The following is a 57,137-nucleotide window of genomic DNA, read 5'->3' as shown; positions in this document are numbered from 1 at the left end:
CTTCGCCGACTTGATGTTCTGCGCGTGGTTGAGGTCCACCAGGCGCTTCATCACGAACGGCTTGAAGAGCTCCAGCGCCATGGCCTTGGGCAGACCGCACTGGTGCAGCTTGAGCTGCGGGCCGACGACGATGACCGAACGGGCCGAGTAGTCGACGCGCTTACCGAGCAGGTTCTGACGGAACCGGCCCTGCTTACCCTTCAGCATGTCGCTGAGGGACTTCAGCGGACGGTTGCCGGGCCCGGTGACCGGGCGACCGCGGCGGCCGTTGTCGAACAGCGCGTCGACGGCCTCCTGGAGCATCCGCTTCTCGTTGTTGACGATGATCTCGGGGGCGCCGAGGTCGAGAAGCCGCTTCAGGCGGTTGTTCCGGTTGATGACACGGCGGTACAGGTCGTTGAGGTCGGAGGTCGCGAAGCGGCCACCGTCCAGCTGCACCATCGGACGCAGGTCCGGCGGGATCACCGGGACGCAGTCCAGCACCATGCCCTTGGGGCTGTTGCTGGTCTGCAGGAACGCGGAGACGACCTTGAGGCGCTTGAGCGCACGGGTCTTCTTCTGGCCCTTGCCGGTCCGGATGATCTCGCGGAGGCGCTCGGCCTCCTCGTCGAGGTTGAAGGTCTCCAGGCGCTTCTGCAGCGCGGCGGCACCCATGGAGCCGTCGAAGTACGTGCCGAAGCGGTCCCGCAGCTCGCGGTAGAGCAGCTCGTCACCCTCGAGGTCCTGGACCTTGAGGTTCTTGAAGCGGGTCCACACCTCGTCGAGACGGTCGATCTCGCGCTGCGCGCGGTCGCGGAGCTGCTTCATCTCGCGCTCGGCGCCCTCGCGCACCTTGCGGCGCACATCGGCCTTGGCGCCCTCGGCCTCGAGCTCGGCCAGGTCGGCCTCGAGCTTCTTGGCGCGGGCCTCCAGGTCGGCGTCGCGGCGCTGCTCGACCTGCTGGCGCTCGACGGAGACGTGGGCCTCCAGCGAGGGCAGGTCGCGCGTACGGCGCTCCTCGTCCACCCACGTGATCATGTAGGCGGCGAAGTAGATGACCTTCTCGAGGTCCTTCGGGGCGAGGTCGAGCAGGTAGCCCAGACGCGACGGGACGCCCTTGAAGTACCAGATGTGGGTGACGGGAGCGGCCAGCTCGATGTGGCCCATCCGCTCACGGCGCACCTTGGCACGAGTGACCTCGACACCGCAGCGCTCGCAGATGATGCCCTTGAAGCGGACGCGCTTGTACTTACCGCAGTAGCACTCCCAGTCCCGGGTGGGGCCGAAGATCTTCTCGCAGAAGAGTCCGTCCTTCTCGGGCTTGAGGGTGCGGTAGTTGATGGTCTCCGGCTTCTTGACCTCGCCGTGCGACCACTGACGGATGTCGTCAGCAGTGGCCAGGCCGATCCGCAGCTCGTCGAAGAAGTTGACGTCGAGCACTTGTCGTCAATCCCTCTTTCGGGGTCGTGTTCAGAAGTCTGACTGGGGGTCCCCCCACGCCCGCTGGGCCTAGGGGGCGGGGTCCGGGGTTGGCCGGGACCTTACGGAGAGGTCCCGGCCAGACCCGTCAGACCTCTTCGACGCTGCTCGGCTCGCGCCGGGACAGGTCGATACCGAGCTCCTCCGCAGCGCGGAAGACGTCCTCGTCGGTGTCGCGCATCTCGATGGACATGCCGTCCGAGGACAGCACCTCCACGTTGAGGCACAGGGACTGCATCTCCTTGATGAGCACCTTGAAGGACTCGGGGATGCCGGGCTCAGGGATGTTCTCGCCCTTGACGATGGCCTCGTAGACCTTCACGCGGCCGGTGACGTCGTCGGACTTGATGGTCAGCAGCTCCTGAAGGGCGTAGGCGGCGCCGTAGGCCTCGAGGGCCCACACCTCCATCTCGCCGAACCGCTGGCCACCGAACTGGGCCTTACCACCCAGCGGCTGCTGGGTGATCATCGAGTACGGACCGGTCGACCGCGCGTGCAGCTTGTCGTCGACCAGGTGGTGCAGCTTGAGGATGTACATGTACCCGACCGAGATCGGGTCCGGGAACGGCTCACCGGAGCGGCCGTCGAACATCCGCGCCTTACCGGACGGCAGCACCATCCGCTCACCGTCGCGGTTCGGGACCGTGGCCTCGAAGAGACCCGCGATCTCGTCCTCCCGCGCACCGTCGAAGACGGGGGTGGCGACGTTGGTGCCGGCCGCGACGTCGTCGGCGCCGATGGCCCGCAGACGCTCCATCCACTCCTCGTTGCCGTCGACCTTCCAGCCCTGGCTGGCGAGCCAGCCGAGGTGGATCTCCAGGACCTGTCCCGGGTTCATCCGGGACGGGACGCCGAGCGGGTTGAGGATGATGTCGACCGGGGTGCCGTCCTCCAGGAACGGCATGTCCTCGACCGGCAGGATCTTGGAGATGACGCCCTTGTTGCCGTGACGGCCGGCGAGCTTGTCACCATCGGTGATCTTGCGCTTCTGCGCCACGTAGACGCGGACCAGCTGGTTCACGCCCGGGGGCAGCTCGTCGCCCTCCTCGCGGTCGAAGACACGCACGCCGATGACCTTGCCGGTCTCACCGTGCGGCACCTTCAGCGAGGTGTCACGGACCTCACGGGCCTTCTCACCGAAGATCGCGCGGAGCAGGCGCTCCTCCGGGGTCAGCTCGGTCTCACCCTTGGGCGTGACCTTGCCGACCAGGATGTCACCGGCGACGACCTCGGCACCGATACGGATGATGCCGCGCTCGTCCAGGTCGGCCAGGACCTCCTCGGAGACGTTCGGGATGTCCCGGGTGATCTCCTCGGGGCCGAGCTTGGTGTCACGGGCGTCGACCTCGTGCTCCTCGATGTGGATCGAGGAGAGGACGTCGTCCTGCACCAGACGCTGGCTGAGGATGATCGCGTCCTCGTAGTTGTGGCCCTCCCACGGCATGAACGCCACGAGCAGGTTCTTGCCGAGCGCCATCTCGCCCTCGTCCGTGGACGGACCGTCGGCGAGGACCTGGCCCTCGATGACCCGCGCGCCCTCGTCCACGACGACCTTCTGGTTGAAGGAGGTGCCCTGGTTGGAGCGGTTGAACTTGGCGACGCGGTACGTGGTGTACGTGCCGTCGTCGTTGGCCACCGTGACGTAGTCCGCGGAGACCTCCTGGACCACGCCGTCCTTCTCGGCCTTGATCACGTCACCGGCGTCGACCGCACAGCGGTACTCCATACCGGTGCCGACCAGCGGGGACTCCGCCTTGATGAGCGGCACGGCCTGGCGCATCATGTTCGATCCCATGAGCGCGCGGTTGGCGTCGTCGTGCTCGAGGAACGGGATCATGGCGGTCGCGACCGACACCATCTGGCGCGGCGAGACGTCCATGTAGTCGACCTCGGTGCCCGGGATGTAGTCGACCTCGCCGCCACGGCGGCGGACCAGGACCCGGGACTCGGCGAAGTGGAGGTCGTCCGTCAGCGGGGCGTTGGCCTGCGCGATGACGAAGCGGTCCTCCTCGTCGGCGGTGAGGTAGTCGACCTCGTCGGTGACGATGCCGTCGGTGACGCGGCGGTACGGGGTCTCGACGAATCCGAACGCGTTGACCCGGCCGTACGAGGCCAGCGAGCCGATGAGACCGATGTTCGGACCCTCAGGGGTCTCGATCGGGCACATGCGGCCGTAGTGCGACGGGTGCACGTCACGGACCTCGAAGCCGGCCCGCTCACGGGACAGACCACCGGGGCCCAGCGCCGACAGGCGGCGCTTGTGGGTCAGACCCGACAGCGGGTTGGTCTGGTCCATGAACTGCGACAGCTGGCTGGTGCCGAAGAACTCCTTGATGGAGGCGACGACCGGCCGGATGTTGATCAGGGTCTGCGGCGTGATCGCCTCGACGTCCTGCGTCGTCATGCGCTCACGGACGACACGCTCCATACGAGCCAGGCCGGTACGGACCTGGTTCTGGATGAGCTCGCCGACGTTGCGCAGGCGGCGGTTGCCGAAGTGGTCGATGTCGTCGGTCTCGACGACGATCTGGGTGCCGTTCTCCCCGACCGTCTCGGTCTCACCGGCGTGCAGCTTGACCAGGTACCGGATCGTCGCGATGACGTCGTCGACGGTCAGCACACCGGCGTCGAGCGGCTGGTCCCCGCCGAGCTTCTTGTTCACCTTGTAGCGGCCGACCTTGGCGAGGTCGTAGCGCTTGGGGTTGAAGTAGAGGTTCTCCAGCAGGGTCTGCGCGGCCTCACGGGTCGGCGGCTCGCCCGGACGCAGCTTGCGGTAGATGTCGAGCAGCGCGTCGTCCTGGCCCTGGGTGTGGTCCTTCTCCAGGGTGGCGCGCATGGACTCGTACTCGCCGAACTCCTCGAGGATCTGCTCGGTGGTCCAGCCGAGCGCCTTGAGGAGGACGGTCACGGACTGCTTGCGCTTGCGGTCGATGCGGACACCGACCATGTCGCGCTTGTCGATCTCCATCTCCAGCCAGGCACCCCGGGACGGGATGATCTTCGCGGAGAAGATGTCCTTGTCGGACGTCTTGTCGATCGAGGAGTCGAAGTAGACACCGGGAGAGCGCACGAGCTGCGACACGACGACACGCTCGGTGCCGTTGATCACGAACGTGCCCTTGTTGGTCATGAGCGGGAAGTCGCCCATGAAGACCGTCTGGGACTTGATCTCACCGGTCTCGTTGTTGGTGAACTCTGCGGTGACGAAGAGCGGCGCCGCGTACGTGAAGTCGCGTTCCTTGCACTCGTCGATCGAGTTCTTCGGCGGCTCGAAGCGGTGGTCGCGGAACGTCAGCGACATCGAGCCGGAGAAGTCCTCGATCGGGGAGATCTCTTCGAAGATCTCTTCGAGACCGGACTTCGTGGGGACGTCCTGTCCACTGTCCAGGGCCGACTCGACGCGAGCCTTCCAGGCGGCGTTGCCGAGCAGCCAGTCGAAGCTCTCGGTTTGCAGCGCAAGGAGGTTCGGAACCTCGAGGGGCTCCTTGATCTTCGCAAAAGAGATGCGCAGCGGGGCGGTGCTGGCGCCGTTGTTCGTATTGGCAGTCGAGGCGTTGCGCGAGGCGGCCAAGAGGGGGTCCTTCCGAGGGCTCGGACTCACTACGCGCGTACCGGTCCAGTTCGATACACACCCGGAGAAATCCCAGGTCAGGGAGTTTCATTCAGTAGTGATCGAACGTGAGGTGCCCCTGGTGACGGGCAGGGAGCAGCTAACAGGCAGCGCAAAGGGTCAGTGTAGCCACTTGGCCCACTGATGTCCAGACCGGGTCCCCTGAGGTCCTCGTACATCCCTTGTTGTTCTTCATCGCCTGCATCAAGCCGCGCGCTCGAAGCGCATATCGATCCTGCCCTCTTCGTCTGCGATCCATGCCTCGGATCCTGGATCGGTCAACGACGCGTCCTGAGAATTGCGCGCTGCGTGCCGTTCGTCAAGGCCCCCACCCTGTTCGGGATCATCCAGAGGCCCGGCCGCCGGGCAACGAAGATCACCATACCTGTCACCGCGCGAGGGGCAAGGACCCCCGTCCGGGGACGCCCGAGGGCGACCACCCTTTCGGGTGATCGCCCTCGGAACGGATCAGAGTCGGCAGACTCGCGAGGTCACTTGACCTCGACGGAGGCGCCGGCGCCCTTGAGGGACTCGGCGGCCTTGTCGGCCTGCTCCTTGTTGACCTTCTCGAGGACCGGCTTCGGGGTGCCGTCGACGAGGTCCTTGGCCTCCTTCAGACCCAGGGAGGTCAGCTCACGCACGACCTTGATGACCTGGATCTTCTTGTCGCCGGCGCCGGTGAGGATGACGTCGAACTCGTCCTTCTCCTCGGCGGCCTCGGCGGCCGGGGCGCCCGGGGCACCGGCGGCGGCAACGGCGACCGGGGCGGCGGCCTCGACGTCGAACTTCTCCTCGAAGGCCTTCACGAACTCGGAGAGCTCGATGAGGGTCATGTCGCTGAACTGCTCGAGCAGGTCTTCCTGGCTGAGCTTCGCCATTTTGGCGGTCCTTCCACTAATTCGGCTGGTGCCGGGTGTACATATCGGCGGGCGTACGGGCCCGCTGCGACCGAACGCGAGTGATTACTCGGCGGACTCGGCCTCGGCGGGAGCCGGCGTACCGGCACCGCCCTGCTCGACCTTGCTGCGAAGCGCGTCCGCGGTGCGGGCGAACTTCGTGAGCGGGGCCTGGAAGGTCGCCGCGGCCTTGGCCATGGACGCCTTCATGCCACCGGCCAGCTTGGCGAGCAGCACCTCACGGGACTCGAGGTCCGCGAGCTTCTTGATCTCGTCGGCGGTCAGCGCCTTGCCGTCAAGGACACCGCCCTTGATGACGAGCGCGGGGTTGTCCTTCGCGAAGTCGCGAAGACCCTTCGCCGCCTCGACCGGGTCACCGGTCACAAAGGCGACTGCCGTGGAGCCGACGAAGAACTCGTCCAGCTCGCTGACCCCGGCCTCGTTCGCCGCGATCTTGGTCAGGGTGTTCTTCGCCACTCGGTACTGAGCGTTCTCACCGAGAGAACGGCGCAGGTCCTTGAGCTGTGCCACGCTGAGACCGGTGTACGCGGTGACAACAGCGGCATTGGAGTTCTGGAACTTCTCCTTGATCTCCGCAACGGCTGCGACCTTGTCGGGACTCGCCATGAGCCTCGGCCCTCCTTCCGGGTGATGCGATCCTCGACCGGCTTTCCGGCCGGTCATAACGCCGGACCGCCCACGTCGGGCGCGCGAGGAAGGAGCTGGACACAATACGAAACGCCCCGGCGCAGGCGCACGGGGCGTTGCTCGACCGGACATCGGCCCGGGAGCTTCTCCACAGTCACCTGCGCAGGTCGTCCGCACGTAAGCGGATCCTTCGGCCGCCGTACACCCTTGCAGGCACACAGCAACGACCAGCGGTCTTTGGCTTCTTGAGGAGAGTACGCGAGCGGGGCTCCCGCAGGCAAATCGCCTCCTGCCGGCGCGAGCACGGGTGCGGGAACGAGCCGGTCCCCGTACCTCACCAGGAGATACGGGGACCGGCTCTGCGTGCTCACGACCGCGGGTCCGCGGCCACCGTCCGGATCAGACGGAGGCCGGGTCCTCCTCGACGAGGAGGTTGCGGGTGCGGTTGGAGTCGAGCTGGATGCCGGGGCCCATCGTGGTGCTGATGGCGGCCTTCTTGATGTACCGGCCCTTCGCGGCGGACGGCTTCAGACGGAGGATCTCCTCCAGCGCGGCGCCGTAGTTCTCCACCAGCTTGGTCTCGTCGAAGGAGACCTTGCCGATGATGAAGTGCAGGTTCGAGTGCTTGTCGACGCGGAACTCGATCTTGCCGCCCTTGATCTCGGTGACGGCCTTGGCGACGTCCGGGGTGACGGTGCCGGTCTTCGGGTTCGGCATCAGACCACGGGGGCCGAGGACGCGGCCGAGGCGGCCGACCTTGCCCATGAGGTCCGGGGTGGCGACGACGGCGTCGAAGTCCAGACGGCCCTTCGAAACCTCGTCGATCAGCTCGTCGGCGCCGACGATGTCGGCGCCCGCGGCGCGCGCGGCCTCCGCACGGTCACCGGTCGCGAAGACCAGGACCCGGGCGGTCTTGCCGGTGCCGTGCGGGAGGTTCACGGTGCCGCGGACCATCTGGTCGGCCTTGCGCGGGTCGACGCCCAGGCGGAAGGCGACCTCGACGGTGCTGTCGAACTTGGTCGAGGCGGTCTCCTTGGCGAGACGGACGGCCTCGAGCGGGGCGTACAGACGCTCCCGGTCGATCTTGGCGTCCGCAGCGCGGAGAGTCTTGCTGCGCTTCACTGCTGCTCCTATGTCGGAATGGAGTCGTGGTACGGGCCGCGCATGGCCCCTCCACTGGGGGTGGTACGGGGGAGGATCAGCCCTCGACCGTGATGCCCATGGAACGGGCGGTGCCGGCGATGATCTTCTCGGCGGCGTCCAGGTCGTTGGCGTTCAGGTCGGGCATCTTGGTGGTGGCGATGTCGCGGACCTGGTCGCGGGTGATCTTGGCGACCTTGGTCTTGTGCGGCTCGCCGGAACCCTTGTCCACACCCGCGGCCTTGAGGATCAGCTTGGCGGCCGGCGGAGTCTTGGTGATGAAGGTGAAGGAGCGGTCCTCGTAGACCGTGATCTCCACCGGCACGACCATGCCGCGCTGCGACTCGGTCGCGGCGTTGTAGGCCTTGCAGAACTCCATGATGTTGACGCCGTGCTGACCCAGCGCGGGGCCGACCGGCGGAGCCGGGTTGGCGGCGCCGGCCTGGATCTGGAGCTTGATCAGCCCCGTGACCTTCTTCTTCTTGGGAGGCATGCTCTCTCCGGGTCCTAGTGAGAGGTGATTCTCGCCTCCGAGGCCGGTTCATCCGGTTGGAGGCATACCGCACAACGATAGCTGCTCGGGCTGCGCGGCTGAAAACCGGCAGGTCAGGAAGGCTCGGGAGCCCGCCTGACCTGGCCGGAATCTGTCAGCTGCGACATCTGGTGCCGCTGCTGGAGAGGCTTCAGTTCTTCTGGATCTGGTCGAAGCTCAGCTCGACCGGGGTCTCCCGGCCGAAGATCTCGACCAGGCCCTTGACCTTCTTCGAGTCGGCGTTGATCTCGTTGATCGTCGCCTGGAGGGTAGCGAACGGGCCGTCGGTGACCGTGACGGAGTCGCCGACCTCGAAGTCCAGCACCTGGACCTCGACCTTGCGGCTCGGCGCCGGACGGCCCTCGGCCTCGGCGGCCTCCTTGGCGGCCTTCTCCTCCGCCTCCGGGGCGAGCATCTTGACGATCTCGTCCAGGGTCAGCGGGTACGGGTCATAGGCGTTGCCGACGAAGCCGGTGACGCCCGGGGTGTTCCGGACGACGCCCCACGACTCGTTGGTGAGGTCCATGCGGACGAGGACGTAACCGGGAAGCTTGTTCTGCCGGACGTTCTTCCGCTCGCCGTTCTTGATCTGGACGATCTCTTCCTCGGGGACCTCTGCCGCGTAGATGAAGTCCTCGACGTTGAGCGAGACGGCGCGCTGCTCCAGGTTGGCCTTCACGCGCTTCTCGTAGCCCGCGTAGGTGTGGATCACGTACCACTCGCCCGGGAGCGTGCGCAGCTCCTCGCGCAGCGCCTCGACCGGGTCGACGGCCGGGGTCTCGTCCTCGGTGTCCAGGTCCTCCGCGACCTCGGCGACCGCGACGGCCTCGTCCTCGACGTGCATCGCGGCGGCTTCGGCAGCCTCGTCGGGCGCGGTGTCCAGCGCCTCGGCGGGGTCGACCTCGTCCGCCGCCTGAATGATGTCGATCCCGTCGTCGTCGACCCTGTCCGCTTCGAAGGCAGCGGGCGACTCGGCCGGCGCCGCAGCCTCGTCACCCTCGGCGGGCTCGGTGGCGTCGTTCAGGTTCGGGTCGTCAGACACGGTGGCTGCTTCTTCCTGGCTTCAAGGGGTGGAACTGGCGGAGGTTCGTCCCGCGGACTCCCTCCGCGGGATCAGCCGAAGACGTACTTGATCGCCTCGGCGAATCCCCAGTCAATCACGGTCACAAGGCCGATCATGATGACAACGAAGACAATCACCACAGTGGTGTAGGTCGTGAGCTGGCTGCGTGACGGCCAGACGACCTTGCGAAGCTCCGCGACGATCTGCCGGTAGAAGAGCGCGAGTCGGCCCAGAGGGCCCTTCTTGCCGCGCTTGCCTCCGCGGCGCTTCTTCTCGGCCACCTCGTCGTCAGGACGACCGCTTTCAGGCGTCGCGGTGGAGCCAGGGGCTGCCGTCACTCGTCCTCACCTGAATCCCGGGTCGTGGCCGTGCCGCGCCCGGCGGAGCCGCACGGCGATGCAATCAGTACGTACCTGCGCGCACATTCCTCGAAGAACGTGCGGAGCAGGGCCGGAGGGACTTGAACCCCCAACCGCTGGTTTTGGAGACCAGTGCTCTACCAATTGAGCTACGACCCTTTGTTGTTTCCCCCAACGTACCGCATCCGCCCGGATGCACGGAGTGCGCAGGACGGAGCGGCCGGTGAGGGCCAACGGGGCATGAGTGTACGTGGTCCACGGCCGGGCGTCGAACACGTACCCCGCGGCCCCCCTGCGATACCCCTATGCCTTGTCGCCCGCCCTTCTGAGACGATGGCGGTCATGAGCGCTGCAACACCACCCGCATCGTCCGCCAGCGACCGACGGGTATCGGCCCGTATCGGCGCTATCTCCGAGTCCGCGACCCTCGCCGTGGACGCCAAGGCCAAGGCCCTGAAGGCCGCCGGGCGTCCAGTGATCGGCTTCGGCGCGGGCGAACCCGACTTCCCGACACCCGACTACATCGTCGAGGCCGCCGTCGAGGCCTGCCGCAACCCGAAGTTCCACCGCTACACACCCGCCGGCGGCCTGCCCGAACTGAAGAGCGCGATCGCCGCCAAGACGCTCCGCGACTCCGGCTACGAGGTCGACGCCTCGCAGATCCTGGTGACCAACGGCGGCAAGCAGGCGATCTACGAGGCCTTCGCCGCGATCCTCGACCCGGGCGACGAGGTCATCGTCCCCGCGCCGTACTGGACCACCTACCCCGAGTCGATCCGGCTCGCCGGCGGCGTGCCGGTGGACGTCGTCGCCGACGAGACGACCGGCTACCGCGTCTCCGTCGAGCAGCTCGAGGCCGCGCGCACGGACCGCACGAAGGTCGTGCTGTTCGTCTCGCCGTCCAACCCGACCGGCGCCGTCTACTCGCGCGAGCAGGTCGAGGAGATCGGCCGCTGGGCCGCGGAGCACGGCCTCTGGGTGCTCACCGACGAGATCTACGAGCATCTGGTGTACGGCGACGCGGAGTTCACCTCGCTGCCGGTCGCGGTCCCCGAGCTGCGCGACAAGTGCATCGTCGTCAACGGCGTGGCCAAGACGTACGCCATGACGGGCTGGCGCGTGGGCTGGGTCATCGGCCCCAAGGACGTGGTCAAGGCCGCGACCAACCTGCAGTCCCACGCCACCTCCAACGTGTCCAACGTCGCGCAGATGGCGGCGCTCGCCGCGGTCTCCGGCGACCTGGAGGCCGTCGAGCAGATGAAGGTGGCGTTCGACCGCCGCCGCCGCACGATCGTGCGCATGCTCAACGAGATCGACGGCGTCGTCTGCCCGGAGCCGGAGGGTGCGTTCTACGCCTACCCGACGGTGAAGGACCTGCTCGGCAAGGAGATCCGCGGCAAGCGGCCGCAGTCGAGCGTCGAGCTGGCCGAGATCATTCTCGAGGAGGCCGAGGTCGCGGTCGTTCCGGGTGAGGCCTTCGGTACGCCGGGCTACCTGCGGCTCTCGTACGCGCTGGGCGACGAGGACCTGGTCGAGGGCATCTCGCGGATCCAGAAGCTGCTGGGCGAGGCCAGGGCGTAAGGCTCGGTTCGATTCGGCCGAGAACGGCTGAAAATGCGCGATGCGGGGCCCCTCGGGGCCCCGCATTCGTTTTCGGGCAAGCGCTCGTTCAGGGAATCCCCTACCGGGCCGCCCGGCCCATGCGGCAGGATCTTCCAATGCCGCACCAATCCGGGGTCCGACCCCCGATCCCGCCGAACTCCCCGGACGTCTCCGCCCCCCAGGCCGGCGGCGGGGACTCCGACCGTGATCTGCGCGGGCTGCCCAAGGCCCATCTGCATCTGCACTTCACCGGCTCGATGCGCCCCGGCACGCTGCTGGAGCTGGCCGACCGGTACGGCGTCCATCTGCCCGAGGCGCTCAGCGGCGGCGAACCCCCCAAGCTGCGCGCGACGGACGAGCGGGGCTGGTTCCGCTTCCAGCGGCTCTACGACATCGCGCGCTCCTGCCTGCGGTCCCCCGAGGACATCCAGCGCCTGGTCCTGGAGGCGGCCGAGGAGGACGTGCGGGACGGCTCACGCTGGCTGGAGATCCAGGTCGACCCCACCTCGTACGCACCGCGGCTCGGCGGGCTGATCCCGGCCCTGGAGATCATCCTGGACGCGGTGGACCGCGCCTCGCGCGAGACCGGTCTCGGGATGCGCGTCCTGGTCGCGGCCAACCGGACGAAACACCCGCTGGACGCGCGGACGTTGGCGCGGCTGGCGGTGCGGTACGCGGACCGCGGCATCGTCGGCTTCGGGCTCTCCAACGACGAACGGCGGGGTTTCGCGCGGGACTTCGACCGGGCCTTCGCCATCGCCCGAGACGGCGGTCTGCTCGCGGCTCCGCACGGCGGCGAGCTGTCCGGGCCGGGCAGCGTCCGGGACTGCCTGGACGACCTCGACGCGGCGCGTATCGGGCACGGCGTGCGCGCCGCCGAGGACCCACGGCTGCTGCGCAAGCTGGCCGACCGAGGAGTGACCTGCGAGGTGTGCCCCACCTCGAACGTGGCGCTGGGCGTCTACGAGAAGCCGGAGGACGTACCGCTGCGCACGCTGTTCGACGCCGGCGTCCCGATGGCGCTGGGCGCGGACGACCCGCTGCTCTTCGGGTCGCGGCTGGCGGACCAGTACGAGGTGGCGCGCCGGCATCACGACTTCACGGACGCCGAACTCGCCGAACTGGCGCGTCAGTCGGTGCGGGGGTCGGCCGCTCCGGAGGACGTCCGGGCGCTGATGCTGGCCGACATCGACGCGTGGGCGGCGGGCTGAGGCTCTTCCCGGCCGCCGGTGTCCGGATGTCCGGAGAGGCGCCGGTGTCCGGCTAGGCGATTCCGCCGAGGACGGTGCGCGCGATCGCCGCGGCGAAGGCGTCCAGAGGACGACGGGCGGTGGGAGCGCCGGCGGCCTCGGTGGCCTCTGCGGTCGCCCCGGGCCCGGTGGCTTTGTCGGCCTCTGCGGGCGCCCCAGGCCCGGTGGCCTCGGTGGAGGTCTCCAGGTCCTCGGTGAAGGCGTCCAGGAAGGCGCGCTGGTAGCAGGCGCCGAGCAGCAGGGCGGCGGCCGCGTCCGTGTCGGCGTTCTCTCGGATACGGCCGGCGGCGCGTTCGGCGTCCAGATAGGCGGCCAGTTCCTCGAGCGGGCGGTGCGGCCCGGCGTCGCCGCCGAGGCGGCGCAGACCCTCACGGTGGCGGCGCAGGAGTGCGGGTTCGGCGAAGAGCGAGGCGGCCATGGGCACGCTCGACTCGTAGAACAGCACCGCTCCGCGGGCGATCCGGGCGAGGTTCTCCTCGACGCTGTGTTCCGCGGGGGTCCGCCGGATCTCTGCGAGCAGGGAGCCGAGCCGTGGCAGCCGCTCCTCCAGGACGTGGACGAACAGGTCCTCCTTGCTCGCGAAATGCTTGTAGAGAGCGGCTTCCGAGCATCCGGCGGCCTTCGCGATCTCCTTGGTGGTGGCGCGGGCCAGGCCGATGGACCGCATCAGCCGGGCCGCCGCGTCGAGAAGGCGCGTACGCGTCGGTGCGGGCTCCATGATGGCTCCAACCTGCCTTGACGTGAGGTGAGCGGATACTCACCCTAGAGGGTGAGTGAATACTTACCCACCTGAGGGGCGTGCGCCATGAGGATCACCGTTTTCGGAGCGACGGGCGGCATCGGCCGGGAGATCGTGCGACAGGCGCTGACGGCGGGGCACGAGGTGACGGCGGTCGTGCGCGACGCGGCCCGCCTTCCGGTTCCGAAGTCGGGCACGGTCGAGGTGGTGACGGCCGGGCTGACGGACCCGGCGGCGCTGGGCCCGGCCGTCGCGGGACGCGACGCGGTCTTCTCGGGGCTCGGCCCGCGCGGCCGCAAGCAGGTCGGCATCGCCTCCTCCGGCACGCGCACGATCCTGCGGGCGCTGGAGGCGGAGGGCGTCCGGCGCTTCCTCGCGGTGAGCGCGGCGCCGGTGGGGCCGCCGCCGGAGGGCGAGTCGCTGCGGCTGCGGTTGATGACGCCGCTGGTCAAGGCCGCGTTCCGGGAGCAGTACGCCGATCTGGCCGTGATGGAGGACGACCTCCGGCGCAGCGCCACGGACTGGACGGTCGTACGGCCGCCGAGGCTGCTCGACCGGCCGCTGACGGGCTCGTACCGGAAGGCGTTCGCCACCACGCCGCGGGACAGCATGATGATCGGCCGCGCGGATGTGGCGCACGCGATGCTGGCGATGGCGGACGACGCGTCGACGGTCAAGCAAGCGGTCGGGGTCGCGTACTAGGGGCGGGCCGTGAGAGCCCGGACGGCGCGGACCGCGGCGGGCTCCGTGCGGGCCGCGTCGGGCTCCGGGCGGGCCGGACGGCGTGCCCGTACGGGTCGTACGCCCGGTGTCAGGGCGGGTGGGGGTCGGCTGCCGGGGCGGGTGAGGCCGGGCCCTCAGAGGGTGACGCCGACCGTCACGGGCTCGTTGACGAGAGTCACCCCGAAGGCGTCCCGCACGCCGTCCCTGACCTCCCGCGCGAGGGCCAGCAGGTCCTCGGTCGTGGCGGAACCGCGGTTGGTGAGGGCCAGGGTGTGCTTGGTGGAGATCCGCGCCGGGCCCGTGCCGTACCCCTTGGTGAAGCCCGCCTTGTCGATCAGCCAGGCGGCGGAGGTCTTGGTCAGGCCGTCCCCCGCCGGGTACGCCGGGGGCACCACGTCCGCGCCGAGCCGTTCGGCCGCGCGCGCGACGAATGCCTCGTGCTGGGCGGCCGTGAGGATGGGGTTGGTGAAGAAGGAGCCGGCGGACCAGGTGTCGTGGTCCTCGGGATCCAGCACCATGCCCTTGCCCGCCCGAAGCTTGAGGACCGCCTCACGGGCCGTGGCGGCGGGCACCCGGTCGCCGGTCGCGACGCCCAACGTCCGGGCGAGTTCGGCGTACTTGACCGGAGTGGAGAGGCCGCCGGCGTCCTCCAGGGCGAAGCGGACGCGCAGGACGACGAAGCGCGCCGGGTCGGCCTTGAAGCGGCTGTGCCGGTACGAGAAGGCGCACTCCGCGCCCGGGATCGTCACCGTCTCGTCGGCGCGGCGGTCGTAGGCGACGACCTCGGTGATGACGGAGGAGACCTCCTGGCCGTACGCGCCCACGTTCTGGATCGGGGTCGCGCCCGCCGAGCCGGGGATTCCGGCGAGGCACTCGATCCCGGCGAGGCCCGCCTCGACGGTGCGGGCGACGGCCTGGGACCAGTTCTCCCCCGCGGCCAGCTCCAGCCGCGTACCGGAGAGGTCATGGCCGGTCGTGGCGATGCGCAGGGCGGTTCCCTCGAAGCCCTTGTCGCCGATGACGAGGTTGCTGCCACCGGCGACGATCAGCAGCGGGGTGCCGTCGGCGTCCGCTTCGCGGACGGCGGAGACGACCTCGTCGTCCGTGGTGGCGGTGACCAGGCGCGTGGCCGGGCCGCCGAGCCGGAAGGTGGTCAGCGGGGCGAGCGGGGCGTCGTGAAGTTCCTGCACGCGCACAAGCGTAAGGGGCGGGGTCCTTGGACCCCGCCCCTTACCCCGTCGGTACGCCGTCACCCCGTGCCCACGGACGCGGGCGGGCCGTGCCCGCTACGGCTCCACCGGGGTCCGCAGCAGCGTGGCAGATCTGGCTGCAGGCGCCGTGTCAGCGTGTGAGGTCCTGCGACAGGCGCCGCGTCAGGCCCGCCGCGTCAGGCCAGGCGGACGACCGCGCGGGCCATGCCCAGGACCTTCTGGCCCGCGCTCATCGCCGTGAGGTCCACGCGCACCGCCCGGTCGTCGAGCTTGGCGGCGACCTTGCCACTGACCTCGATGACCGCGCCCGTGTCGTCGTTGGGGACGAGGACGGGCTTGGTGAAGCGCACGCCGTACTCCGCGACGGCGCCCGGGTCGCCGACCCAGTCGGTGACCACGCGGATCGCCTCGGCCATGGTGAACATGCCGTGGGCGATCACGTCGTCGAGACCGACCTCCTTGGCGAACTTCTCGTTCCAGTGGATGGGGTTGAAGTCGCCGGACGCGCCCGCGTAGCGCACGAGGGTCTCGCGGGTCACCGGGAACGTCTGCGCCGGCAGCTCGGTGCCGACCTCGACGTCGTCGTAGGAAATCTTCGCCGCCATCGCCGTCAGCCCTCCTCGGCGCCGCGCGCCACCAGCTTCGTGAACGCCGTCACCACGAGCTCGCCGCTCTCGTCGTGGACCTCGCCGCGGATGTCGATGATGTCGTTGCCCGCAAGGGACTTGATGGCCTCGATGGTCGACGTGACCGACAGGCGGTCACCGGCCCGGACCGGGCGGGCGTAGGCGAACTTCTGGTCGCCGTGCACGACGCGGTTGTAGTCCAGGCCCAGCGCCGGGTCGTGGACGACCTCCTGCGCCGCCTTGAAGGAGATCGCGAAGGCGAAAGTGGGCGGGGCGATCACGTCCGGGTGGCCGTGCTCCTTGGCCGCGTCCGCGTCCGTGTAGACCGGGTTGGTGTCACCGATCGCCTCGGCGAACTCACGGATCTTCTCGCGGCCGACCTCGTACGGCGCGGTGGGCGGGTAGGACCGCCCGATGAAGGACTTGTCGAGCGGCATGACGCGCCACCTCCTGGGTCGATGCTCTGTCGATGATCGGGGCGACCGGTCGACGGCCGGTCGAAGCCCGGTCGATCGGTTGCGGCCACCGCCGATCGGTCGCGGCGCCCCGCGTCGATCAACGAGGCCCGGTGGTCCGGCGATGCGGGGGCACCCGACGACGCCCAACGACACGAGGCCGCCCCCGCATGGGGACGGCCTCGTGTGTCAGTCGTCGTTACCGCGTCTCGCGGTGCGCCGTGTGCGAGTTGCAACGGGGGCAGTACTTCTTCATCTCAAGACGGTCCGGGTCGTTGCGCCGGTTCTTCTTGGTGATGTAGTTCCGCTCCTTGCACTCCACGCAGGCCAGCGTGATCTTCGGGCGGACGTCGGTGGCAGCCACGTGAGTGCTCCTTGACGGACAGGTGGATTAACGCAGAAAAGAGTAGCCGATTGAAGGACCGATCCCACAATCGGCTACGCGGTGTAGCGGCGACCGGACTTGAACCGGTGACACAGCGATTATGAGCCGCTTGCTCTACCGACTGAGCTACGCCGCTTCGAGTGAGCTGACCTCCCGCCGCGAAGCGGGGTGTCGGATCACCAGAGCCCCAATACGGAATCGAACCGTAGACCTTCTCCTTACCATGGAGACGCTCTGCCGACTGAGCTATTGGGGCGAGCGGTGAAGACATTACACGCTCGGCCGCCGAACGTGAAATCCGTATCGGTGGCTCCTGCCCAGGTGGCCAGGCCACCACACCAGTACGACTATTCGGCTCCTCCGCGATGCCGTCGGACCCTCCCCCTAGGCTCGTCCCGCGCTGCGTGATCATGGCGGCGCGCCGGACCCGTTCAGGGAGCGTCACCCCCTCAGGGACGTCAGGGAGCGCGATGCCAGGAAGCCACCCGCAGCACCCGCAGCAACCCCCGAAGCGCGACGGCGCGACTCCCGAACCCGGCGCCCTGGTGCTGTGCGGCGCGCGGCTCACCGACGGGCGGACCGTCGACGTACGGCTCAGCGGCGGCCGGATCGAGGCCGTCGGCACGGCGGGCAGCCTGGCCCGCGGCACGGGCCCCGCGGGAAGCGGGGCGAAGGTCGACCTCGGCGGCTACCTGCTGCTCCCCGCCCCCGCCGAACCCCACGCGCACAGCGACACAGCCCTCACGGCGGACGCCGACGGCCCTGTCTCGTACGCGCCCGAGGACGTCCAGCGGCGCACGATCGAGGCCGCGCTCCTGCAGCTCGGGCACGGCGCCACGGCGCTGCGGACCCACGTACGGATCGGTGACGTGCAGGGGCTCGGGTCCCTGGAGGCGGTCCTGCAGGCGCGGCGCGCGCTGCGCGGGCTGATCGAGCTGTCGGCCGTCGCGGTGCCGCGCGTGCTCACGGGAGTGGCGGGCGCGGACGGCCTCGCCATGCTGCGGGACGCGGTGCGGATGGGCGCGGAGGTCGTCGGGGGCTGCCCGGACCTCGACCCCGACCCGACCGGCTACACCCAGGCGGTGCTGGAGGTCGCGGCGGAGCACGGCTGCGCCGTCGATCTGCACACGGAAGGTGACGATCCCGCCCGGCTCGGACGCCTGGCCTCGATGGCCGGTGGCCTGCGCCCCGGCGTCACGCTCGGGCCGTGCGCGGGACTCGCGCGCCTGCCGCAGGACCTGGCGGGGCGGGCCGCGGACCAGCTCGCCGCGGCCGGGATCACGGTCGTCTGCCTGCCGCAGGGCCGCTGCGGGGCCATGGAAGGGACGGGTGCGGACGAGCGCCCGCCCTCAGGGGAACGCGGGGAAAGGGAAGGCGAAGGGGAACGGGCGGACGGCGCGGGGCGTGAGGGACGCGCCCGCGCGGACCGCTCCCCCGCCGGCGCCGCGCCGGGAGCGTGCTCTGCACCCGTACGGCTCCTGCGCGCGGCGGGCGTACGGGTCGCGGCGGGCAGCGGGGCGATGCGGGACGCCGCGAACCCGGTGGGGCGCGGCGACCCGCTGGAGGCCGCGTACCTCCTGACGGCACAGGGCAGGGAGCGGCCGGGGACCGCGTACGAGACGGTGAGCACGCACGCTCGGGCGGCGATGGGGCTTCCCGAGGTGCGCGTCGAGGCCGGTTTCCCCGCGGAGTTGCTGGCGGTGCGCGGGGACGGACTCACGGGTGTGCTGTCCCTGGCGTACAGCCGGATCGTGGTGCACAGGGGGCGTGTGGTGGCGCGGACGAGCGCGGTGCGCGAGTACTGCGACTCGGCGGCGGTGGCGGGACTGGACCTGCCACGACAGGCGTCGGGCGGGTCCTGAAGCGAGCGGATCCCGCGGGCAGGCGGATCCCCTGGGTCGGGCGGACCGAGGCGGGCGGCAGCAGGGGACGCGGAACTCCTCCCGCCCGGCCCGGAGTTCGTGCCCAGCGCAGATGGGGCCGAGCGGGCCGCGCGCCGTGTCCCCGAGCCGCGCCGACGGGCAACCGGGCGTACGGTCGGAACCATGCGCATTGTCATCGCTGGTGGACACGGTCAGATCGCGCTGCGACTGGAGCAGCACCTCACCACGCGCGGAGACGAGGCCGTCGGCCTGATCCGCAACCCCGATCACGCCGACGACCTGCGGGCGGCGGGCGCCGAACCCGTCGTCTGCGACCTGGAGTCGGCCTCGGCCGAGGAGGTCGCGGGGCATCTGCGGGGCGCGGACGCGGTGGTCTTCGCCGCGGGCGCCGGGCCGGGCAGCGGCGCTGCCCGCAAGGAGTCCGTGGACCGCGCCGCCGCCGCGCTGTTCGCGGACGCCGCCGAGCAGGCGGGCGTACGGCGCTACGTCATGGTCTCCTCCATGGGCGCCGGCAAGGAGCCGCCGCCTGGCACCGACCCCGTGTTCGCGACGTACCTGCGGGCCAAAGGGGCCGCCGACGGCGACCTGCGGGCGCGCACGGCGCTGGACTGGACGATCCTGCGGCCGGGCCGTCTCACCAACGAGCCCGGCACGGGCCTGGTCGACCTCGCCGAGCACACGGGCCGGGACGAGGTGCCGCGGGACGACGTCGCGGCCGTGCTCGCCGTCCTCCTCCACGACCCGGGCACGGCGGGGCTCACTCTGGAGCTGATCGGGGGCGCGGCGCCGGTCGAGGCGGCGGTCAAGGCCGTGTCCACGCGCTGACTCCCGTCTCCGCACCCGTCTCCTCACCCCGTACGGGCAAGGGGAGGTACAAGGGGTCAGGCCCTCGTCCGGGATGCGCCCGGCCGGGGGCCGCAGGACGCTGGAAACATGGAGGGACAGCAGCCGCCCGTGGTCGTCCACCCGCCGGACCGGGGCGCCCGGCGCGTGACCATCCGTGGCGAGCCGGTCGGCAGGGCCCACGCCCCGAAGGACGTGATCGAGTTCCTGCGCGTGGCCGGACTGGACGAGAGCGCGGTGGAGCTGGACGATCCGGACCTCATCGAGTGGCGCGGCGGAGGCCCCGCCGACTGGCCCGACGAACAGGCCCGGCCATGAGACCTCTTGGGCCGCGGGACCCCGCGGAGCACTGGGACACCGGCGGTCCGGCGCGCAGGGATCCGGTGGCGGGGCGGCGAGGGCCGGGAGGCTCCTTCGGCCGCCCGGGCCCGGTGGATCCGGCCGGTCCCGTGGACCCGGCCGATCCCTCCCAGCCCGGAGAGGCACCCATCACGCAGACCGAGCGCACGGTGCTGCGCGCCATCGACGCCTTCCTGGACACCAAGCCGCCGCGCCATCCCCACACGAACGACCTCATCGGGGCCACCGGGCTGACCGAGGACAACGTGTACGAGGCCGTCCTCTCGCTGGAACGCCTCGACTACATCGTCGTCGAGCCCGTGAAGCTCGGCGGTACCGGCGAGATCACGCACATCACCAGAACGGGTCAGCACCACCTGTGACGGCGGGCCCCCTGGCTCCGGAGCCAGGGGGCCCTCAGGCGGGGTACGCCGTACCGCGTCCGCTACTTCTCGGGGATCGCGTACGGGCGGGTGATGATCTCCATGCCGTGACCGGCGGGATCAAGGAAGTACAGCCCCCGGCCGCCATGATGGTGGTTGATCTTCCCCGGCTGCTTGCCGTGCGGATCGGCGTAGTACGTGATCCCGGCCTGCCGGATCCGGTCGAAGGCGGCGTCGAACTCCTCGTCGGAGATCAGGAACGCGTAGTGCTGCACGGTGATCGACTCCGCCGGGATCGTGGCGAAGTCCAGGGTGACGCCGTTGCTCGTGGCGACCGGAACGAACGGTCCCCACTCGGTGCCGATCTCCAAGTCCAGGACGTGCGCGAGGAATTCGGCGGATTCCCGGTTGTCCCGGGCGTGAACGATGGTGTGGTTCAACTCGACTGACACTGTGGAATGCCTCCGTAAGGCAATCTCACGGGCACCTCCATACCTCACCCGGTCGGTGACCGGCACGCGATGCCGTACCTGGATGGTAGGCAGCGCCGGGGCCGGACGTCGAGGTCACGGCAGGCGCCGGGCCGGTTGCGGCCCGGCGCCGCGGTCAGTCCTCCGCCGCGCTCCGGCCGCCCCGCGGCAGGGCGCCCGCGCTCTCGAGCGTGGTGAGCCACTGGCTGACGACGGCGTCGATGTACGCGTCGGTGACCTGGTCGCGATCGAGGAAGAGCCGGGCGAGGACAGGGCCGTAGAGCAGGGTGTACTCGTCGTCTCCGATCTGGACACCGGAGGGTTCGAGGAGGGTGTTGAGGGCGGCCTGGCGGTCCCGGCGGATGCGGGCCAACGCCTGGGCGCTGTCGGGGTCGTGGTCGGCCTGTGCGGTGACGGCGAGCACGGCGGCGCGGGTGGCCGGGTCGCTGATGCCGTCGCGCAGGCTCCGCAGCCAGCCGGTGGCGACCGTGCGTACGTCGCTGTCCGGCTCGGGATAGGTGTCGACGTCCGGGCCTTCGAGGATCAGGTCGAAGAGCAGGGCGGCCCGGGTGGGCCAGTGGCGGTAGAGGGTCTGGCGGGTGACGTCGGCCCGTTCGGCCAGGAGCGCGTAGGTCAGCCCGGCCGGTCCGACCTCGGGGAGCAGTTCGCGCGCGACGGCCAGGATGCGCCGGCGGGTGCGCTGGACGCGTGGATTGCCCGGGGTCGGCCGGCGGCGGTGGAGGGGCTGCTGCATGTCCCCAGCCTACCCGCGAATCATACATGACGAGTGATTTACATCACAGTCTTGTTTCATACGTCGCGTGTGATACACCTGGAAGCAGTAATCACACACACCGGATGATTCATTGCTTCCGTGTGTGCCGACCCCTCTCCCCAGGGAGTGCCCGATGTCCACCGCGATCACCTTCTCCGAGTACGGCGGGCCCGATGTCCTGACCCTGTCGCAGGTCGCCACCCCCGAGCCGGGCCCGGGCCAGGTCCGCATCCGCGTGCGGGCGGCCGCCGTCAACCCGATCGACCTCCGTATACGGGCGGGCCTGATGCAGGGCGTCTTCCCCGTCACCTTCCCGATGGTTCCCGGCTGGGACGTCGCCGGCGTCGTCGACCGCACCGGCGAGGGCGCCTCCGCCTCGGTCGGCGACGAGGTCTTCGGCGTCGCCTCGGTGGGCGGCTACAGCGCGTACGCCCTGCTGGACCGGCCCTTCACCAAGCCCGCGATCGTGCCGTTCGAGACAGCGGCCGCGATGGTCACCGTCGGCGAGGCCGCCTACCGGGCGCTCCGGCACCTCGGCGTGCAGCCGGGGCGGACCCTGCTCATCCACGGTGCGGGCGGCAGTGTGGGCTCCATCGCGGTCCAACTGGCCGCCGCCCGCGGCATCGCCGTGGTCGGCACCGCCGCCGAGCAGGACGTGGAACGCGTCAACGGCCTCGGCGCCACCGCCGTGCTCTACGGCGAGGGCTGGGTGGAACGGGTCGAGGCCGCCGCACCGGACGGTGTGCATGCCGTGTTCGACGCCTCGGGTGCGGGCGTACTGGCCGACTCCGTCGCGCTGGCGGGCGACGCGGGCCGCGTCATCACGATCGCCGATCCGTCCTTCGCCGAACACGGCGTGCGGTTCACCGGCATGGACCCGGCCGACCGCTCCCCGGAGGCCCTGCCGCACCTGGCCGACCTGCTGGCCGGCGGCGGGCTCGACGTCCCGGTGGGGCGGGCCTACCCGCTCGCGGACGCCGCCCGGGCTCACGCCGACCTCGAGGCGCGCCGCAGCCACGGCAAGGTCGTCCTGCTGCCCTGACCGGGCCGCCGCCTCGCGCGAGCCTGCAGGCGGGCGCGGGGAGCCGGGCCCGGTTCACGCGAGGCGCGCGCCCGGCGCCGCGGAATCCGTCCCGCCGATCCGCGGGTGCCGGGCGTGTGCGCCACCCGAACGGATTCGAACTCACGTACTATTAGGACCGTGGCGGACACCTATGACTTCCCCGAGGACCTCCTGGAGGCGCAGCAGGAGCTGCATCAGGTGCGGCACGAGCTGAGCGCGCTCTACGGGCGCCTGCCGCGGTACACGGACGGCTGGCGGGACGAGGACCGCTCGAAGGTCGGCGCACTGCTGGACCGCGACCTGGCACTCGCGGTGTTCGTGAGCACCCACGCCTTCTGGGACTCCCTCGAAGGCCCGACACGCGTCACGGCGCGCGCGGCGCTCAAGCATGTGAACGGCGCAGGGGACGGAACAGCGGCGGAGGATACGAACGGCTGACGGCAGCGGACCCGGGAGGTGTACGGGGAAGGGCGCAGCCCGAACTGGCAGGAATACGCTGGGAGTTGCGGACGCACCCCGCACCGGCGCGTCAGGCGTCGGGGCGGCGCTCACCGCCACCGGGCGCCGCGCCGCCGCCGGGCGCCGCGCCGCCGAGACCGCGGAGCCGTTCGAGCTCACGCCGGTCGCGCTTGGTCGGCCGGCCCGCACCGCGGTCGCGCCGAGCGACCTCGGCCGGTCCGAGGCGCTCGGGCGGCGGCGGGCTGTTGTCGACGTAGCACTGCACGGCCACGGGCGCGCCCACCCGCTTCCGTACGAGTCGCGCGACCACGACGATCCGCTCCCGTCCGGCGAGGCGCAGCCGCACCTCGTCCCCGGCGCGCACCGCGTGGGACGGCTTCACGCGCTCACCGTTGACACGGACGTGCCCGCCCCGGCAGGCCGTCGCAGCCATGGAACGGGTCTTGGTCAGGCGTACGGACCAGATCCAGCTGTCGACCCGTACGGTCCCCTCGTCGGAAGCCATGAACACGACTCTAGGCGGGGCGGCGGCCGGACAGGAGCGGGACGGCACACGTACAGCGGCTCCCCTTGGCCGGCGCCTCCCGTACGCGCCTGGCGGCGACCACAGCGCGAACGGCCCCCGGCGTTGCGTTTCCGCACGCCGGGGGCCGCATCTCGCACCCGGATCCGGACCGGGCTGGAGCGAGCCGGCCGACCGCCTCAGATGCAGGCGAAGGTCTTGTTGGCCAGGCTCGTGCTCAAGGTGCAGGTCTGGCCGCGGACCTGGCCGTTCGGCTGCCGGAAGGCCAGGCGCCAGGCCGTGGGGGTGGAGCGGAGATCTCCGTACCCGAAGACGCCCATGCCTCCCGGGGTGAGCGTCTGGGTTCTCGACACGTCGATGCGCTGCGGGGGCGTGCCGATCGACTGCCGCTCGACGTTTCTGTCATCGGGCCCGTTGACCAGGGTGGCGCCCGACGATCCCACGGTGAGCTGGGGCGGGCGGGCCGTGTTGAAGGCGAGCATCTGGTAGAGGTGGATGTGGCCCGACAGCACCATGCGGACGTTGTCCCGGAGCCGCCCCAGGGTCGTGCGGGCGACGGCCTCGTCGAGGACGGGCGTCACCCATTCCACGTTGCCGACCGGGAACCCTGCGGCCTTCACCATCCACACCGGCTTGTGCGTGACCACGAAGTAGTCGTGCGCGGGGTGCTGTTGGGCATCCTGGTTCACGGTCTCGAACTGGGCGGCGTAGATGTCCCGTTGAGCCGTGCTCCCGTTGTCGGCCGGATCGGCGTACGAGGAGTCCAGGTTGATGAGGTTGAGGGTACCGGCGCGGATGGCCGCGGGCGGGCTGTAGCGGCTGCACGAGTTGTTGGAGCGCAGCTGGTCGGCGAGGTACCGGAACCAGGCGCCGCCCGCGCCACCCTGCTGGATGTTGTTGCAGTCCTCGTGGTTGCCCCGGGCCAGGACGACCGGTGAGGTGCCCAGGAGCCTTTCGGCGGGCCGGAAGAAGTCGGCGACGACGCAGGCCCAACTGCCGTGGTCGGCCAGAGTCGTGCAGCCGGGATTCGCGGCCGGGTCGTTCTCCCTGCCGGGGTCCTCCCGGTAGAGGTAGTCACCGGTGTGGACGACGAGATCCGGCCGTGTCACGGTGGCGGCGCTGTCGGCGATCCGCTGGAACGGCCAGCCGTTCTGGTGGTCCGCGCAGTTCTGCACCACCCCCGTGACGGGGACGTCGCAGCCGCTGTCGCCGATGACGGCGATCCTGCCGGGGCGGGTCGCCGAGGTCCATGTCGGCAGGGGGAGCCGACCGTTCGCGGGGTGCAGCACGGCCGCCCGGACCGTCGTACGGTCGATCACCGCGTCGGACGAGCCGAGTGGTACCGGCCCCAACTCGCAGACGGTGGTGGGGAAATCCTGGCCGAGCGGCGTGCTCACCCGGAGCATCGGGTGACCGCTCCGGACCCCGGCCGGGTCGGTGTAACGCACCCAGGGACATGTCTGGCTGGTGTCGGTGGACACGTAGCGGATCTCGGTGCCGTTGCTCGTCAGCTGGGTCCATGCCCAGGCCTCGCTGGGCGCCGCGCCGGGCGGAGGGGTCTGCCCGGGCGGGGCGGTCGGCCGCGACGGCGGGGGCCCGGCGCCGTCGGGTCCGGCCTGTGCGGGAGCCGCGCCCGCCGTGAACGCCGTGGCCAGCAAGCTGACCACGGCGAGGGCGGCGATCCGAAGCCTCATGCTCACACTCCTCCGCTCGAGCGCCCCGGCCACCGCACATCGCATCACCGAGGTCACATCCTGGATTGGTCACCGACGGCGCCGACGCGTACACCGCGTCGAAGCCGAACGGCCTACAGGTGCGACCGGCGGTCCGCGGAGGGGTTACGAGGGGGCCGCGAGGGTGTCCTCGGAGCCCGCGGGAGACGTCGCGGGCCGGCGTGCCCGAGAGCGGCAGGGCCATGGCGAACCGCACGGCCCCGCCCGTCCGGTCCGGGGGGGGGGCGTGCACCGACGGCCGCGGAGCGCGGCGGCCCGGAAGGTGCCAGTGATCAACACCAACGGCACCACCCGAGGCGTGCTGGGTACGCCGGCACCACACGAAAACCCTTCCAGCCGACTGCCGTTCGCCGGCCGAAGGGGCCTTCCTCGGTCTGGCGGGTGCAGTTCGAACCTGAGCGCAGCCGCGGCGGGGGCGTCCGCGTGCCGCGCCGCTGTGGTGCAGCGGAATGCGGGTGGACAGCCGGGTCAGGCGGAATCAACGCCGGCGCACGGGACGGTCCACGCCGCCTCACCGGGGCTGGGAGTCCGCCCGGGCGCCGAGGACGGCCGCCAGTTGCTGCCGAGTGGAGACGCCGAGCTTGCGGTACGCGCTCTGGATGTGGTTGTTCACGGTCCGCACCGAAAGGCTCAGGTCTGTCGCGATGTCCTTGCTGGTCCGGCCGGCCGCGGCGAGAAGGGCGACCTCGCGTTCCCGATCGGTGAGCGGAACTGCGGCGGCGGCGGTCAGCAGGGGCGTACGGGCGCCCTGGCAGCGCGCGGCGGCGGCCGCCGCCCGCTGAGTGGCAGCCGCGGCAGCCCGGCTGCGGGACTTCCTCGCCCAGGCCGCGGCGGCCGCCGTCGCGGCCTCGGCCTCCAGCAGATCCGCGCCGAGCCGCGCGCACTCGCCCGCGACCGCCTCGAGCTCGTCCGGGTCGTCGGCGGCCAGCGCGGCCGCCAGGTGCTCGCGGGCACGGACCAGAGAGCTGTCGCTGACCCCGGCCAGCTCGGACAGCCGGCCGACGACGTCCGCGGCGCCTCCCATGCGTGCGGCGTCGGTGAGCAGCAGGGCCTCGCACGCGAGGTGTCCTGTGGTCCTCGCTGCCGCGGCCCCTTCCATGAGAGCGGCGCGTGCGGTCGCCAGGTGTCCGCGGGAGGCCAGCAGCCATGCCTCGCCGAGGAGTTCCTCCCCCGTGGAGAAGACGGCCGGGGTGACCGGCGGGGAGTCGTGACGTTCGGCCAGTGCCGCCTCCGCGGCGTCCGCGTCACCCACGACGGCCGCGCAGGCGGCGATATGGCTCAGCGCCAGACGCAGTGTCTTGATGAACCCGAGGCTGCGGGCGAGTGCGGCGGCTTCGGCGTGCCAGCGGCGGGCGGCGGCCACATGCCCCGCCATCCACTCGACACGACCGATCACCAGGGCCATCCACACCTGGACGACCGGGTTGGCGTCGCCGAGTTCGGCGTTCGCCTGCTCGCCGGTGGCACTCGCATCGGCCAGCCGGCCGGCCTCGCCGAGGGCGAACGCCAGGGCGATCTTCTCCACCGCCGGATGCGCCACCACCGCGTGCTCGTCCGCCTCGAGGTGTGCCACGTAGGCCCGTTCGGCCAGCTTCACCGCCTCGCCGGTACGGCCGACCAGCGCGAGCCCGACGGGTTTCATCAGCGCACCGCGAAGCCATGCGTTGACGTCGGGCGCCTTGGTGAAGTCTTCCTCCATCTCTTCCAACAGGGCCAGTCCCTCCCGCGGCTGCCCCGCCCCGATCCGGACGAACCCCTCGTTGATCCGCAGCATGTGCCGGGCGGCGGGCGTGGAGGCTTCGGCCGCCGCGGTGTCGTTGGCCGCCAGTGCCTCGGAGACATCGGCGTTGCTCCAGACCAGATTCGAGGTACGGCCCAGGGTGACGCTCAGCCGCTCACCTTCGTCGGCGGCGCGCGCGTACGCCTCGGCGAAGGTCGCCTCGGCGTCGTCCCATCTGCCGAGTATCAGTTGGGACTCCCCGATGATCAGGCGGCCGACGAAGGGCCGCGCGTCCTCGGGGATCGCCTGGAGAAGGGCGACCACCTGACGGTCGTCGTGGGCGAGGCGGGCGAAGGCGGCCGCCCGGAAGAGCAGGCCGGGGTCCGCGGTACCGGTGGCGGCCAGCCGCCAAGAGGCGACGCGCAGCGCGTCGCCACGCCGGCGGACGCCGAACGACTCGATACGCGCGGCGCGCCGCAGCAGCACCTCCCGGCGGCGCAAGGTGGGGATGGTCGACCGCAGCACCTCCGCGTACAGCGGGTGCACCAAAGTCACGCCGGTGCGCCTACCGTCGTGCACGCTTCGTATCAGTCCGGCCTCCTCCAGACCGATCAGCACCTCCGGCGGTGCCTTGAGCTCCACATCGGCCACGGACAGCGGCTCGCACAGCGCGAGCAGTTCCAGTACGGGGCGTCCGGCGGGCCCGGCGGCGGCCAGCCGGGTGCTGATGAGCTCCGTCAGCCGGGGCGTGCCCTTCAGCGCCCCCTCGGCCATCGACCACACCTCCCCGTCGGTGGTCAGTGTGTGGTCGGCCAGCGCGCCGAGGACGAGCTCGCGGAGGTAGAGCACGTTCCCGCCGGATGCGTGATGCAACCCGTACAGGGTGCGCCGGTCCACGGGCCCGCCAAGGGCCGCCTCCAGCACCCCTGCCATCTGATGCTGGTCGAATGCCGCCAGGTCGATCCGGTGCATCGCCTCCGCGCCCGTCAGCACCTGCACGGCCTCACCGCCGACCGGTTCACCGGGCCGCTCGGTGCGTACGGTGCCGATCAGACGCACCACGCGGGCGTCCAGCAGTTGCCGCAGCAGGACCGCGGAGGTGGCGTCCAGCAGGTGCAGGTCGTCGACGAGCAGTGCCCACCGCTGACGGTCCGGCCCGGCGAGTGCGCGGGCGACCGCGCGGAACCCCTCCACCGGGTCGGAGAGATCCACTCCCCTCGGGATCAGGTGGGCGATCGCCCCCAGCGGCACCACGGCGGCCGCGGCGGACGCGGTCGCCCTGCCGCCCCGGTAGCCATTGCGGACGGCCCGGGCGAGGCACTCCTCGGCCAGCCGCGACTTGCCCACTCCGGCCGACCCGAAGATCACCAGCCCCTCGCTCCGCCGGCGCGCCCACGCCGCCGAGAAGCCCTCGAGCTCCCGGTCCCGCGCGGCCAGCGGCCAGCGCGACGGCGGCTCGTGCATGGTCACGCCAACCTCCCGGGCGGCACTGTCCGTCGATGCCCCCATCGGTCCGCCTACCACCACAGTACGTTTGCCCGATTATGTCGGCTCTTCGGGACGCCGGATCGGACGGATCGACGGCCGCAGCGTCGACGATCCGCCGCAAGCGAGCCCTCCTCAACAACGCCCTGGTGTACGCGGTCGACGCAGGCTCCTCACCGAGATGCACTCCCCCACGTCCGCTGGACACTCCCTGAACCGGTCGAAGAGGAGAGCGGTCCCCAGCGCGTGCCCAACCCTGTTCAAGCAGCGAAGCTGCTCGATTCCGAGGACAAGTCCAGCACGTCGCGGCTCCGTTCCCTGATCAGCCGACGCCTGGCACCCCAACTGCACGAGTGGAAGGTCGGACATCAGCCAGAGCGCTACACGTACGGCCGTGGAGGCCGCGGCTACGGGAGCGCTCGCCGCTATCGCCCTGTGGTCGAACGTCACTGATCCCACGCGCGCATAGGGCCGCCCCCCGCCGAGGGCCGGCCCCTTCCTGCTTCTCACGTCGTTCCCGGACTCCTGCGACTGGACTTCGTCGCCGAGGTCATCACGGACAGGAAGATGACAATTGGGCGGCAACTTCCCGGCTTTGACGCGAGGTCAGCGGACGTCGAACGAGTGGGTCTGGTAACCGCTCGTGGTGGTACAGGCATAAAGCCGGGCGTAGGTGGGGCGCACAAGGAACTCCTCTACTCGGAATCGACCCCGCTTCGCGGTTCGATACTTTCCGTATGCAAGAAAGTGCGCTGAGTTACCGAAATGGGGGGCCTGGATAGGCCACGCGAGCGTGTCAAGGACTGCCTCTCAAACCTCGACATGAAGCGCCGACCAGGAAGCTTCGCACTACCAGGCCCCCTTACCTGCGTTCCCTCACGCCTGCCCAGCAAAAGCAAGGCACTTGGAACCCCGCATGCGACGGAAGGCTCTGCCTGACAGGCCGGGGCGGTGCCGACTCAACTGCTTGAGAGTGGGGCAAGCCCCGCCCAGTGCTCGAGTTCGAGTGGGCGGGGCCCGTTTGTTGTGCTGCCCTGATGCTCGCGGCCAGGGGCGCTGCAGACGGTCCGGGACCTCTCAGGCTCGTCGGGCCGGTCAAGCCGCCTGCGACCCCCGGCGCCGTGCCCACACCAGGCGATGGAGCCTTCGAGACGCTGTCGTTGCGAACAAGGGGAGAGCGGCCTGTCGGCCTGCGGCGAGGTCCAGCGTTCCGTGTGGCGCCCCGTCACTCGACATGACAACGGCGGGTCGCGGATGGATCTCGTCCACGGCCCGTCCAGAACTACTGGTAAAGGGCGAGAACGAACGAGACAGGGCAAGACAGTACGGGCCGCTCAGCGAAGCAACACAAAGGGCCCTTGGCCTGCGTCTCCGCAGGCCAAGGGCCCTTCTTCGCGTGTGGCGGGTGCAGGGTTCGAACCTGCGTAGGCGTAAGCCGACAGATTTACAGTCTGCTCCCTTTGGCCGCTCGGGCAACCCGCCGGGAATGTGGCCGGGACGTGCGCTTTTCGCGCGGTGCTCCCTGGCAACGTCGTAAACCATACCCGATGGCAGGGGGTGCTTCGCCACCCGGTTGATCGCCGCTGGAACGCGGTCCCGGGTGACTAGGCTGACGGTGCGGGCCGGGGACGGTTCCGTACACATGACGGATCTACGTACGAGGAGCCAACTCACCATGGCCGACTCCAGTTTCGACATCGTCTCGAAGGTCGAGCGGCAGGAGGTCGACAACGCCCTCAACCAGGCGAGCCGCGAGATCTCCCAGCGGTACGACTTCAAGAACGTCGGGGCATCCATCGAGTGGTCCGGCGAGAAGATCGAGATGCGGGCCAACTCCGAGGAGCGGGTCAAGGCGATCCTCGACGTCTTCCAGTCCAAGCTGGTCAAGCGCGGCATCTCGCTGAAGGCCCTCGACACGGGCGAGCCGCAGGCCTCGGGCAAGGAGTACAAGATCTTCGCCTCGCTGCAGGAGGGGATCACTCAGGACAACGCGAAGAAGGTCGCCAAGATCATCCGCGACGAGGGCCCGAAGGGCGTCAAGGCGCAGGTGCAGGGCGACGAGCTGCGGGTGAGCTCGAAGAGCCGGGACGACCTGCAGTCCGTGATCGCGCTGCTGAAGGGCAAGGACCTCGACTTCGCGGTGCAGTTCGTCAACTACAGGTGACGGCGGGCCTGCCGCGCGGCGCGTAGCGGTCGGCGGCCTGTTGTCGCGGGGCTCGCGGGACGCCGCGAGCCCGGCGGCGAGCGCACGGTGGTACACGGCGGTACGGCGGCGGCGTCGTACCGCCGTCGTCGTTCCCGGCCGTTCGCGTCCTCCCTGCCTCCGCGCCTTCGCGTCCTCCGCGGACGTCACCAGGTCCTGGCGAACTCCCCCTGGTCCGTGGGGACGATCTCGCGCCCCAGCGGCATCAGCGAGATGGGGATCAGCTTGAGGTTCGCCCAGCCGAACGGGATCCCGATGATCGACAGGAACAGCGGGATGCTCGTGACCAGGTGGCCGAGGGCGAGCCACCAGCCCGCGAAGATCAACCAGATCACATTGCCGACGAACGAGGGCGCCCCCGCGTCCCCCCGTTCCACGGCCGCTCTGCCGAACGGCCACAGCACGTACCCCGCGATGCGGAGGGCGGCGATGCCGAACGGGATGGTGATGATGAGGATGAAGCAGACGAGGGCTGCTACGGCGTAGGCGATGGCCATCCATATGCCGCAGAAGATCAACCAGAGAACGTTCAATATCAGATTGATCGGCGTCATGCCTCCAGCGTCCCACGGTGACGGACCGGCCGCGCTCCGGGCCGCCGGGCGCTCTCGCGGCGTCGTTCCGGGCCGCTGGCGCCCGCGGGAACCGGCGTCGCGCCTGCCGCGGGCGTCGGGTCGCGGCGGTGCCTCAGCTGCGGTAGCCCGCCATCTGCTCGAGCCGGGCGATGCGCTCCTTCATCGGCGGATGCGTGGAGAAGAGCTTGGACATGCCCGTTCCGGCGCGGAACGGGTTGGCGATCATCAGGTGGCTCGTGGTCTCCAGGCGCGGCTCGGGCGGCAGCGGAAGCTGCTTCGTGCCCGCTTCGAGCTTGCGCAGGGCGGAGGCCAGGGCCAGCGGGTCGCCGGTGAGCTGGGCGCCCGAGGCGTCTGCCTCGTACTCCCGGGAGCGGCTGACGGCGAGCTGGATCAGGGAGGCCGCGAGCGGGCCGAGAATCAGGATCAGCAGGAAGCCGAGGATGCCGGGGCCCTCGTCGTCGTCGGACCGGCCTATGGGGATCAGCCAGGCGAAGTTGACCAGGAACATCACCACGGACGCAAGCGCACCCGCGACCGAGGAGATGAGGATGTCGCGGTTGTAGACATGGCTCAGCTCATGGCCGATGACGCCGCGCAGTTCGCGCTCGGTGAGGATCTGCAGGATGCCGTCGGTGCAGCAGACCGCGGCGTTGCGCGGATTGCGGCCCGTGGCGAACGCATTCGGCGCCTGGGTGGGCGAGATGTAGAGCCGCGGCATGGGCTGCCGGGCGGCGGTCGAGAGTTCGCGGACCATGCGGTAGAGGGCCGGTGCCTCGAACTCGCTTACCGGCCGGGCCCGCATGGCGCGCAGGGCGAGCTTGTCGCTGTTCCAGTAGGCGTACGCGTTCATGCCCAGCGCCACGACGACGGCGACGATCAGGCCCATCCGGCCGAAGAAGCTGCCGATGACGATGATGAGTGCCGACAGGCCGCCCAGAAGCAGGGCAGTCCTCAGTCCGTTGTGCCGGCGGTGCACGGTACGCCCTCCCAGTGCTGTGGCGGGGACCCCTCTTACTCGGTCTCTTCCACTCTCCAGTGGACCCTTCTGCACTGGTCAACGCGAGGCGGGTTCCCCTGGTTCCCTGGTCCGGCCGGGCAGGGCAGGGGGCGTACGGGTGACGCGAGAGGTGCGCAGGCGGCGTCCGGCGCGCCTCAGAGCAGCGTCGCCGAGGCGAACCGGAGGACGAGCTGGGGCGCGCCGGAGAGGGCGATGCCCAGGAGCGCGGCGACGGCGATGGCGGCGGTCAGCGGCGCCGGGACCCGGGCCTTCACGGGAGCGGGAGCGGCTGCGGCTGCGGCTGCGGCGGCGGCGGCGGGCGCGCCCTCGGGTGCGCGGAAGAGGACGGCCGTCCACTGCAGGTAGTAGTAGAGCGCGATGACGACGTTGACGGCCATGACCACGGCCAGCCAGGCCAGTCCGGCGTCCACGGCGACCGAGAAGACGGTCACCTTGGCGAAGAGGCCGATGACGCCCGGTGGCAGGCCGGCCAGGTTGAGCAGGAAGAAGCCCATCGCGAGGGCGGCGAGCGGGTGGGAGGCGTACAGGCCGCGGTAGTCGTCGATGCGGCCCGCGGGGCTCGTACGGCTGACGAGTGCGGCGACGCCGAAGGCGCCGAGGTTCACGGCGCCGTACATCAGGGCGTACGCGACGGTGGAGCCGATCGCACGGGCGGGGTCGTCTGCGTAGCCCGCGGCCGCGACGGGCACCAGCAGATACCCGGCCTGGGAGACCGACGACCAGGCCAGCAGACGTACGGCGCTGTGGGCGCGGTCGGGGCGCTGGCGGAGGGCCGCGACATTGCCCGCGGTCATGGTGAGCGCGGCGAGCACGGCGACGACCGGGCCCCACACGTGCGCGTACGACGGAAACGCGACGACCGTGACCAGGATGATCCCGGTGAAGCCGACGGCCTTGCCGATGACGGAGAGGTACGCGGCGACGGGCAGCGGCGCCCCGACGTAGGTGTCCGGCACCCAGAAGTGGAAGGGTACGGCGGCGGTCTTGAAGGCGAAGCCGACGAGCGTGATGGCCACGCCGGCCGTGACCAGGGTGTCGAAGCGGCCCGGGACGTCGTTCAGGCGGGAGGCGACCTCGGTGAGGTGCAGGCTGCCGGTGGCGGCGTAGACGAAGCTGACGCCGAGCAGGGTGACGGCCGTCGCGGCGACCGAGGAGAGGAAGAACTTGAGCGCGGCCTCCGAGGAGAGCCGGTCGCCGCGGCGCAGGCCGACCAGTGCGAAGGCGGGGAGCGAGGCCACTTCGAGCGCGACGACGAGGGTGGCGAGGTCGCGCGACGCGGGCAGCAGGGCCGCACCGGCGGCCGAGGCCAGCAGCAGGAACCAGTACTCCCCTGCCGGGAGTTGGGACTCGCGCACCGTGTGGACCGACAGCAGGGCCGACACCAGCGCGCCCGCGAGCACCAGGAGCTGGATCGCCAGCGTGAAGTGGTCGGCGGTGTAACTGCAGGCGTCGGCACCGGAGGTCAGGCAGAAGGTGCTGCGGTCGCCGTCGAGGAGCGGCAGGAGGGAGAGCGTGGCCAGGGCGAGGCCGGCGATCGCGATCCAGCCGAGGACGGGCTTGCGCCGCTCGGGGACGAAAAGGTCGGCGACGAGGGCGACGAGCCCGGCGACCGCGGCGATCGTGGGCGGGGCGACGGCGAGCCAGTCGACGGACTGGACCAGGCTTCCTGCGGCCACAGTCATCACTTGCCTCCTGCGAGGAGCTGCTGCACGGCCGGGGCGGTGAGGCCGATGAGGGCCGCGGGCCAGAGCCCGGCGAGAACGGTGAGGGCCACCAACGGGGTCCAGGCGGCGAACTCATGGCCGCGGACGTCGGCGAGGCCGGGGGCGGATCCGGGCCTGGCCCTGGGGTCGGTGGAGGGCTGATGCCCCTCGTCGGCCGCCTGCGGCTGCGGTTCGCCCTCCACGGCCGGATGGGGCTCGGGCTCCAGGCGCTCGCCCATGCACACGCGGCGTACGACCACCAGCAGGTACGCGGCGGTGAGCAGGGTGCCGAGACCCGCCATCACCATGAAGGTGAGGAACGCGGGGCGGCTGAGCCCCTCGGCCGGGCTGAACGCGGCGAACATCGCCAGCATCTCGCCCCAGAATCCGGCCAGTCCGGGCAGTCCGAGCGATGCGACGGCGGCGAACGCGAGCAGCGCGCCGAGCCGCGGGGCCTTCCCGTAGAGCGCGGCTCCGGTGGCCCCGGCGAGGCGGTCGAGGTCGGTGGAGCCGTAGCGCTCCTTGACCGCGCCGACGAGGAAGAAGAGGAGGCCGGTGATGAGGCCGTGGGCGATGTTGGCGAAGAGGGCGCCGTTGAGCCCGGTCGGGGTCAGGGTGGCGATGCCCAGGAGCACGAAGCCCATGTGGCCGACGGAGGAGTACGCGATGAGGCGCTTGAGGTCGCCCTTCGCACCGGAACGGGCGAGCGCGAGGCAGGCCAGCGATCCGTAGACGATTCCGACAGCGGCGAAGGCGGCGAGGTACGGGGCGAAGGTGCGCATGCCGTCGGGGGCGACGGGGAGCACGATCCGCACGAAGCCGTAGGTGCCCATCTTCAGCAGGACGCCGGCGAGGAGGACGGAGCCGACGGTGGGTGCGGCGGTGTGGGCGTCCGGGAGCCAGCTGTGCAGCGGCCACATCGGGGTCTTCACGGCGAGGCCGATGCCGATCGCGAGGACGGCGAGAAGTTGCGTGGTGTGACTGAGCGATGACCCGTTGTCAGTGGCGAGTGCCACCATGTCGAACGTGCCGCCCTGAAGCCCGACGAGGAGGAGGCCGAGCAGCATGACGACCGAACCGAGCAACGTGAAGAGGATGAACTTCCAGGCGGAGGCCTCGCGGCGCTCACCGCCCCAGCGGGCGATGAGGAAGTACATCGGGATGAGCACCATCTCGAACGCCAGGAAGAACAGCAGCAGATCGAGCACGGCGAAGGTGGCGAGCGTGCCTGCCTCGAGGAGGAGGAGCAGCGCGACGAACGCCTTGGCCGAGCCGCCGCCGGCGCGGGGTGCCCCGTCGTCGGACGCGGTCCGGGCGAACGGCGGGCGGAAGTAGCTGTAGAGCGCGCAGAGGAAGGTCAGCAGCGCGGTCAGCACGAGAAGGGGGAGCGAGATGCCGTCGATGCCAAGGTGGATCCGCACGTCGAGGGCGGGGATCCAGCTGATGTCCGTCGTGGCCTGGATCTTCGACGGGTGGTCGTGGTCGAAGCCGATCGCCAGGGCGATGGAGAGGGCGAGGACGACGCCGGTGACGGTCACGCCGTGGCGCAGCACGGCCTGTTGGGGGTTCCTGCCCCGGAGCCCGGGCGGCGCGGGGAGCAGCGCGGCGGCCGCGCCGATCAGGGGGAGGACGACGACGGCCGCGAGAAGGTACTGCACAGCGGTCTCATTGATCAGGCCACTCATGGCTCACGCTCCGGCGGCGACGAGGACGGCGGCGATAGCCAGGACGACGGAGCCGGCGAGCAGGGCGCTGAGATAGGTCTGCACGTTGCCGGTCTGGGCGCGGCGGACGACCGCGCCGAGCAGGCGGGCGGAACCGCCCGCGCCGCGCACATAGGTGTCGACGACCTCGCGGTCGAGGAAGCGGACGAGCCGGGCGGCGCCGTTCACGGGGCGTACGAACAGCGCGGCGTAGACCGCGTCGAGGTGGAAGCCGTGGGCCGCGGGCCGGTGGAGCGGGCCGAGCAGGAGGCGTCCGGGGTCGGCCGGGTCGTCGGCGGAGGCGATGTCGCCGTAGACGGCCTCGTGGGTGTCGATGGCCTCGATCTCGGTGAGGGCGGGCTCGGTGTGCGGGTGCGCCGCGACCGCGCCGACCGGGATCCGGCGGGCGAGGGAAGTGGTGTGGCGCCAGGCCGCGTAGGTGACGAGGGCGCCGACGAGTCCGAGGCCGGTGCCGAGCACCGAGGTGGTGAGCGTCGGGTCGAGCGACCGGTCGTCGAACCAGCCGGGGAGGAAGCCGACGGTGATGCCGAAGGCGGCGGTGGGGAGGAAGAGCACCCACAGCATGGCGTTCATGACGACGGGCTGCCGGCCGAGGTCGGGGGCGGGCGCGCCCTTGCCGTGGAAGGCGAGGAGCCAGAGGCGGGCGGCGTAGCCCGCGGTGAGGAGGGCGGTGAGCAGTCCGGAGACGAGGACGATCCAGCCCGCGGGGCCGGGGATCCCGTCGGCGTGGCCGGTCGCCGCGTGCTCGGCGGCGCCCAGGACGGCCTCCTTGGAGAAGAAGCCCGCGAAGGGCGGGATCGCGGCGAGGGCGAGGAGTGCGACGGTCATCGTCCAGTACGCGTCCGGGATGCGGCGGGCCAGCCCGTCCATCCGGCTCATCGCGGCAAGGGAGTTGGTGCCGGCGGCGGCGATCACGACGCCCGCGCCGAGGAAGAGGAGCGCCTTGAAGGCGCCGTGGGAGAGGAGGTGGAAGACGGCGGCGCCGCGGTCGCCGACCGCTAGGGCACCGGTCATGTAGCCGAGCTGGCCGATCGTCGAATAGGCCAGGACGCGCTTGATGTCGTCCTGGGCGAGCGCGGCGAGGGCGGAGCCGACCATGGTGACGGCGGCCATCACGGCCATCACGACCAGTGCGGCCGCGGAGGCGGCGAAGACGGGCAGCAGCCGGGCGATGAAGTACACGCCCGCGGCGACCATGGTCGCCGCGTGGATCAGCGCGGAGACGGGGGTGGGGCCCGCCATCGCGTCGGGCAGCCAGGTGTGCAGGGGGAACTGCGCGGACTTGCCCGCGACACCGGCGAGCAACAGCAGCGCGATGAGGGTGGGGTGGTCGAGACCGTCACCGGAGACGACGGCGGTGAGGATGCCGTTGATCCGGAAGGTTCCGGCGTCGGCGGCGAGTGCGAACAGGCCGAAGAGGAAGGGGACATCACCGAGCTTGGTGACCAGGAACGCCTTGATGGAGGCGGACCGGGCGGCCTCGGTCTCCCAGTAGTGCCCGACGAGGAAGTACGAGCAGATGCCCATGATCTCCCAGCCGACCAGCAGCACCATCAGGTCGCCGGAGTAGACGACGAGCAGCATCGCGGAGGTGAAGAGGGAGACGAACGCGGCGTACGAGGCGTAGCGCGGGTCGTTGCGCAGATAGCCGGTCGAGTAGAGCTGCACGCACGTGGCGACGACGCCGACGAGTACGGCCACCAGTGCCGCGAACCCGTCGATGGAGAGCGCGAGATCGATGGGGACCGAGCCGGTGGGCGTGAGCTGCGTCGCCGCCTCGATCGTGTCGCCGCCGCCCTGTCGTACGGCGACGACCACCGCGAGCACGGCGGCGGTCAGGGTCGGCAGGATGGCCAGCGGCCGGACGAAGCCGGGCGCGCGGCGGCCGGTCATCAGGCCCGCCGCCGCCCCGAGGAAGGGCAGCAGCGGGACGAGGACGGCGAGGGTCGTGGTCGTCACGCGGCGGCCTCCGCCTGCTGGGCCGGGGTCTGCTGGGCCTGCTGCTCGTCCGGACGGCCGTCGACGTCCGGGCCGTCGGGCCGCTCGGCGAGGTCGCGGAGCCGGTCGACGTCGGAGCTGCCGCGGTTGCGGTACACGAGCAGCACGATCGCCAGGCCGATGCCGATCTCGGCGGCGGCGATGGTGATGGTGAAGAGGGTGAGCGCCTGGCCTGCGTGGAGGGTGTCGCGGAGCCAGACGTCGAAGGCGACGAGGTTGAGGTTGACCGCGTTGAGCATCAGCTCGACGGACATCAGGACCAGGATCGCGTTGCGCCGGGCGAGCACACCGTAGAGACCGGTGCAGAAGAGGAGGACGGCGAGGACGGCGGGATAGGCGAGGTGCATCTCAGCGCTGCTCCTTACCGTTGGCGGCGGCCGGGGGGCGACTTCCGGCGGACGCCTGCGGGTTGCTGCCGGTGGACGCCTGCGGGCTGCTTCCGGCTGACGACTGCGAGCCGGTGCCAGCGGACGACTGCGGGCCGGTGCCGGCTGCGGTCGGGGACGAGCCGGCGCCGGCCGGGGACGAGGCGTCGGTGGTGGCGCCGCCCGCGCCGTTCCGGCGGGAGAGGACGATCGCGCCGACGAGCGCGGCGAGCAACAGGACGGACAGCGCCTCGAACGGCAGCACCCAGTGCCGGAAGAGGATCTCTCCGGAGACCTTGGTCGAACCCTGCGCGGGTCCGTCGAGGTCGATCCAGGTCGCCCGGAAGGCGTCCACGACCACCCAGACGAGAGCGCCGGCGGCGCCGACCGCCACGACGAGGGCGACCCAGCGGTTGCCCGAGTCGGCGTCCGGGGACCGGCCGATGGGCGCCCTGGTGAGCATCAGCCCGAAGAGGAGGAGGACGACGACGGAACCCACGTAGATCAGAACCTGCACCCATGCGATGAACTCGGCGGTGAGCAGCAGGTATTCGACGGCGAGCCCGCCGAGCGCGACGACCAGCCAGAGCGCGGCGTGCACGAGCTGACGCGTCGTCACGGTGATGACGGCCGCCCCCAGGGTGACGACACCGACGAGGAGGAACGCGATCTCCACGCCGGTGGGCGACAGGAAGCCATGGCCTGCGGCTGCGAGCGTCACGACTCCCCCTCCTGCTGCTGCCGGTCGTCCGGCTGCTGCCCGTTCTCCGTCGCCGGGTCCGTGGACCGGTCCGGTGCGGCGTCGGCTTCGGCCTGCTCTCGGGCGGCCTGTTCCGCGGCCGCGAGCTTATCGGCGGCCTTGCGGGCCGCGCCCAGTTCCTTCGGTTCCTCCGCGGCCGCATCGAGCGCGGGCGGGGCGGGCACGGTCCACATCCAGTCGCGGAGCCGGTCGCGCTCATGGGTCAGATCGCGGATGTCCTCCTCCGCGTACTCGAACTCCGGCGACCAGAACAGCGCGTCGAAGGGGCACACCTCGATGCAGATACCGCAGTACATGCACAGCGCGAAGTCGATGGCGAAGCGGTCCAGCACGTTGCGGCTGCGCTCGCGCCCGCCGGGGGTGGCGGCCGGCACCGTCTCCTTGTGGGAGTCGATGTAGATGCACCAGTCCGGGCACTCGCGCGCGCAGAGCATGCAGACCGTGCAGTTCTCCTCGAAGAGCGCGATCACGCCGCGGCTGCGCGGCGGCAGATGCGGCTGCACGTCCGGGTACTGCGCGGTGTGCGACTTCCGCGTCATCGTCCGCAGGGTGACGGCCAGGCCCTTGGCGAGCCCGCTGCCGGGGAAGGAGCGCGGCCGCCCGGAGGACGCCGTCGAGGTGGGGTGGTCGGGCGACGGACGGGACATCAGGAGATCACCACCTTGACGATGCCGGTGAGCGCGATCTGCGCGAGCGAGAGCGGGATGAGGACGGTCCAGGCGAGCTTCTGCAACTGGTCCTCGCGCAGCCGCGGATAGCTCACCCGCAGCCAGATCACGCCGAAGGCGAGGATCGCGGTCTTGAGCAGGGTCCAGAGCCAGCCGAGCCCGTCGGCCCCCAACGGGCCGTGCCAGCCGCCCAGGAAGAGGACGGTCGTCAGACCGCAGAGGACGATGATGCCCGCGTACTCGGCGAGCAGGAAGAGCGCGAAGCGCAGACCGGTGTACTCGGTGTACGCGCCGAAGATGATCTCGGAGTCGGCGACCGGCATGTCGAACGGGGGCCGCTGCAGCTCGGCCAGGCCCGCCGTGAAGAAGACCAGCCCGCCGACGATCTGCCACGGGATCCACCACCACTGGAAGCCGTCGAGGATGCCGACCAGGGAGACGGTCCCGGCAGCCATCGCGACGGAGCCGGCGGTGAGCAGCATCGGCAGCTCGTACGCGAGGAGCTGCGCGGCGGTGCGCAGACCGCCGAGGAGGGAGAACTTGTTCGCCGACGCCCAGCCCGCCATCAGCGAGCCGAGCACGCCGACGCCCATCACGGCGAGCACGAAGAAGATGCCCGCGTCGACGACCTGCCCGACGGCGCCCTCCCCCGGCCCGATCGGGATGGCGACGATGACGAGGAGGTACGGCAGGAGCGCGACGGCCGGAGCGAGCTGGAAGATCCGCCGGTCCGCGCCGGCCGGTACGACGTCCTCCTTCTGCGCGAACTTCACACCGTCCGCGACGAGTTGGGCCCAGCCGTGGAACCCGCCCGCGTACATCGGGCCGAGGCGGCCCTGCATGTGCGCCATGACCTTGTGCTCGGTCTGCCCCACGATCAGCGGCAGGAGGAGGAAGGCGACGAAGACGGCGAGGAGCCGCCAGGTGACGTCGATGACGTCGCTCATGCGGTTTCGCCTCCGTCGTCGTCGGTCGGGGGTGGGGTGCGGGTGTCGTTCTCGCGGGCCGGGGGTTTCTCCTCGGCGGCGGCCGGGGCGCCGTCCCCGCGGGCGGGTTCGGCGGATCCTTCGTCCGCCGAGCCGTCCTGGGCACCCGGCTTCGCGGTGTCCGGTGCGGTGGTGCCGCCGGTGTTGACCGCGTCTCCGGTGTCGTCGGTGTCGTCGAACGCCGGGCGGGCGTGGTGCCAGGGGGCGTCCGACGAACGCCGCGCGGCGCCGGGCTTCTCGGCGGCGGGCTTGTCGGCGCCGGGCTTGTCGGCGGCCGCTGTGTCAGCGCCAGGCTTCTCCTCGCCGGCCGTCTCGGCGGCCGCTGTGTCAGCGCCGGGCTTCTCGGCGCCGGGCTTCTCATCGGCTGCAGAGGACTCACGCGCCGTGGGCTTCTCGGCGTCCGTCGCCTCCGCGGCCTGCTCGGGTGCGCCTCCGCGCTCCTCCGCAGCACGGGGCGTGCCGTCCGTACCTGCCGTGTCCGGCTCCTTGCCGGCGGGCTCGCCCGTCGGCGCGGCCGACTCCGCCGGCTGAGGCTTCACGGCCTGCTGACCCGACTGACTGGCCGAGCCCTCGCCCGCACTGCGCGTACGACGTGCGGGCCGCTCTGCCATCGGGGCCGCCTCGGGCGCTCCGCCGCCCTCGCCCGCCGCCTGGCTGGCCGACCCTGCGCCGGCGGTCCGCGTACGGCGCGGCGGACGCTCGCCGCCCGCGGCACGGGCGCCCCGGGCGGGACGCGCGGGCGCGGGCGGCAACTGGCCCTTGAGGGGCCCCCATTCGTTCGGGTCGGGCACACCCGGCGGCAGCATCTGCCGCCGCTTGGGCCCGCCGTGCTCGGACTCCCCCGGCTCCTTGGCTCCCGGCCATGCCTTCGCCACCCGCGCCGCCAGGACGAAGTCCTTGCGCAGCGGGTGTCCTTCGAAGGTGTCCGGCAGCAACAGCGGTACGAGATGCGGGTGTCCGGTGAAGTCCACGCCGAACATCTCGTGCGTCTCGCGCTCGTGCCAGGCCGCGCCCGCGTAGACCCCGATCGCGGTGGGCAGTGCGGGTGCCTCGTGCGGCACGGTCGTCCGGACGAGCAGCCGCCGGGGCGCCGCGGAACCGGCCTCGGCAGCACCGGCCTCAACGCCCGCGGTCCGGAGTGCGACGACGTGCGCCGAGACGCGGAAGCCGACGCCGGGTTCGTCGACCGCGCTCAGCCAGTCGAAGTAGGTGCAGCCGAGGGTGTCCCGCGCGGTCTCCAGCGCGGACAGCCAGGCGGAAGGCGGGACATCGACCGTCAGCAGGTCGTACGCCTCCTCGGCCGTGGCCTCCTCGCCGAACAGCTCCGTGGCGGGGTGCGGCAGCCAGCCCACCGCCGCCGCCGCGGCGGGCGTCTCCGCGACGGCCTCGTCCGCGCCGGGCCCGGCACTGGCACCGGCACCGGCACCGTCCGCCGCGGATGCCTCGGCCGCACGCGTGGGTTCGCTCTCCGGACCTCTCGGCTCCGTGGGCTCGTCCGTGGGCTCGCTCACCGGGCGTCTCCCTCCGGTGCGTCCGGTGCCTCCGGTGCCTCCGGTGCCTCCGGCGCCGAAGCCGTGGAGCCCCGCGAATCCGTGGAGCCGTCCGAATCCGTGGAGCCGCCCGAGCCCGCGGGCGGCCCCGGCGGCTGCACCAGCCCGCTGCGCAGCGCGGCCGTCGGGGTGCGCCCGGCGGCGCCGTTCCCGTACCGCTCGCCCAGCGACTCGCGCGCGATCTTCTCCTGCAGCTTGAGGATGCCCTGCAGCAAGGCTTCCGGCCGCGGCGGGCAGCCGGGGACGTAGACGTCGACGGGGATGATCTGGTCGACGCCCTTGGTCACGGCGTACGAGTCCCAGTACGGGCCGCCGCAGTTCGAGCAGGCGCCGAAGGAGATCACGTACTTCGGCTCGGGCATCTGCTCGTACAGCCGCTTGACGGCCGGGGCCATCTTGTCCGTGACCGTGCCGGAGACGATCATGAGGTCCGCCTGGCGCGGGCCGGGTGCGAACGGGATCACGCCGAGCCGGATGAAGTCGTGCCGCGCCATCGACGCGGCGATGAACTCGATCGCGCAGCACGCCAGCCCGAAATTGAAGACCCACAGGCTGTAGCGGCGGCCCCAGTTCAGGACCACCTTCATCGGCTCCGGGGCGAGGCGGGAGAGCACACCGAGCCTGCGCGGCTCCGGAAGCAGCTCGGGGGCGGGTGTCACGTCCATGCGAGGACGCCCTTCTTCCAGGCGTAGAGCAGACCGACGGCGAGGAAGCCGAGGAAGACGAACATCTCCACCAGCGTCGTCCCGCCGTAGCCGGGGGCGGCGAAGACCGTGGCCCACGGGAACAGGAAGATCGAGTCCACCGCGAAGATCACATAGAGGAACGCGTACACGTAGTAGCGGACCTGTGTGTGCGCCCAGCCCTCGCCGACGGGGTCGACGCCGCACTCGTAGGTCAGCAGCTTCTCCGGCGTGGGCACGGCGGGCCGCAGCAGCCGCCCGGCCCCGAAGGCCACGGCCACGAACAGCACGCCGACGAGGGCGAGCAGGCCGACCACCGAGTAGCTCTCGTAGTAGTCCGCGGCATAGCCGGTCGCCACGTCCGTCACGTCCGCCCCTCGCTCCCTGACTGCCGGTGGGTTCTGCATTGTTCGACGATCTACGGACGGGAAGTCTAGGGCCTGCCACAGGCGGCGTGAGCAGCCGTCTCACGTCCCCGCCCCGGACAGGAGTGGGGTTGTCCCCACCCGTCTCCCACCTAATCACCCCATGGCGCCCACCGGGCCCCTCCCGGCAGGCTGACTCCATGACCGAGAGCACCCCCTCCTCCCCCGGCGACGCGACCCCCGCGGCGACCTCCGCGGCGACCGCCACCGAGGACGGCGGCGACCGGCTGCCACCTCCGAGCGCCACCTTCGGCCGGCAGACATGGCGGGAGGTCGCCCACCTCCTCGCCAATCTGCCGATGGCGCTGGCGGGCTTCGTCTACGCGACGACCTGGCTGCTCACGGGCGCGGGGCTCTCGGTGACCGTGATCGGCCTGCCGCTGCTGGCGGCCGGGATGGCGGGGGCGCGGCTGCTCGGACGGGCCGAGCGGGCGCGGGCCCGGGCGCTGCTGCGCGTACGGATCGAGGAGCCGTCGCCGCTGCGTCACCGCGAGGACGGCGGTTTCTTCTCCTGGCTGTGGACGAGCCTGCGGGACCCTGTGGGCTGGCGCGCCGCGCTGTACTCCTTCATGCGGCTGCCGTGGGGCGTGGTCACCTTCGCCGTCACGCTCGTCTCGCTCCTCGTGCTGTGGCCGGTGCTGCCGTGGATCACGCGGGGGCTGACGAACGCCGACCGCGCGATGGTGCGCGGGCTGCTGTCACCCTCCGACGAGCTGGAGCGGCGGATCGCGGAGCTGGAGTCGGACCGGGGCGTGGTCGTCGACACCGCCGCCGCCGACCTCCGCCGCATCGAACGCGACCTCCACGACGGAGCACAGGCCCGCCTCGTCGCCCTCGCCATGGACCTCGGCCTCGCCAAGGAAAAACTCCTCGAAGACCCCGACACCGCCGCCCGCATGGTCGACGAAGCCCACGGCGAAGTGAAACTCGCCCTCCAAGAACTCCGCGACCTCGCCCGCGGCATCCACCCCGCCATCCTCACCGACCGAGGACTCGGACCCGCCCTCTCCGCCCTCGCCGCACGCTGCACCGTCCCCGTCACCGTCACCGTCGAACTCCCCACCCGCCCCGCACCCGCCATCGAAGGCATCGCCTACTACACCGCCTCCGAACTCCTCCAGAACATCAGCAAACACAGCACGGCCCGTTCCGCGTCGCTCGACCTGTGGCGGTCCGAGGAGCGGCTGCTCCTCCAGGTGCGGGACGACGGGCGCGGCGGGGCGCGTGTGGACGGCGGCAGCGGACTCGCCGGCCTGGCCGAGCGGCTGGGGGCGGTGGACGGGCTGTTCGTCCTCGACTCCCCCGAGGGCGGCCCGACGTCGGTGACGGCGGAGCTGCCGTGGCGGGACGGTTCGGAGGGGGCACGAGCGGGGCGGTGACGGGGAGGGCGGCGCCCCGAGAGCGCTGCCCGGCGTACGGGCCGCACCGCCCTCATACGGACCGCGCCCTCGTACGGATCGGGACCCCGTACCGACCGCGCCCTCTTACGAACCACGCCCCGTACGGACCGACCCCCATGCGGACCACGCCCCGTACGGACCGACCCCCATGCGAACCGCGCCCTCGTACGGACCGCGCCCTCTCACGAACCACGCCCTCGTACGGACCACGCCCCGTACCGTCCGCGCCCCCGTACCGACCACCGGGCGCACGGGCGAACCGACCCCGGGGTGGGGAAAGCCCCACCCCCAGGACACCGAGCGGCTCCATGGTTCCGCCCACCCCCGCTCCCGCAGCCTTGAGGCAGCACCACCGGCGTGCATGCCGACACCGCCCACACCGCCGACGCCGCCCACACCGCCGACGCCGCCCACACCGGCGACGCCGCCCACACCGGCGGCACCCGGCACGCCCTGCCCTCCGCAGCCGGCTCGCCCCCGCGGACCGCCGACAGGACGGATGACGACACGATGGACACCGCATACGGGTACGGACCGTACGGACCACAGACCCGCCCGCACCGCGTGCCCGCGGCGCTGCGCGCCCCGTTCGAGGGCCGCACCTGGCGGGAGTTCCTCCACCTCCTGCTCGATCTGCCGCTCGCGATCGTGATGTTCGTGTACGCCGTGACGATGACGAGCCTCGGTGCCGGGCTGCTCATCACCTTCCTCGGTGTGCCGGTGCTGGCGGCCGCGCTGGGCGGTGCTCGCGGGCTCGGCGCCCTGGAGCGGGCCAGGGCCCGTGCGCTGCTGCGTCTGGACGTGGCGGCGCCCGAGCCCGTACGTCCCGCGCGGGCGGGGCTGCTGCCGCTGATCGGCGCGCTGCTCAAGAGCGGTGCGTCCTGGCGCCATCTGCTCTACTGCCTGCTGCACTTCCCGTGGGCGGTCTTCGCGTTCTGCGTCTCGCTGGTGCTGTGGGCGAACGCCTGGACGCTGTTCCTCTATCCCCTGTGGCACTGGACGCTGCCCACCTTTACGGACCAGCCGGGCATCCAGGTCTACGGGAGCGAGGACGGCCGGGACCGCTTCTACATCGACTCGCCGTTCGAGATCGCCGTGGCCTCCGCCGCCGGCCTGCTGCTCGTCCTCGCCACCCCCTGGGTGATCCGCGGCCTGGCGCAGGTGGACCGGACGATGGTCGCCGGGCTGCTCGGGCCGTCCCGGCTGGCGTCACGGGTGACGGAGCTGGAGTCGGACCGGGGCGTGGTCGTCGACACCGCCGCCGCCGACCTCCGCCGCATCGAACGCGACCTCCACGACGGAGCACAGGCCCGCCTCGTCGCCCTCGCCATGGACCTCGGCCTCGCCAAGGAAAAACTCCTCGAAGACCCCGACACCGCCGCCCGCATGGTCGACGAAGCCCACGGCGAAGTGAAACTCGCCCTCCAAGAACTCCGCGACCTCGCCCGCGGCATCCACCCCGCCATCCTCACCGACCGAGGACTCGGACCCGCCCTCTCCGCCCTCGCCGCACGCTGCACCGTCCCCGTCACCGTCACCGTCGAACTCCCCACCCGCCCCGCACCCGCCATCGAAGGCATCGCCTACTACACCGCCTCCGAACTCCTCCAGAACATCAGCAAACACAGCGACGCGACCGCCGCCTCCATGGACGTCTGGCGGGTGGAGACCCGGATCATGCTCCAGGTGACGGACAACGGCAGGGGCGGCGCGACGGCGTCCCCCACCGGCCCCGGCGAAGCCGGGGGCACCGGCCTCTCCGGGCTCTCCGAGCGGCTCGGCGCGGTCGACGGCCTTCTCGTCGTGGACTCCGCGCCGGGCACGGGCACCACCGTCACCGCCGAGCTGCCCTGGCGCGAACAGCCCGGGCCCTCCCCGCGCCGCCTGGGACCGGGATCCGGATCCTGAGACACTGGCGCACCGAGGCCCGCCATCGGGCGGTGGCCGGGACTCCGGCGCCGTCCGGCCAGGCGCGCCCACCAGGGACACGGCACAGCGGGGGACGGCAGAAGTGACGGGCGTGCAGAACGACGTACAGGGCGACGCGCGGGACACGGTGCGGGTGGTCATCGCCGAGGACTCGGTGCTGCTCCGTGAGGGGCTGACCCGGCTGATCACCGACCGGGGCCATCAGGTGGTCGCCGGGGTCGGCGACGCCGAGGCGCTGATCGCGACGATCGGGGAGATGGCCGCCCGGGGCGAGCTGCCGGACGTGGTCGTCGCGGACGTACGGATGCCGCCGACCCACACCGACGAGGGCGTCCGGGCGGCCGTACGGCTGCGCCGCGACCATCCGGGTCTCGGCGTGCTGGTCCTGTCCCAGTACGTGGAGGAGCAGTACGCGACGGAGCTGATCGCCGGGAGCAGCCGGGGCGTGGGCTATCTGCTCAAGGACCGGGTGGCCGAGGTGCGCGAGTTCGTGGACGCGGTGGTGCGGGTCGCGCGGGGCGGTACGGCGCTGGACCCGGAGGTCGTCGCCCAGCTGCTGGGGCGCAGCCGCAAGCAGGACGTGCTGGCGGGGCTGACGCCGCGGGAGCGGGAGGTGCTGGGGCTGATGGCCGAGGGCCGGACGAACTCGGCGATCGCGCGGGCGCTGGTGGTGAGCGACGGCGCGGTGGAGAAGCACGTGAGCAACATCTTCATGAAGCTGGGCCTGTCGCAGAGTGACGGAGATCACCGCCGGGTGCTGGCCGTGCTGACGTACCTCAACTCCTGAGGCCGCTCCCCGCCTTTCACTCGAGTCGTGGTCGTAGGCCCAAAGAATGAGCCTGGGGCCCGGGACGAGGCGGCGCCTTACAAGCCGGGCAGATAACGACATACCGGCTCAAAATGGCGTCTCACACCAGCGTCCGCGATGTGACTCCTAGGGGGAAGGTCACCCTTACCCCCGTACAGTGGCCGAGGAACAACCGGTCGGTACGTCGCGAGACCCCAGCCGCCGCCTCGAAGGAGGTCCAGTTCAGTGACCAGCCAGGTCAGCACCCAGGCCGATCCGGCCGACGGGGCATCCACCGGCGAGCAGCCGGCTCCCGGCACGAAGGAAGTCCGACGTCTCGACCGCGTGATCATCCGGTTCGCCGGTGACTCCGGAGACGGCATGCAGCTCACGGGTGACCGCTTCACCTCGGAGACGGCGTCGTTCGGGAACGACCTCTCCACGCTGCCGAACTTCCCCGCCGAGATCCGCGCGCCCGCCGGCACCCTGCCCGGCGTGTCCAGCTTCCAGCTCCACTTCGCGGACCACGACATCCTCACGCCCGGTGACGCGCCGAACGTGCTGGTCGCGATGAACCCGGCCGCCCTGAAGGCGAACCTGGCGGACCTGCCGCGCGGCGCGGAGATCATCGTCAACACCGACGAGTTCACCAAGCGCGCGCTGGCCAAGGTGGGATTCGCGGCCGATCCGCTGGAGGACGGCTCGCTGGAGGGCTACAACGTCCACCCGGTGCCGCTGACCACGCTGACCGTCGAGGCTCTCAAGGAGTACGAGCTGACGCGGAAGGAGGCCGAGCGCTCGAAGAACATGTTCGCGCTCGGCCTGCTGTCCTGGATGTACAACCGTCCGACCGACAGCACCGAGTCCTTCCTGCGCTCGAAGTTCGCGAAGAAGCCGCGGCTGGCCGAGGCGAACGTGTCGGCGTTCCGGGCGGGTTGGAACTTCGGCGAGACCACCGAGGACTTCGCGGTCTCCTACGAGGTGGCACCGGCCTCGTCCGCGTTCCCCTCCGGCACGTACCGCAACATCTCGGGCAACCTCGCGCTGGCCTACGGGCTGATCGCGGCCTCGCACCAGGCCGACCTGCCGCTGTTCCTCGGCTCGTACCCGATCACCCCGGCCTCGGACATCCTGCACGAGCTGTCCCGGCACAAGAATTTCGGTGTGCGGACCTTCCAGGCCGAGGACGAGATCGCGGGCATCGGCGCCGCGCTCGGCGCGGCGTTCGGCGGCGCGCTCGGCGTGACCACGACCTCGGGGCCCGGGGTCGCCCTGAAGTCGGAGACGATCGGGCTCGCGGTGTCGCTGGAGCTGCCGCTGCTGGTCGTCGACATCCAGCGCGGCGGCCCGTCCACGGGCCTGCCGACCAAGACCGAGCAGGCCGACCTGCTGCAGGCGATGTACGGGCGCAACGGCGAGGCCCCGGTCCCGATCGTCGCACCGTCCACCCCGGCCGACTGCTTCGACGCGGCGCTGGAGGCGGCCCGGATCGCGCTGGAGTACCGCACCCCGGTGTTCCTGCTCTCCGACGGCTACCTGGCCAACGGCTCCGAGCCGTGGCGCATCCCGGGCGTCGACGAACTCCCGGATCTGCGCGTGCAGTTCGCGACCTGCCCCAACCACACCACCGAGGACGGGACGGAGGTCTTCTGGCCGTACAAGCGCGACCCGCAGACCCTCGCCCGCCCGTGGGCCGTCCCCGGCACGCCGGGCCTGGAGCACCGCATCGGCGGCATCGAGAAGCAGGACGGCACGGGCAACATCTCGTACGACCCGGCCAACCACGACTTCATGGTCCGCACCCGCCAGGCCAAGGTCGACGGCATCGAGGTCCCGGACGTCGAGGTGGACGACCCGACCGGTGACGCCCGGCTGCTGGTGCTGGGCTGGGGCTCGACGTACGGACCGGTCACGGCTGGCGTACGGCGCGTCCGCGCCGCCGGCGGGCGCGTCGCCCAGGCCCACCTGCGCCACCTCAACCCGTTCCCGCGGAATCTGGGCGAGGTGCTGGGGCGTTACGAGAAGGTGGTGGTGCCGGAGATGAACCTGGGCCAGCTCGCCACGCTGCTGCGCGCCCGGTATCTGGTCGACGTCCGCTCCTACAACCAGGTGCGGGGGCTGCCGTTCAAGGCCGAAGAGCTCGCGAAGGTCCTTAAGGAGGCCATCGATGACTGAGGCGCTCTCGCTGGTGCCGAAGGCCGAAGCCAAGCAGTCCATGAAGGACTTCAAGTCCGACCAGGAAGTGCGCTGGTGCCCCGGCTGCGGTGACTACGCGGTCCTGGCCGCCGTCCAGGGCTTCATGCCCGAACTCGGCCTGGCCAAGGAGAACATCGTCTTCGTCTCCGGCATCGGCTGCTCCTCCCGCTTCCCGTACTACATGAACACGTACGGGATGCACTCCATCCACGGCCGCGCCCCCTCCATCGCGACCGGCCTCGCCGCCTCGCGCCGCGATCTGTCGGTGTGGGTCGTCACCGGGGACGGCGACGCGCTGTCCATCGGCGGCAACCACCTGATCCACGCCCTGCGGCGCAACGTCAACCTCAAGATCCTGCTGTTCAACAACCGGATCTACGGCCTGACGAAGGGCCAGTACAGCCCGACCTCCGAGGTCGGGAAGATCACCAAGTCGACGCCCATGGGTTCGCTCGACGCACCCTTCAACCCCGTCTCGCTGGCCGTCGGCGCCGAGGCCAGCTTCGTCGCCCGTACGGTCGACTCCGACCGCAAGCACCTCACCGAGGTGCTGCGCCAGGCGGCCGACCACCCGGGCACGGCGCTGGTGGAGATCTACCAGAACTGCAACATCTTCAACGACGGCGCCTTCGAGGTCCTCAAGGACAAGGAGCAGGCGCAGGAGGCGGTCATCCGGCTCGAGCACGGGCAGCCGATCCGCTTCGGCGCCCCGGCCGAGGACGGCCTGGGCTCCAAGGGTGTCGTCCGCGACCAGGCCACCGGCGACCTCCGCATCGTCGACGTGACGCCCGGCACCGCGGCCGACGTGCTGGTGCACGACGCGCACGCGGAGAGCCCGACCACGGCGTTCGCGCTCTCCCGGCTCGCCGACCCGGACACCCTGCACCACACACCCATCGGTGTGCTGCGCAGCGTCCGCCGCCCGGTCTACGACACGCTCATGGCGGACCAGTTGGAGCAGGCGGTGGAGCAGGGCGGCAAGGGCGACCTGGCCGCGCTCCTGCACGGCAACGACACGTGGAACGTCACGGCCTGAGCGCAGCACCCGCGGCGCACGACTCACCACGCGGCCCGCCCCCGAGGGAACTCGGGGGCGGGCCGCGGCGTGTGGACCCCAGCCCGTGGGTGTCATGACCGTATGGCGATACGGGCATGACAGTGGACCCACCGCGGCGCTACCGTCGTGGCGTTGCCCCGCCGCACCCGGGAGTGCCCCTTGACGCCGAAGCCGCAGACGCCGCAGCCACACCTGGAGAGCGACGCGGCCCGGACGACGAACGAGCACCGCACCGGCCTGCTCTGCGGGATCGCCGCGTACGGACTCTGGGGCCTCGTGCCGCTGTTCTGGCCGCTGCTGAAGCCCGCGTCGGCCGTCGAGATCCTTGCGCACCGCATGGTGTGGTCCCTCGCCGCGGTCGCGCTGATCCTGCTCGCCCTGCGCCGCTGGGCGTGGATACCCGAGCTGGTGCGTCGGCCGAAGCGGCTGGCGCTGGTGACGGTCGCGGCGACCGTCATCTCCGTCAACTGGGGCCTCTACATCTGGGGCGTGAATTCCGGGCGCGTGGTGGAAACCTCGCTCGGCTACTTCATCAATCCCCTGGTCACCATCCTGTTCGGCGTCCTGCTCCTGAAGGAGCGGATGCGCCCGGCGCAGTGGGTCGCGGTGGGCATCGGCGCGGCGGCCGTGGTCGTCCTGACCGCGGGTTACGGGCGGCTGCCGTGGATCGCGCTCGTCCTCGCCTTCTCGTTCGCGACGTACGGCCTGGTGAAGAAGAAGATCGGGCTCGGCGGGATCGAGTCCCTGGCCGCGGAGACCGCGGTCCAGTTCCTGCCGGCACTGGGCTTCCTGCTGTTCCTCTCCTCGCGCGGCGACCTCGCCTTCGGCGCCGAGGGCGTCCCGCACGCCCTGCTGCTGGCGAGCTGCGGCCTGGTCACCGCGGTGCCGCTGGTGTGCTTCGGGGCGGCGGCGATCCGGATCCCGCTCAGCATGATCGGCCTGCTGCAGTACCTCGCCCCCGTGCTCCAGTTCGTGCTGGGCCTGGTGTGGTTCCACGAGAAGATGCCCGCCGAGCGGTGGGCGGGCTTCGCGCTCGTCTGGATCGCGCTCACGGTCCTGACCTGGGACGCGCTGCGCGCGGCCCGGCGCGGGCGGGCCGCCCTGCGGGCCGCGGCGCGCCAGGACGCCGTACGGCCGGCCGGGACCGCCGGGGCGCCGGTGGTGCGTACCGAGGGCGGCGCGGGGGCCGACGGCACACTGTGACGAGGGGCCCGGCCCTCCCGCGTCCGCCCCTTCTGGCCCACTGACCCTCCGCCAGAACAGGAAAAACCGATATCCGGCGGGTCATGTCCGAAATCTGCCCTTGACGGGGCGTCAGCCGCAGCCGAGCATCATGCTCGCGTCAAAGAATCGTTTTCGCTCCAGCGCCCCTGCGACCGCCCAACCGCGGGGCGTCCCGTTCGTTCCGTCCTGATCTCTTTCAGACCTCTCGGAATCCGGAGCCCCCACCATGTCATCACGCACCCCCCGCATAGCCGAACCCCGGTCCACCCGAAGATCATGGGTCCGCAGAGCCGCGACCGCGGCCGTCGCCGCAGGTGCCGTCGCCGGGCTCGTCGCCACCGCACCCGGTGCGACCGCCGCGGCGTCCCCCGCAGCGTCGGCATCGGCACGGTCGGCCGCCGCCGCGCCCGACATCCCCGTCGCCAATGTGAAGGCGCACCTGAACGAACTGCAGTCGATCGCCACCGCCAACGGCGGGAACCGCGCCCACGGCCGCCCTGGCTACAAGGCGTCCCTCGACTACGTGAAGGCCAAGCTGGACGCGGCCGGATTCACCACCACCGTCCAGCAGTTCACCTCCAGCGGCTCCACCGGCTACAACCTCATCGCCGACTGGCCGGGCGGCGACCCCGACCAGGTGCTCTTCGCCGGGGCCCACCTCGACTCCGTCTCATCCGGGCCCGGCATGAACGACAACGGCTCGGGCTCCGCCGCCGTCCTCGAAACCGCGCTCGCCGTCGCCCGCGAGAACTTCAAGCCCGCCAAGCACCTGCGGTTCGGCTGGTGGGGCGCCGAGGAACTGGGGCTGGTGGGTTCCAAGTACTACGTGAACAACCTCCCCTCCGCCGAGCGCTCCAAGGTCTCCGGCTACCTCAACTTCGACATGATCGGCTCGCCGAACCCGGGCTACTTCGTCTACGACGACGACCCGACGATCGAGTCGGTCTTCAAGGACTTCTTCGCGAGCAAGAGCGTTCCGACCGAGATCGAGACCGAGGGCGACGGCCGCTCCGACCACGCCTCGTTCAAGAACGTCGGCATCCCCGTCGGCGGCCTCTTCACCGGTGCGAGCCGCGCCAAGTCCTCGGCGCAGGCGCAGAAGTGGGGCGGTACGGCGGGTCAGGCCTTCGACCGCTGCTACCACTCCTCCTGCGACACGACGTCGAACATCAACGACACCGCGCTCGACCGCAACAGCGACGCCATCGCCCACGCGATCTGGACCCTGTCGGCAGGCCAGACCAACCCCGACCCCGGCACGGTCTTCGAGAACGCCGCCGATGTCGCCATCCCCGACAACGGCAGCGCGGTCAGCTCCTCCGTCGCCGTCACCGGCCGTACGGGCAACGCCCCGACGGCACTCAAGGTCGGCGTCGACATCAAGCACACCTGGCGCGGTGACCTGGTGGTCGACCTCCTCGCGCCGGACGGCACCGCCTACCGGCTCAAGAACTCCAGCAGCTTCGACTCGGCCGACAACGTCATCGCCACGTACACGGTCAACGCCTCCAGCGAGGTCGCGAACGGCACATGGAAGCTGCGCGTCCAGGACGTTGCCGCGCAGGACACCGGCTACATCGACAGCTGGAAGCTGACCTTCTGAACCGCCGATCCGGCCCTTCGACCGCCACCCCCCACCGAATGCGAAGGCCCCGCGCCCCCGTGGCGCGGGGCCTTCGCCCCGCGGTCGTCGAGCGGGCCGGCCGCAGGCGCTACGCCGTGATGTCGCGGGCCGTGAAGCGGGCCCAGGCCAGGGAGCCGAACACCGCCACGTACAGGCCCTGCAGCTCCAGATTGCTCACCAGCTTCTCCCAGTAGACCGGCTCACGCAGCAGGTCCGCGAAGCTCAGCCAGTAGTGCGGGAACAGGTACGGGTGGACGGCGTGCAGCTGCGGGATCGTGTCGAGGATCTGCACGGTGATCAGCAGGCCCACGGTCGTCGCCATCGCCGCGATCCCGCTGTTGGTGAGCGTGGACACGAACAGACCGAGGGCCGCGACCCCGGTCAGCGACGCGGCCACGACGACCGCCACGGCCAGGGCGCGGACGAGCCCGTCGGTGAAGGGGACCGTGACGCCGGAGATGAGCGTGAGATCGCCGAGCGGGAACAGCAGCGCGGCGACGGCCAGGGCGGACGCGGCCACGACGCAGCTCGCGACAAGGCAGAACGCCAGCACCGCCGCGTACTTGCAGAGCAGCAGACGGGTCCGGCCCGCGGGTGCCACCAGCAGGTAGCGCAGCGTCCCCGCGCTCGCCTCGCCCGCGATCGAGTCGCCCGCGACGACACCGACCGCCATCGGCAGGAAGACGGGGAGAGTCGCGGCGAGCGCGGCGAAGACCAGGAACAGGCCGTTGCCGGTGATCTGAGTGAGGAAGGCAGGCCCGCCGCCGTCCCCGCCCGCCCGGCCGCCGTCGCTCGTCTCGATCCGTACGGCGACACCGATGAGGACGGGCACGGCGGCGAGGACGGCCAGCAGCGCGAGCGTGCGCCAGCGGAGGAAGGTGGTGCGCAGTTCGCTGCGGAGGAGGCCCAGCGACCGCAGCGGGGTGCGCCGTACCGTGTCGGGCGCGACCCGGGATGCCGGGGCACGGGCCCCGGAGTACGGACGTCCGCCGGGCCGCGTCGTGGCCCCGGCCTCGGCCCGTTCGCCGCCATGCCCCCGGGTGTCCTCAGCCCGCGACATCGAAGCCCTCCCCGGTCAGGGCGACGAACGCGTCCTCCAGCGAGGCCCGTTCGGCACCGAAGCCGCGTACGCGCACATGGGCCCGTACGAGTGCGGCGTTGAGGTCCGCGAGATCCGCCACCCCGCTCGGGGTCAGTTCGCCGGTGACGCGGTCCCCGGCGACGGCGATCGCGGCCACGCCGTGCTCGCCCAGCACCCGTACGGCCACGGTGGTGTCCGGTGTGGTCACCGACAGCCTGCCGCGCGCCTCCGCGGAGAGTTCGGCGACCGGCCCCTGCGCGAGGAGGCGTCCGCGCGCCATCACGGCCGCGTGCGTGCACACCTGCTCGATCTCGTCGAGGAGATGGGAGGAGAGGAACACGGTCGTGCCGTCGGACGCCAGCTCACGCACCAGGGCCCGGATCTCCCGCATGCCCTGCGGGTCGAGGCCGTTGGTGGGCTCATCGAGGACCAGCAGCCGCCGCGGCCGGAGCAGGGCGGAGGCCAGACCCAGCCGCTGTTTCATGCCGAGGCTGTACGCCCGCGCCTTCTTGCGTCCGGCCGGCGCGAGTCCGACGCGGTCGAGCGCGGCGGCGACCCGTGCGGACCGCGTACGGGGATCGGCCGTCGGGTCGGCGGAGTCGAAGCGCACGAGGTTGTCGCGGCCCGAGAGGAAGCCGTAGAGCGCGGGGCCCTCGATGAGCGCGCCGACCTCGGGCAGCACCTCGCGCACCGCGCGCGGCATGGGACGGCCGAGGACGCGGACCGAGCCGGACGTGGGAGCGATCAGCCCCATCAGCATGCGGATGGTGGTGGTCTTGCCCGAACCGTTGGGCCCGAGGAAGCCGAAGACGCTGCCGCGCGGCACCGCGAGGTCGAGCCCGTCGACTGCGAGTTGCCCGCCGCGGTACCGCTTCGTGAGGCCGCGCGCGGCGATGACGGTGTCGTCGCCCGTACGCGTCGCGGAGCCCTGGCGCGCGGGCGCGGCTCCTCCTCTGAAGGGCCCGTCGGAACCGGCCTGTTCACCGAGCAGTCGTTCCATCGTTCTCCCCGTCCGCTCTCCCCGTCGTCAGGCACTGCCGCGGGCGGCCCGGCCGCCCGCACCCATCCTGCCCCCGGGGTGGCCGCGAAGCGCTCGCGCGCCACGCGGGCCGACGGCGCAGAGAGCGGCGTCGTGCACAGGGCGGGGACGCGAACGCGCCCCACCGCGGGGGGAAGCGGTGAGGCGCGTGTCAGGGGTGGCTACTTGGCTTCGTCGGCCGCCTTCACCAGCGCCGACTTGTCGACGGCGCCGACGTAGACCGCGCCGTCGTCCGTCACCAGGGCATTGACCAGGCGGGTGCTGAAGACCGTGCCCGAGCCGAACTTGCCGCTGACCTTGTCGCCCAGGGAGTCCAGGAACGCCTGCGCGTCGGAATCTGCTCCGCCCTCGCGGGACCGCTCCTTCGAGCCCTTCGAGCCGGCCTCCGGGTCCTTGATCCGGACGACGGTCGCCCAGCCCTCGCCGGAGCCGCCGAGACCGCCGGGACCGGCCGCGTCCGGGAGGTCCCCGCGGGCGGCCGGCGGCTCGACGGGCACGTTCATCCCGCGCTCGGCGGCACGGCCGGGCTCGTCCTTCTGCTCGGTGACCTCAGTGCCCTTGGGCGGGGTGAAGTCGAAGGTCTTCGCGTCCGGCTCGGCGAAGTCGACCGTGGTGAAGCCCGCGTCGACGACCGGCGCCCCACCCGACTTCGGCGTGAGCGTGAACTTCAGCGGCACGCCGTTCTCGGCGTCCACGGCGATGCGGAACGCACCGATCGTGGACTCCTTCTGCTTCGGCTCGATCACCAGCTGGTAGGCGTCCCGCCCGGCGACCTTCGCCGTGCCGTCGACCGTGACGGACGTCGTGCCGTCCGCGGCCTTCAGCACCTCCCTCGCGAGCTGCTGCGGCGTCGCGTCGGTGGCGTCACCGTGCGGCGCCCGCTTCGCGCGGTCGCCGTCCTTGGCGCCGGCGCCCTGCGGCTCGGTCGCGTGGTACGCGGAGTTGCTGGCGGAGTCGTAGGCCCACACCTCGCCGCCGTTGTGGATCAGGCTGTACTCGGAGGCGTCGTCGATGATCGAGACGCGCTGCTTGTCGGGTCCGTCCGCGGCGACCCTCAACGTGTGGGAGCCGGAGAGCAGTTCCATCAGCTTCGACTGCGGGTCCGCGGCCGCCCCGCCCTTGCCGCCCTTGCCGCCACCGCCGCCATCGCCGCCGAAGAGCCCGGAGGCGCTGCCCGCGTCCATGCCGGGGAGGGAGGGAAGCCCGAAGTCGGTCTTCACCTTGACCGTGCCGGACATCTGCTCGGTGTCGGAGGCGGCGACCTTGGCGACGAGGTCCTGCGCCGAGATCTTCGGAAGGTCGGGGTCGCCGGACCCGGCGAACGCCGGCACGAATCCGATCGTGCCCGCCGCGATGCCCGCCACCACGACCGGCACCGCGTAACGGGCTGCTCTGCGGCTCCGCGGCACAGCGGCTTCTTCGACGTCCAGTGCGTCGTCGGCCTGTGTCGGTCGCTTACCTGACATCTGCCCTACCTCCGTGTTCGGCGGCGGTCGTTGCGTCGAGCCCGGGCACGTCGCGCATATTGTCACCCTAGTCCGCCGCGCTGGTGCTACTAATCCCACCAAACCGGCCACGCCGAGGCGTCAGCCGACGGGGTCAACTCCGCATACGCCTGGGGGATGAGACACACCCTCCGCCCGGTGGACGGCCTACCGCGTAAGGCGGAGCATCCCCTAGGTGTATTGACCTGGAGCGTTGTTCACACGGGTGATCGGTGGTTGGCCTCCGAGTGCGGTGTGGCATCGGTGATGGTTGTAGCTGTGCAG

General features: G+C 71.2%; 50 protein-coding genes and 4 tRNA genes (1 of these 54 running past the window's edge). 17 read left to right on the top strand and 37 right to left on the bottom strand.

What is annotated here, in order from left to right:
- The 9 genes from ABZ822_RS16590 to ABZ822_RS16550 all read right to left on the bottom strand — a co-directional run.
- Positions 1-1,419, bottom strand: partial view of a DNA-directed RNA polymerase subunit beta' gene (locus ABZ822_RS16590; RefSeq protein ID WP_360853507.1) — the start only. It extends 2,481 nt beyond the left edge of the window; the window shows 1,419 of its 3,900 coding nt (coding positions 1-1,419); the start codon lies at positions 1,417-1,419; its stop codon lies off the left edge, out of view.
- Positions 1,420-1,546: 127 nt separating this feature from the next.
- Positions 1,547-5,029, bottom strand: a complete 3,483-nt coding sequence (gene rpoB, locus ABZ822_RS16585) for a DNA-directed RNA polymerase subunit beta (protein ID WP_360853504.1) — start codon at positions 5,027-5,029, stop codon at positions 1,547-1,549.
- Positions 5,030-5,559: 530 nt separating this feature from the next.
- Positions 5,560-5,946 carry a 50S ribosomal protein L7/L12 gene (rplL, locus tag ABZ822_RS16580; RefSeq protein ID WP_360853501.1) on the bottom strand — a complete coding sequence of 129 codons (387 nt, stop codon included), beginning with the start codon at positions 5,944-5,946 and terminating at the stop codon, positions 5,560-5,562.
- An 84-nt stretch (positions 5,947-6,030) separates the two neighbouring features.
- Positions 6,031-6,591 carry a 50S ribosomal protein L10 gene (rplJ, locus tag ABZ822_RS16575; RefSeq protein ID WP_360853498.1) on the bottom strand — a complete coding sequence of 187 codons (561 nt, stop codon included), beginning with the start codon at positions 6,589-6,591 and terminating at the stop codon, positions 6,031-6,033.
- 420 nt (positions 6,592-7,011) lie between these two features.
- Positions 7,012-7,734: a 50S ribosomal protein L1 gene (rplA, locus tag ABZ822_RS16570; RefSeq protein WP_360853495.1), complete on the bottom strand. Its 723-nt coding sequence runs from the start codon at positions 7,732-7,734 to the stop codon at positions 7,012-7,014.
- Between the two features lie 76 nt (positions 7,735-7,810).
- Positions 7,811-8,245, bottom strand: a complete 435-nt coding sequence (gene rplK / locus ABZ822_RS16565; RefSeq protein ID WP_055471151.1) for a 50S ribosomal protein L11 — start codon at positions 8,243-8,245, stop codon at positions 7,811-7,813.
- Between the two features lie 190 nt (positions 8,246-8,435).
- On the bottom strand, positions 8,436-9,212 hold the full coding sequence (nusG, locus tag ABZ822_RS16560) for a transcription termination/antitermination protein NusG (protein WP_360854191.1): 777 nt from the start codon (positions 9,210-9,212) through the stop codon (positions 8,436-8,438).
- A 185-nt stretch (positions 9,213-9,397) separates the two neighbouring features.
- Positions 9,398-9,685: a preprotein translocase subunit SecE gene (gene secE / locus ABZ822_RS16555; RefSeq protein ID WP_360853493.1), complete on the bottom strand. Its 288-nt coding sequence runs from the start codon at positions 9,683-9,685 to the stop codon at positions 9,398-9,400.
- 107 nt (positions 9,686-9,792) lie between these two features.
- Positions 9,793-9,865, bottom strand: a tRNA-Trp gene (locus ABZ822_RS16550).
- A 183-nt stretch (positions 9,866-10,048) separates the two neighbouring features.
- Between ABZ822_RS16550 and ABZ822_RS16545 the strand changes: the two genes are divergently transcribed.
- The gene (locus ABZ822_RS16545; RefSeq protein ID WP_360853490.1) at positions 10,049-11,287 is read left to right on the top strand and encodes a pyridoxal phosphate-dependent aminotransferase; all 1,239 of its coding nucleotides are present in this window, start codon (positions 10,049-10,051) and stop codon (positions 11,285-11,287) included.
- 137 nt (positions 11,288-11,424) lie between these two features.
- On the top strand, positions 11,425-12,519 hold the full coding sequence (locus tag ABZ822_RS16540; RefSeq protein WP_360853487.1) for an adenosine deaminase: 1,095 nt from the start codon (positions 11,425-11,427) through the stop codon (positions 12,517-12,519).
- Positions 12,520-12,571: 52 nt separating this feature from the next.
- On the opposite strand, the gene ABZ822_RS16535 is transcribed toward ABZ822_RS16540, so the two are convergent.
- Entirely contained in the window at positions 12,572-13,276 is a 705-nt protein-coding gene (locus tag ABZ822_RS16535; RefSeq protein WP_360853484.1) for a helix-turn-helix domain-containing protein, read from the bottom strand.
- A gap of 87 nt (positions 13,277-13,363) precedes the next feature.
- Here ABZ822_RS16535 and ABZ822_RS16530 point away from each other — a divergent pair, with 87 nt between their 5' ends.
- Positions 13,364-13,999, top strand: coding sequence for an NAD(P)-binding oxidoreductase (locus ABZ822_RS16530; RefSeq protein ID WP_360853481.1), 636 nt, complete (start codon positions 13,364-13,366; stop codon positions 13,997-13,999).
- 155 nt (positions 14,000-14,154) lie between these two features.
- Here ABZ822_RS16530 and ABZ822_RS16525 read toward each other — a convergent pair whose 3' ends face one another.
- From ABZ822_RS16525 to ABZ822_RS16500, 6 genes are all read right to left on the bottom strand, one after another.
- Entirely contained in the window at positions 14,155-15,210 is a 1,056-nt protein-coding gene (locus tag ABZ822_RS16525) for a UDP-N-acetylmuramate dehydrogenase (RefSeq protein ID WP_360853479.1), read from the bottom strand.
- Positions 15,211-15,407: 197 nt separating this feature from the next.
- Positions 15,408-15,836: a MaoC family dehydratase gene (locus ABZ822_RS16520; protein WP_360853476.1), complete on the bottom strand. Its 429-nt coding sequence runs from the start codon at positions 15,834-15,836 to the stop codon at positions 15,408-15,410.
- A gap of 5 nt (positions 15,837-15,841) precedes the next feature.
- Positions 15,842-16,294 (bottom strand): MaoC family dehydratase N-terminal domain-containing protein, encoded by a 453-nt coding sequence (locus tag ABZ822_RS16515; protein WP_360853473.1) that lies wholly within the window; start codon positions 16,292-16,294, stop codon positions 15,842-15,844.
- Positions 16,295-16,511: 217 nt separating this feature from the next.
- Positions 16,512-16,676: a 50S ribosomal protein L33 gene (gene rpmG, locus ABZ822_RS16510; RefSeq protein WP_189931835.1), complete on the bottom strand. Its 165-nt coding sequence runs from the start codon at positions 16,674-16,676 to the stop codon at positions 16,512-16,514.
- 84 nt (positions 16,677-16,760) lie between these two features.
- A tRNA-Met gene (locus ABZ822_RS16505) sits at positions 16,761-16,833 on the bottom strand.
- Between the two features lie 47 nt (positions 16,834-16,880).
- A tRNA-Thr gene (locus ABZ822_RS16500) sits at positions 16,881-16,953 on the bottom strand.
- A gap of 214 nt (positions 16,954-17,167) precedes the next feature.
- Between ABZ822_RS16500 and ABZ822_RS16495 the strand changes: the two genes are divergently transcribed.
- From ABZ822_RS16495 to ABZ822_RS16480, 4 genes are all read left to right on the top strand, one after another.
- On the top strand, positions 17,168-18,559 hold the full coding sequence (locus ABZ822_RS16495) for a hydrolase (protein ID WP_360853469.1): 1,392 nt from the start codon (positions 17,168-17,170) through the stop codon (positions 18,557-18,559).
- Positions 18,560-18,742: 183 nt separating this feature from the next.
- Entirely contained in the window at positions 18,743-19,405 is a 663-nt protein-coding gene (locus ABZ822_RS16490) for an SDR family oxidoreductase (protein WP_360853466.1), read from the top strand.
- A gap of 108 nt (positions 19,406-19,513) precedes the next feature.
- Positions 19,514-19,741, top strand: a complete 228-nt coding sequence (locus ABZ822_RS16485; RefSeq protein ID WP_360853463.1) for a hypothetical protein — start codon at positions 19,514-19,516, stop codon at positions 19,739-19,741.
- Complete coding sequence (locus ABZ822_RS16480; protein WP_360853460.1) at positions 19,738-20,145, top strand: hypothetical protein; 408 nt, start codon at positions 19,738-19,740, stop codon at positions 20,143-20,145. The genes ABZ822_RS16485 and ABZ822_RS16480 overlap by 4 nt, the downstream gene beginning before the upstream one ends.
- Before the next feature lie 62 nt (positions 20,146-20,207).
- Here the strand turns inward: ABZ822_RS16480 and ABZ822_RS16475 are convergent, their stop codons facing one another.
- On the bottom strand, positions 20,208-20,597 hold the full coding sequence (locus ABZ822_RS16475; protein ID WP_360853457.1) for a VOC family protein: 390 nt from the start codon (positions 20,595-20,597) through the stop codon (positions 20,208-20,210).
- A gap of 154 nt (positions 20,598-20,751) precedes the next feature.
- Positions 20,752-21,369, bottom strand: coding sequence for a TetR/AcrR family transcriptional regulator (locus ABZ822_RS16470; RefSeq protein WP_360853454.1), 618 nt, complete (start codon positions 21,367-21,369; stop codon positions 20,752-20,754).
- Positions 21,370-21,523: 154 nt separating this feature from the next.
- Here ABZ822_RS16470 and ABZ822_RS16465 point away from each other — a divergent pair, with 154 nt between their 5' ends.
- Together ABZ822_RS16465 and ABZ822_RS16460 are read left to right on the top strand one after the other, a co-directional pair.
- On the top strand, positions 21,524-22,432 hold the full coding sequence (locus ABZ822_RS16465; RefSeq protein ID WP_360853451.1) for an NADP-dependent oxidoreductase: 909 nt from the start codon (positions 21,524-21,526) through the stop codon (positions 22,430-22,432).
- A gap of 159 nt (positions 22,433-22,591) precedes the next feature.
- Positions 22,592-22,891, top strand: coding sequence for a hypothetical protein (locus ABZ822_RS16460; protein ID WP_360853449.1), 300 nt, complete (start codon positions 22,592-22,594; stop codon positions 22,889-22,891).
- 91 nt (positions 22,892-22,982) lie between these two features.
- On the opposite strand, the gene ABZ822_RS16455 is transcribed toward ABZ822_RS16460, so the two are convergent.
- The 4 genes from ABZ822_RS16455 to ABZ822_RS16440 all read right to left on the bottom strand — a co-directional run bounded on the left by ABZ822_RS16455 (position 22,983) and on the right by ABZ822_RS16440 (position 29,855).
- The gene (locus ABZ822_RS16455) at positions 22,983-23,417 is read right to left on the bottom strand and encodes an RNA-binding S4 domain-containing protein (RefSeq protein ID WP_360853446.1); all 435 of its coding nucleotides are present in this window, start codon (positions 23,415-23,417) and stop codon (positions 22,983-22,985) included.
- 197 nt (positions 23,418-23,614) lie between these two features.
- Entirely contained in the window at positions 23,615-25,129 is a 1,515-nt protein-coding gene (locus ABZ822_RS16450) for a metallophosphoesterase (protein ID WP_360853443.1), read from the bottom strand.
- Between the two features lie 550 nt (positions 25,130-25,679).
- On the bottom strand, positions 25,680-28,352 hold the full coding sequence (locus tag ABZ822_RS16445; RefSeq protein ID WP_360854189.1) for a LuxR family transcriptional regulator: 2,673 nt from the start codon (positions 28,350-28,352) through the stop codon (positions 25,680-25,682).
- 1,420 nt (positions 28,353-29,772) lie between these two features.
- Positions 29,773-29,855 (bottom strand) — tRNA-Tyr (locus tag ABZ822_RS16440).
- Between the two features lie 193 nt (positions 29,856-30,048).
- Between ABZ822_RS16440 and ABZ822_RS16435 the strand changes: the two genes are divergently transcribed.
- Positions 30,049-30,537 carry a YajQ family cyclic di-GMP-binding protein gene (locus ABZ822_RS16435; protein ID WP_360853440.1) on the top strand — a complete coding sequence of 163 codons (489 nt, stop codon included), beginning with the start codon at positions 30,049-30,051 and terminating at the stop codon, positions 30,535-30,537.
- Between the two features lie 185 nt (positions 30,538-30,722).
- On the opposite strand, the gene ABZ822_RS16430 is transcribed toward ABZ822_RS16435, so the two are convergent.
- From ABZ822_RS16430 to ABZ822_RS16375, 12 genes are all read right to left on the bottom strand, one after another.
- On the bottom strand, positions 30,723-31,130 hold the full coding sequence (locus tag ABZ822_RS16430; protein ID WP_360853437.1) for a YccF domain-containing protein: 408 nt from the start codon (positions 31,128-31,130) through the stop codon (positions 30,723-30,725).
- Between the two features lie 133 nt (positions 31,131-31,263).
- Positions 31,264-32,127 carry a zinc metalloprotease HtpX gene (htpX, locus tag ABZ822_RS16425; protein ID WP_360853434.1) on the bottom strand — a complete coding sequence of 288 codons (864 nt, stop codon included), beginning with the start codon at positions 32,125-32,127 and terminating at the stop codon, positions 31,264-31,266.
- A 176-nt stretch (positions 32,128-32,303) separates the two neighbouring features.
- Positions 32,304-33,851 carry an NADH-quinone oxidoreductase subunit N gene (locus ABZ822_RS16420; RefSeq protein ID WP_360853432.1) on the bottom strand — a complete coding sequence of 516 codons (1,548 nt, stop codon included), beginning with the start codon at positions 33,849-33,851 and terminating at the stop codon, positions 32,304-32,306.
- Complete coding sequence (locus tag ABZ822_RS16415; RefSeq protein WP_360853429.1) at positions 33,851-35,557, bottom strand: NADH-quinone oxidoreductase subunit M; 1,707 nt, start codon at positions 35,555-35,557, stop codon at positions 33,851-33,853. Before ABZ822_RS16415 ends, ABZ822_RS16420 begins: the two co-directional genes overlap by 1 nt.
- A gap of 3 nt (positions 35,558-35,560) precedes the next feature.
- A complete protein-coding gene (locus ABZ822_RS16410; protein WP_360853427.1) occupies positions 35,561-37,555 on the bottom strand; it encodes an NADH-quinone oxidoreductase subunit L in 1,995 nt (664 codons plus the stop codon).
- Positions 37,552-37,941, bottom strand: a complete 390-nt coding sequence (nuoK, locus tag ABZ822_RS16405; protein ID WP_360853424.1) for an NADH-quinone oxidoreductase subunit NuoK — start codon at positions 37,939-37,941, stop codon at positions 37,552-37,554. The genes ABZ822_RS16410 and nuoK overlap by 4 nt, the downstream gene beginning before the upstream one ends.
- A gap of 1 nt (position 37,942) precedes the next feature.
- Complete coding sequence (locus tag ABZ822_RS16400) at positions 37,943-38,680, bottom strand: NADH-quinone oxidoreductase subunit J (RefSeq protein WP_360853421.1); 738 nt, start codon at positions 38,678-38,680, stop codon at positions 37,943-37,945.
- Positions 38,677-39,258 (bottom strand): 4Fe-4S binding protein, encoded by a 582-nt coding sequence (locus ABZ822_RS16395; RefSeq protein ID WP_360854186.1) that lies wholly within the window; start codon positions 39,256-39,258, stop codon positions 38,677-38,679. The genes ABZ822_RS16400 and ABZ822_RS16395 overlap by 4 nt, the downstream gene beginning before the upstream one ends.
- Before the next feature lie 107 nt (positions 39,259-39,365).
- The gene (locus tag ABZ822_RS16390; RefSeq protein WP_360853418.1) at positions 39,366-40,334 is read right to left on the bottom strand and encodes a complex I subunit 1 family protein; all 969 of its coding nucleotides are present in this window, start codon (positions 40,332-40,334) and stop codon (positions 39,366-39,368) included.
- Positions 40,331-41,725 carry an NADH-quinone oxidoreductase subunit C gene (locus ABZ822_RS16385; protein ID WP_360854183.1) on the bottom strand — a complete coding sequence of 465 codons (1,395 nt, stop codon included), beginning with the start codon at positions 41,723-41,725 and terminating at the stop codon, positions 40,331-40,333. Before ABZ822_RS16385 ends, ABZ822_RS16390 begins: the two co-directional genes overlap by 4 nt.
- Before the next feature lie 155 nt (positions 41,726-41,880).
- Complete coding sequence (locus tag ABZ822_RS16380; RefSeq protein ID WP_360853415.1) at positions 41,881-42,588, bottom strand: NADH-quinone oxidoreductase subunit B family protein; 708 nt, start codon at positions 42,586-42,588, stop codon at positions 41,881-41,883.
- Positions 42,579-43,013, bottom strand: a complete 435-nt coding sequence (locus ABZ822_RS16375) for an NADH-quinone oxidoreductase subunit A (protein WP_360853413.1) — start codon at positions 43,011-43,013, stop codon at positions 42,579-42,581. The genes ABZ822_RS16380 and ABZ822_RS16375 overlap by 10 nt, the downstream gene beginning before the upstream one ends.
- 158 nt (positions 43,014-43,171) lie before the next feature.
- Between ABZ822_RS16375 and ABZ822_RS16370 the strand changes: the two genes are divergently transcribed.
- The 7 genes from ABZ822_RS16370 (at position 43,172) to ABZ822_RS16340 (ending at position 53,227) form a co-directional block, all read left to right on the top strand.
- Positions 43,172-44,410 carry a sensor domain-containing protein gene (locus ABZ822_RS16370; protein WP_360853410.1) on the top strand — a complete coding sequence of 413 codons (1,239 nt, stop codon included), beginning with the start codon at positions 43,172-43,174 and terminating at the stop codon, positions 44,408-44,410.
- Between the two features lie 531 nt (positions 44,411-44,941).
- Positions 44,942-46,339 (top strand): sensor domain-containing protein, encoded by a 1,398-nt coding sequence (locus ABZ822_RS16365; protein ID WP_360854180.1) that lies wholly within the window; start codon positions 44,942-44,944, stop codon positions 46,337-46,339.
- 148 nt (positions 46,340-46,487) lie between these two features.
- Positions 46,488-47,147: a response regulator transcription factor gene (locus tag ABZ822_RS16360; protein WP_360854177.1), complete on the top strand. Its 660-nt coding sequence runs from the start codon at positions 46,488-46,490 to the stop codon at positions 47,145-47,147.
- A 246-nt stretch (positions 47,148-47,393) separates the two neighbouring features.
- Positions 47,394-49,322 carry a 2-oxoacid:acceptor oxidoreductase subunit alpha gene (locus tag ABZ822_RS16355; RefSeq protein WP_360853407.1) on the top strand — a complete coding sequence of 643 codons (1,929 nt, stop codon included), beginning with the start codon at positions 47,394-47,396 and terminating at the stop codon, positions 49,320-49,322.
- Positions 49,315-50,379: a 2-oxoacid:ferredoxin oxidoreductase subunit beta gene (locus ABZ822_RS16350; protein WP_360853404.1), complete on the top strand. Its 1,065-nt coding sequence runs from the start codon at positions 49,315-49,317 to the stop codon at positions 50,377-50,379. The genes ABZ822_RS16355 and ABZ822_RS16350 overlap by 8 nt, the downstream gene beginning before the upstream one ends.
- Before the next feature lie 213 nt (positions 50,380-50,592).
- Positions 50,593-51,603 (top strand): EamA family transporter RarD, encoded by a 1,011-nt coding sequence (gene rarD, locus ABZ822_RS16345; protein ID WP_360854174.1) that lies wholly within the window; start codon positions 50,593-50,595, stop codon positions 51,601-51,603.
- Between the two features lie 247 nt (positions 51,604-51,850).
- Positions 51,851-53,227 (top strand): M28 family metallopeptidase, encoded by a 1,377-nt coding sequence (locus tag ABZ822_RS16340; protein WP_360853401.1) that lies wholly within the window; start codon positions 51,851-51,853, stop codon positions 53,225-53,227.
- 109 nt (positions 53,228-53,336) lie between these two features.
- Here ABZ822_RS16340 and ABZ822_RS16335 read toward each other — a convergent pair whose 3' ends face one another.
- From ABZ822_RS16335 to ABZ822_RS16325, 3 genes are all read right to left on the bottom strand, one after another.
- The gene (locus ABZ822_RS16335; RefSeq protein WP_360853398.1) at positions 53,337-54,308 is read right to left on the bottom strand and encodes an ABC transporter permease; all 972 of its coding nucleotides are present in this window, start codon (positions 54,306-54,308) and stop codon (positions 53,337-53,339) included.
- A complete protein-coding gene (locus ABZ822_RS16330) occupies positions 54,295-55,329 on the bottom strand; it encodes an ABC transporter ATP-binding protein (protein WP_360853395.1) in 1,035 nt (344 codons plus the stop codon). Before ABZ822_RS16330 ends, ABZ822_RS16335 begins: the two co-directional genes overlap by 14 nt.
- 200 nt (positions 55,330-55,529) lie before the next feature.
- The gene (locus ABZ822_RS16325; protein WP_360853392.1) at positions 55,530-56,834 is read right to left on the bottom strand and encodes a DUF2092 domain-containing protein; all 1,305 of its coding nucleotides are present in this window, start codon (positions 56,832-56,834) and stop codon (positions 55,530-55,532) included.
- Positions 56,835-57,137 lie beyond the last annotated feature (303 nt).

The organism is Streptomyces sp. NPDC047108 (assembly GCF_040643575.1).
Classification (GTDB): Bacteria; Actinomycetota; Actinomycetes; order Streptomycetales; family Streptomycetaceae; genus Streptomyces.
This window is presented reverse-complemented; position numbering and strand designations above follow the sequence as displayed.

Bases quoted from the DNA above. Each gene is read 5' to 3' on its own strand.
- ABZ822_RS16515 (WP_360853473.1), bottom strand. From the start codon at position 16,294: ATGCCGCTCGACAAGTCCTTCATCGGGCGGTCCTACCCGCCCACCGCG.
- rplL (WP_360853501.1), bottom strand. From the start codon at position 5,946: ATGGCGAAGCTCAGCCAGGAAGACCTGCTCGAGCAGTTCAGCGACATG.
- ABZ822_RS16530 (WP_360853481.1), top strand. From the start codon at position 13,364: ATGAGGATCACCGTTTTCGGAGCGACGGGCGGCATCGGCCGGGAGATC.
- ABZ822_RS16495 (WP_360853469.1), top strand. From the start codon at position 17,168: ATGCCAGGAAGCCACCCGCAGCACCCGCAGCAACCCCCGAAGCGCGAC.
- ABZ822_RS16480 (WP_360853460.1), top strand. From the start codon at position 19,738: ATGAGACCTCTTGGGCCGCGGGACCCCGCGGAGCACTGGGACACCGGC.
- ABZ822_RS16540 (WP_360853487.1), top strand. From the start codon at position 11,425: ATGCCGCACCAATCCGGGGTCCGACCCCCGATCCCGCCGAACTCCCCG.
- ABZ822_RS16490 (WP_360853466.1), top strand. From the start codon at position 18,743: ATGCGCATTGTCATCGCTGGTGGACACGGTCAGATCGCGCTGCGACTG.
- ABZ822_RS16330 (WP_360853395.1), bottom strand. From the start codon at position 55,329: ATGGAACGACTGCTCGGTGAACAGGCCGGTTCCGACGGGCCCTTCAGA.
- ABZ822_RS16380 (WP_360853415.1), bottom strand. From the start codon at position 42,588: ATGGACGTGACACCCGCCCCCGAGCTGCTTCCGGAGCCGCGCAGGCTC.
- ABZ822_RS16335 (WP_360853398.1), bottom strand. From the start codon at position 54,308: ATGTCGCGGGCTGAGGACACCCGGGGGCATGGCGGCGAACGGGCCGAG.
- ABZ822_RS16435 (WP_360853440.1), top strand. From the start codon at position 30,049: ATGGCCGACTCCAGTTTCGACATCGTCTCGAAGGTCGAGCGGCAGGAG.
- ABZ822_RS16430 (WP_360853437.1), bottom strand. From the start codon at position 31,130: ATGACGCCGATCAATCTGATATTGAACGTTCTCTGGTTGATCTTCTGC.
- ABZ822_RS16415 (WP_360853429.1), bottom strand. From the start codon at position 35,557: ATGAGTGGCCTGATCAATGAGACCGCTGTGCAGTACCTTCTCGCGGCC.
- ABZ822_RS16350 (WP_360853404.1), top strand. From the start codon at position 49,315: ATGACTGAGGCGCTCTCGCTGGTGCCGAAGGCCGAAGCCAAGCAGTCC.
- ABZ822_RS16465 (WP_360853451.1), top strand. From the start codon at position 21,524: ATGTCCACCGCGATCACCTTCTCCGAGTACGGCGGGCCCGATGTCCTG.
- ABZ822_RS16545 (WP_360853490.1), top strand. From the start codon at position 10,049: ATGAGCGCTGCAACACCACCCGCATCGTCCGCCAGCGACCGACGGGTA.
- ABZ822_RS16520 (WP_360853476.1), bottom strand. From the start codon at position 15,836: ATGGCGGCGAAGATTTCCTACGACGACGTCGAGGTCGGCACCGAGCTG.
- ABZ822_RS16450 (WP_360853443.1), bottom strand. From the start codon at position 25,129: ATGAGGCTTCGGATCGCCGCCCTCGCCGTGGTCAGCTTGCTGGCCACG.
- ABZ822_RS16535 (WP_360853484.1), bottom strand. From the start codon at position 13,276: ATGGAGCCCGCACCGACGCGTACGCGCCTTCTCGACGCGGCGGCCCGG.
- ABZ822_RS16455 (WP_360853446.1), bottom strand. From the start codon at position 23,417: ATGGCTTCCGACGAGGGGACCGTACGGGTCGACAGCTGGATCTGGTCC.
- ABZ822_RS16420 (WP_360853432.1), bottom strand. From the start codon at position 33,851: ATGACTGTGGCCGCAGGAAGCCTGGTCCAGTCCGTCGACTGGCTCGCC.
- ABZ822_RS16470 (WP_360853454.1), bottom strand. From the start codon at position 21,369: ATGCAGCAGCCCCTCCACCGCCGCCGGCCGACCCCGGGCAATCCACGC.
- ABZ822_RS16325 (WP_360853392.1), bottom strand. From the start codon at position 56,834: ATGTCAGGTAAGCGACCGACACAGGCCGACGACGCACTGGACGTCGAA.
- ABZ822_RS16370 (WP_360853410.1), top strand. From the start codon at position 43,172: ATGACCGAGAGCACCCCCTCCTCCCCCGGCGACGCGACCCCCGCGGCG.
- rplK (WP_055471151.1), bottom strand. From the start codon at position 8,245: ATGCCTCCCAAGAAGAAGAAGGTCACGGGGCTGATCAAGCTCCAGATC.
- ABZ822_RS16340 (WP_360853401.1), top strand. From the start codon at position 51,851: ATGTCATCACGCACCCCCCGCATAGCCGAACCCCGGTCCACCCGAAGA.
- rplJ (WP_360853498.1), bottom strand. From the start codon at position 6,591: ATGGCGAGTCCCGACAAGGTCGCAGCCGTTGCGGAGATCAAGGAGAAG.
- ABZ822_RS16375 (WP_360853413.1), bottom strand. From the start codon at position 43,013: ATGCAGAACCCACCGGCAGTCAGGGAGCGAGGGGCGGACGTGACGGAC.
- ABZ822_RS16485 (WP_360853463.1), top strand. From the start codon at position 19,514: ATGGAGGGACAGCAGCCGCCCGTGGTCGTCCACCCGCCGGACCGGGGC.
- ABZ822_RS16390 (WP_360853418.1), bottom strand. From the start codon at position 40,334: ATGAGCGACGTCATCGACGTCACCTGGCGGCTCCTCGCCGTCTTCGTC.
- ABZ822_RS16365 (WP_360854180.1), top strand. From the start codon at position 44,942: ATGGACACCGCATACGGGTACGGACCGTACGGACCACAGACCCGCCCG.
- ABZ822_RS16445 (WP_360854189.1), bottom strand. From the start codon at position 28,352: ATGCACGAGCCGCCGTCGCGCTGGCCGCTGGCCGCGCGGGACCGGGAG.
- ABZ822_RS16395 (WP_360854186.1), bottom strand. From the start codon at position 39,258: ATGACGCGGAAGTCGCACACCGCGCAGTACCCGGACGTGCAGCCGCAT.
- nuoK (WP_360853424.1), bottom strand. From the start codon at position 37,941: ATGCACCTCGCCTATCCCGCCGTCCTCGCCGTCCTCCTCTTCTGCACC.